The following is a 57,671-nucleotide window of genomic DNA, read 5'->3' as shown; positions in this document are numbered from 1 at the left end:
AACCTCAACTCATTCCGTTTCATTGAACAGGCGATCAATGTTGAAATTGAACGCCAGATGGAAATTTTGGAATACGGCGGCGAGATTGATCAAGAGACTCGTTTGTTCGATCCCAACAAGATGGAAACTCGCTCAATGCGTTCAAAAGAAGAAGCGAACGACTATCGCTACTTCCCTGATCCTGACTTGTTACCAGTGATCATTTCAAATGAGCAAATTGAAGCGGCACGCGCTGCCCTGCCAGAATTGCCTGCTGCACGTCGTGAGCGCTTTATTGCTAACTTCGGCGTGACTGAATACGATGCACATGTATTAACGCTGTCACGCGAAATGGCAGACTTCTACGAGGCTGTTGTAGCTGCTGCTGGCGGTGCGAAGCAAGGTAAAGTTTCAGCAAACTGGGTGATGGGTGAATTCTCAGGTGCTTTAAACAAAGCAGACCTAGATTTAGCAGACTCTCCTGTTTCAGCTGAGCAATTGGGTGGCATGATCGCACGTATTGTCGATAACACTATTAACGGCAAAATTGCGAAGCAAGTGTTTGGCTTTATGTGGGAAGCAGAAGGAAAATCTGCAGATGACATTATTGCTGAGAAAGGCTTAAAGCAAGAAACTGATACAGGTGCGATTGAAGCGATTATCAAAGAAGTACTTGCAGCCAATGAAAAAATGGTTGAAGAGTACAAGTCTGGTAAAGAAAAAGCCTTTAACGGTCTTGTTGGTCAAGTCATGAAAGCTGCGAAAGGCAAAGCGAACCCTGCGCAAGTGAATGAATTAATGAAGAAATTGATTGGTTGATTAATTCGCTAATTAATTGATTTCATGTTATAAGAACCTCGCTTAATGCGGGGTTTCTTATGAATCAGACTATTGCATATATATCTACAACTTCATCCTATCTAAAAGAAATAATCGATAAAAAGAGCTTAAGGATTTTTGCTGCTGACTTAATACTTTCTAATGCATCAACCGAACTTCAAATTTTTTATAAAATATTAGATAGTGAAAAACTATCTTGGTTAACTCATATCCCCTTTATAATCACAAATGAATTAGGCGACATCTATTTATGTAAATTGAAAAATGCCGTATATGAAAAAGAAAATTCAATTATAGAATTTTCTTTTATAAATACCCAAAAAAAAGATTTATTCAAAAAATGATATTATCGAATTAGATTCACTAAATAGATTTAGAAGAGATGAAAGCGATATACTTATTCAAATTATCACCTTAGATAAAGAAAATATTTATATTAATCATATAAAAAATTATAGTGATGATTTATTGTATTTCAATCCCGAACTATTCAGGAAAATAATAGAAGATTCCAATGAAACTGAGAAAGAAAGCGTAACAGATTTAGAATCTTTCTTTAGAAAAATGATTAAACTAATAAATATTGAAAATCCAGATTTCAATGAAAGATTTTTTAGAGGGCATTCTTCATTAACGTATAGGTTAGAACCTTCAAATTTTAGATTTTATAATGGGAAAAGAGTTTATCTACATAATGAAGATAAACTTTATAGAGAATTAATTATAAATGAACCCCTCCCATTTAATGACGATAAAAATGCTCTAGAAATTTTGACTAGAATGCAACATTTTGGTTTATATACTAGATTATTGGATATAACTTCTAATCCGTTAACTGCTTTATTTTTGCTTGTCAGAATAAAAATAATGAAGATGGAGAAGTAATTATTATTAGACCAAACAAAAAAATATTAAATATTATGACTCTGATACGGTTAGTTGTATAACAAATATTGCTAAACTTAATATAAATGACAAAAATAGCCTTACTTATTTTTTGCTTAAAAAACCATTTCCTAACAAGCTAAATTATAGCCTAACTTCTCATAAAAAATTCTTACATTTTATTAAAGAGGAAAAACCCTATTTTCAAAATTTAGTTAAACCAAGCGATTTAAACCGTGTTATATGCATTAAAAGCAAACTTAACAATAAACGTATCTTAGCTCAAACTGGAGCGTTTTTGTTATTTGGTCTAAAAGCTAAAATGAATGAAAGATCAGATTCAGACTATCAAATTCATAGAATTAGAATCGCTGGTTCTGCTAAATCGAAAATTTTAAAAGACCTAGATCTTATAAATATTAATCTTAGAACAATTTACCCTACTTTAGAAAACACTGCAAAATACTTGCAAGACAAATACAAATGAATATCAAAAAAGTATCCTCTATTACTAAACTTGAAGACTTAGGACGTATCCAACTTTCAAAGTCTTTCTTCATGCGTGACTTCCTCTATAGCGAAATCGCTAATTGGTATGGTGTACCCAACTTCCCCGATCATCCTGAAAAAGCCATCTACACAGGTACACAACTGTGCGAGCAACTGCTCGAACCACTCCAAGATAAATTTGGACGAATTACGATTCGCTCGGCATATCGTTCTCCAAGCGTCAATCAACTCGGCAATGAAAAAGGACATAACTGCGCCAGCAACGAGAAAAACTTTGCCAGTCACATTTGGGACTATCCCGATGCAAAAGGTTATGGGGCAACGGCGTGTATTGTCATTCCATCATTTTTAGAGCTATATGAAAAAGATCAAGCCAATTGGCAACAACTCGCCTATTGGATTCATAATAATTTGAATTACAACCACCTACAATTTTTCCCAAAACTTTGTGCATTTAATATTGGCTGGCATGAACAACCGAGAAAAGAAATTCATAGTTTTATTAAAGGCTATCAAGGCAATTTAAAAGTGACACCAGAACCCAATCCTGAATATGAAAATTTTTATCCCGATTTGATGTAAGTGCTCTGCCTAAACGCTTTTTCCAAAAGGAGCGTTTAAAACTACCCCCCTCTTAACACACCCAACTTATTCCAGATATCAGGTGTTAAAAAAGTCGTAACCAATTTATTTAAATCAATATAACGCAACGTGCCTTGCAACTGCTGTCTTACCGCTGGGTCTTTGACAATATCCTCACCTGCACTTTGACCTAACTGCTGAAAAGCCTCACCAACCGCTTGAATCCCCTCAGCCTGAATCACCGCCTTAGTCTGAGTCGAACACTGCTCCACAATCACACGCTGTAAAACCTGTGCCAATTTCTGATCTAACTGATTCTTTTGCTCAGGCGTGACACTACTAAAACCCTTTAAATCAGGATGCGCTGCTAAAGCCGTAAATGTCCATTGCAACACCGTGGTTTTATCTGCTGCGGTAGTGGCTTTCACCAAACAATCACTCAGTTGATCAACTGTTGGCCCTGCTATAGCTATTTGCATTGTCCCCAACACAGCCGCAGCCATGATCACAGAACGACTTAAACGAGAAAATTTAGGGCGAGATGAGGTATAAATAGGAGACATGAGCAAAGTTCCAAAAAGCAGTCAGTCTCTTTGTACCACGCACTATACAAATCATCTGTTATGGCGCTGTAAATTGCTTAAGTCCAAAGCCTAAAAAATTAGGCAAAATGTAAAACCCGAACTTAACCTTGTCCTTGATAATCCCAATGTGCAGGAATATTTGGCTGCTGTGGTACTTTGTTTAGATCAATATTGAGATTGCGACTACCCTTAAATGATTTTTCACCTGAATCTGATGCTGGTGATACATCTAAACTATAACGATAACGGAATTGCCACAACATCGGCTTAAGCGGACGAATATCTAGACTCAAACTATCTTCATCGTGACATTTACCTTTTGAAGTTTCATAATCCCGCTCAGAGAAACACGCACGAATCATGCGATTAAAACTAAAAGGATAATTTTCAATAAAGCGATGTGTCTGCCCTAAATCCTTTAACTCATAAAAATTAGCACGCTCAATCCCTGCGCCACCACCTGAATACATTTCTGAAAAGGTATCAATCTGAGCAATCGCATAACGGTTTTCAGTCATTGGAAATAGTTTAGGAAAAATATATTGGCTAGTCCGTGCCATTTCCTCATAGGGTGCTAATTGTATACGCCACTGATGGGTTAATTTAAGTCCAGTTGTCGATAGACGAAATTGCGCAATATCACTTCCTGACAATAGCCATAGATTTTGATCTACTGTTTTTAAACTGCGCCATTGCGCTTGCTGTTGGCAGAGATCTTTAAGTTGTTCACAAATTTGCGTCTGCTCAACCTGACTGAGTTGTCCTTTTTTAAGCTCTAATATCTGTAATGGCGCAGCAAAAATTGAAGAACTAAAACAACTAAATGAAACCGTTAAAATCAACCTACTTAAATGAATTTTATTATTCAGCATGATATTTCCTTAGGCTATTTTTATTGATGTAACGCTTTATTTTACAACAGCTTCGATTTTATCTAGTTCCCATACCCCGCCCGCAGCAAGCCCTTTACACATGCCTGTCCACATATCTTTAGTGTGTACAAATTTCTGACCATCCCATATCCACTCATCACTTGACCAACAATCCCCGATGCCACGACCTTTCTGAGCACTCTGAATTATACCTTCATAAAAATCCGAGGCATGTTCCGTCACAAAAGTTGCTTTACCCGTGAGTGATTCATCTAACACCCAAGCACCATATCCTTCGTTATACGCTCCACGCCAACAGATCGTCATCGCCAAAACTTTATGATTTGTGAGTTTGTAGAATTGAATTGCTTGGGGTTTCGATCCATCAGAATCGTAATCATAAAGTCCATTACAGAAATCATCTTCTTTGGGTGATGGTTGAGCAGCCATTAAGATTTGGTTAATGGCGGCATAACGTTTATGTGTTGGTTCTAAAGTTAAATATGGCTGATCTGAGGTTTTTACTTGTTTCAATGTGAGTTTGGGTTGAGCGGATAACACTTTTGATTCATCAGCTTTGCCTTGTTTAATTAGCGCCCCAACCGTACCGACTCGCTTTTGAAAATCATCCATTTTCAATAATGCAGCAGTCATACCTGTATCAGAGATACGCCATTGGACATTGGATTTTTAAATACAATATCTGTCTTTTGTTTGGCTTGATGCAGCAATTCATTGACCTGAGCGGCAGTGAGTTTTCCCATGATTGGGAAGTCCGCACCATCAACAGTCACTTGCCCTAAATCTTTTCCATTCACATAAAAACGTAAATTCTTAAGTTTAGCTGGAGATAGAGATTCTTGCTCCAAATTACCTAACGCAAATTCAGCACTGACAGCTTGCTTTGCTCCAGCCTTACGTGTCAGTAAGAGTGATGCAGGCTGAGTTTGATCATTGCTATATTCATCCGAATAGCCTGCTGCTCGGCATGTTCCTGTATTGGTACAATATATTTCCCAATCCTGATGTGAAAATGAAATTCCTTTGATTTCCTGCGCAAAAGCAGGACAACTTAGCGCCACAAAACAGCAAACAGAAAGTATATTTTTCATCGGATTCATTTTTTATCACTCGTATTTTTATAAAGTATGGTAAAGCGTTTAAATGACTACGGCACCCTTGTGTTAAATCATATTATTGCAGAAGATAGAAGATTCAAACTACGTTGATTTGACCAAATTTTAAAAATGAAATTATTATGCTCTATTTCCACGATTTTATTACTGTTGTCTGCTCCAATAACTCACGCTGGAGTCAGTCAATTTGAACCAATTTTTCCTCAATTTTCAAATACGATAAAACAACGCCAAGCAATGAATCAAATATATGCATTGGGTGAAGTCTCCTTTAGCAATGATGTTCGCGTTCCTTTTTATGGTGTTACCGCGCCTAATCCCTTCGATGATGGACTGTTAAAAGACTTTAAATCGTGTACAGCAAAAAGCTGTCATTTTGATTTTAAGCTAGATGCTAATCTGGCAAAGCAACTTAAATTGGTCGGACTACCTGAAATTGGTGCTGTGCTCGTCCCAAAAGACTGGCAAGATATCGAAGCAAACGCAGGGGCAAATGGTACAGGTTCAGCATTGCTAATGAGCACGAATCAAAAACAAGCGATTGAACTATATGATTCTTCAGTTTGTGTTGGTTGCGGTATGCCCTACGCAACTCTTTATTTTCCAAACCTTTTAAAAGAAAGCATTGAGAATGAATTTGGCGGTTATAAAGACACACAAAAGTTAATTCATGTAGTACATCCATCCAAATACGTTGCTTTCTTTAGTTATCAGATTCCGAAGATGAATAACAAAACCCATGGCATAGCGAAATATCGTGATGATAGCGATTTTAACTTTCAAGAAATCAAAGTTACCCTAGATAAATCTCAACAACATTTGGTTGGACCAATTTTAAACTTCTATCACTTTACGCATTAGTAGTAGACGCATTTTCTAATACTTGGCTCGCTTTAAGTAAATCCAAAAAATGTGCTACTCGAACATTATTATCTTTGGCTCTATAAATTGCATAGATCGGTGCAATACAAGGTTTCTTGGCTTCCAAAGGACGGTAAATAATTTGTTTATTCCAAAAGTCTTGAATCGAAGCCGGTACGATTGAGAGTCCGATCCCTGCTGCGATCAGGTTGAGACTTGATGTCAAACGTGGGGCTTCTTGGACAATATTCGGGCTAAAACCTGCCTGATAGCAATTTGCCAAAATATTATCGAATAAGTCTTGCCCTGCTAAACGGCGGTAAAGTACAAATTCATATGGTTCCAAATCAAGTAAGCGAATCGCACCGTTTTTTTCTACCAATGGATGATTGCTTGGTAAAGCCACGATTAGCGGTTCATCTAACACATGGAGACTTTGCACATCTTTATGAATGGGCGCTGGCTTCCGTAGAAATACAATATCTAGTTTTTCATTAATCACCGCATCTGTTAATGCACTACTGCTGTCTTCTTCTAAATGAATGGCCACAGTAGGAAACTCTTCACGAAACTGGCGTAACAACGCAGGTAAAAATGAATGTAATCCTGCTGAATTGGTAAAGCCAATATTAATCTGCCCTTCTAAACCCTGTGCAATATTTCTGACTCTTTTAGGAATTGACTGGGCATGTGCCAAAATTGTAATCGCTTCTTGATATAAGACCTTTCCTGCTTCTGTAACTTCTACACCACGAGGTAAACGTTTTAATAAAGCGGTATTGAGTTCTTCTTCTAAACTTTTGATTAAACGAGTTAATGGTGGTTGTTGCATATGCAGACGAACAGCAGCTTTTGAAATATTACTTTCTTCAACCACAGCAACGAATGCTTGAAGCTTATGAATATCCATTAAACATACCTTAAAAGTATAGATGATGTAAAAAATAGCATTTGTAAATATACCACTATTCCACCATCCTATCATGAGTAAAAGAGATGAGGAGGTGTCCCGATGAAAGCCGAAGCAATATCAATGGAGCGTGAACCAGTATCAGAAGCGCCTGATTGCAAGGCATTATTTACGGGATTTATGCAGTTAGGATTAATGGGATTCGGTGGGGTACTACCCTTAGCCCATCGCATTATTGTTGAAGATAAAAAATGGATAGATGAAGGAAAATTTACAGATTTACTTGGCGTATGTCAGTTACTTCCTGGCGGTAATATTATCAATATGTCAGTTGCGATAGGCATGGAATTCCAAGGTATTAAAGGTGCTATCAGTTCTGTACTAGGCTTAATTTCAGCTCCAACAGCGATTGTCTTGATCATTTACCAAGTCTATGAGCATTTCCAATATTTAACTGCGGTGCAACACATGATCAAAGGACTAGCGGCAGCTGCAGCTGGCTTATTGTTTGCCACAGGATTTAAAATGTTACGCCCCATTTTAAAAAGCTATCTTACTGTTTTGACGATTGCATTGACCTTTGTATTTATGCTGCTGATCAAACTTCCTTTAGCACTGACTTTATTTGTTTTACTTGCGATTAATTTGTTAGTACTTGGAGTGAAAAAATCATGATCTTATGGACATTAGTGATCGTCTTTACACAACTCTCTGTACTAGCTTTTGGTGGTGGTAATGCCATCCTTCCTGAAATGCAGCATCAAGTTGTAACCGTACATCAATGGATGACTGCGGAACAATTTAGTTCGCTTTTTGCAATGGCACAGGCTGCACCCGGCCCCAATATGATGATCGTGCCGCTAGTTGGTTGGCATGTCGCTGGTCCAGCGGGTCTATTGGTTACATCCTTAGCGAAGTTTGGTCCATCATCTATTATCACAGTGTATGTGCTTAAATTTTGGCAACGCTTTAAGGAGCATCCTTTACGAGCAAAATTTGAAAAAGCCTTAAAGCCAATTACAGTCGGTTTAGTCTTAGTCAGTGCATGGCTAATTGCAGATGCTTCTGCACAAAATGCCTTACTGATCTTAATTGTGATCTTGACTGCAATTCTTGGGATGTTTAAAAAAGTTCATCCTTTGTGGGTCATGGCATTAGGTGCTGGATTAGGAATTTGCCTACTTTAAGCAATAAAAAACCTGCACGAAGCAGGTTTTTCCTTTGTAGGGTTTAGTCCTTATCAAGAATCGATTCAAAAGCTTTTAGACGCTTATGAATCGATAATAGTTCAATAATCGTTTTCCATGAACTGATCAAATATTGGAATGATTCCCGGACTTTATCAAAAATATTACTGATTTGGTTAATCAAACCAAGCGTCATTTTTCCAGATGCGATTGCAGGGAATAATACGACAAGGCTATATAAAATATCGAGTTGCTTGTACCAAATTGCCACTAAGTTAAAGTAGGCATAATGAAAGTAAAGTCTAAAGTAATTGACTCGTACCTTACTAAATAACTCTTTTAACGTAACAGGATCAGCACGATTCTCATGGTCTTCACCATAGACTAACTCTTTACGATAAGCAGCTTCAACCTTTTGATTATTGAATTGCAAACCAGGAAGTTTCTGCCCGACTAACATTAGAATAACTGTACCAGCAATCGCCCATACAACAGCCGCCCACACCAAAGAATGTTCAATTTCTCCCACAATCGGTAAGACTGGAACTTTCTGCGAGATTTGGAACAATAAAGGTAAGAATGCGATTAGTACCATCACTGACTTAATTAACTCCACCCCTAAGTCTTCCATGATGGTCGCAAAGCGCATGGTATCTTCTTGTATACGCTGTGACGCACCTTCTACATGTCGCAGCTTATCCCAGTTGGCAGTGTAATATTCATTCATTGCTGTGCGCCAACGGAATACGTAGTGACTGGTAAAAAATGCATTAATGACTGCAAATGTGACTGCCACCATCGCGATATAAAGAAATGTCAAAGTGCCTTTGTAAAGATCATTGATGTCACCACCACCATCGCTGAGCATTTTTTGGATCATGTCCCAGAATGGACCATACCATGCGTTAATCGCAACACTCACCTGAACACCAAACCAGATATTAAACAGAATGAATGCCGATCCCCAAATCGACCACTTTTGCCATTTATTATCAGATAGAAATCGCCAAAAGGTAGCGAATAACGCTGTGGATACTAAAAACCAAATATAGAACCAAATAAAGGCTGCGGACCAAAAGCGACTCACGCCAATCGGTAATTCAGCTTCAGCATAATCTTTCGGAAAACCCAAGTACTCTCCCCATCCATGCCCACCTGTGTACCAAAGCAGCATGTTGAGCGCTAACCATACAATCACCGATATAAAAAATAGGCGTGGGTTAGGAAAAAATGATTTAAACATCGTGTTTAACAATCCTTGTGGTGTTACTGATGACGTCGATGCGTCATCCTATAATGCAAAACTTAAATTTGTTTAATAAAAAGTTTAATGAATTGTAGTTATTTACCTGTTTTCTTGATTTTTTCATAGCTTTTTGTAGAGGATTTACAAATTGTTTTATAAAAAACATCTGCCAGCAAACCAAGCCTTATCTTGTATTGATTTACTGACAGTAAAATAGCAAATTAAGGTGCTACAGAATCAATTTTTAGTGCAAAATCTTGCTGCGCTTGAGTAGCTGAATTTTGCTTACTTTGAATTGTCGATTGAATATCCTCAAGTTTAGCCTGTGCTGCATCAATCCCAGCTTGCATAGTCATTTCACGTCCTTTCACATCAAAGATATGTGCCTTTTCACGTAGATCAGGTTGAATCACGACATCCGCATCTTTCAATTCTTCTTCGGCTAATCGCCCTTGCATGATATTAATATTTTGATTGAACAAACCCCACACATTGGTAGTTTCGGTATGTATTGGCTGCGCCAAAATATCTACAGCAATCACAATATCCGCACCTAGTTCCCGTGCTACTTCAACTGGGACAGGACTCACTAGCCCACCATCAACATACTCGACATTACGAATCTTAGTCGGCACAAACATACTTGGAATAGAAGTCGATGCACGCACAGCTTGACCTGTATTGCCATAGTTAAATACGGTTTTCGTCCCATTTTTGAGTTCAGTTGCAACCACATACATTGGAATTTTTAACTTTTGTAGTGGCGTGTTAAGCACTTGTTGATTGACATAGTCTTCAACTTTTTTACCATCAAAGAAACCTTTGAGGCTCACATTTACATCACGTACATCATTGGCTTTGAGTTTGAGTGCAATATCTCTTAATTCAGCTGCGCTTTTACCACTGGCATATATTGAACCCACGATACTGCCTGCGCTTGTACCTACGATCAAATCAGGTCGGATGCCTTGCTGTTCAAGTACTTCGATCACTCCGATATGAGCATATCCTCTCGCACCACCACTTCCTAATACTAGCGCAATGACAGGACGTTTCTGTTGTTTTTTGATCGCAGCAAAAGGTTGACTCATGGTTTGTACCTGAGCATCTTCTACAACAGGTCGTAGATGTGATGTGGTTTGGCAACCCGCCACAAACATCATCGATAGTCCTAGAGTCAATAATTTAAGCTGTTTCATCTGCATTTGATGCCATATTCACTTTATATCTCTCTCAAATTTTACTCCAAGCGATTTTTAAAAGCTGTATCAATTCTTTGCTGACTGATTTCTATACCACATAAAAAAAGCTCCTTTACAGGAGCTTTTTATCAATTTACCAAATATCGGAATCGACTTTTTTCTTCAATTCAGGATAGTTATCAATCTTAAACTCAGGTTCTTTAATCCCTTTTTTAAGCTGAGAGGTATAATCTTTCAATAAAATCAATGCTATCGGAGTCAGCAATAGAATTGCGATCAGGTTAATAGTTGCCATCAATCCCATCGATAAATCTGCCATAGACCAAACCAATGGAACACTAGTGATTGCACCGAAGTACACCATAACTAATACTAAAATACGGAAAACAAGCATAATTTTAGGATTGTTATTGATGAACTGCACATTACTTTCCGCATATGCATAGTTACCAATAATCGACGTAAAGGCAAATAAGAACAGAATAATAGCGAGGAAACCACCGCCCCAACTGCCAATCTGACTCTCAAGCGCTTTTTGCGTTAACGTTACGCCTTCAAAACCAGCTTCGTGATACATGCCTGACACCATAATGATAATCGCAGTACATGAACACACAACGAAGGTATCTACAAAGACACCTAGCATTTGCACTAAACCTTGGTTTACTGGATGTTTTACATCTGATGCAGCAGCAGCATTTGGGGCAGAACCCATACCTGCTTCATTTGAGAATAAACCACGTTTAATCCCCATCATCATTGCCATAGAAATCATAGCACCGAAGAAACCACCAGCTGCTGCTTCAAACTCAAAAGCTTTTGTGAAAATAAGTTTAAAGATTTCTGGCAAGATTGGCAGATTGATGATGGCAATGTACAAAGCCACGATTATGTAAAGCAATGCCATGAATGGCACGATACCTTCAGCAACTTTTGCGATACGTTTAATACCACCAAAAATAATCAATGCTGTCATTGTCACTAGTCCAATGCCAACCCATGAGATTTCTAGGTCTAAACCACCCAAACCTAAAGTTAGATTGGCTTTATCCCATCCCCAAGCATGAGAAGTTGCACCAATAATCGCATTCGCTTGTACAGCATTAAACACAAAACCATAAGCTAAAATGAGAGAAAGTGCGAAAACAATCCCTAACCATTTTTGCTTTAAACCTTGAGTAATGTAATACGCAGGTCCACCACGGAATTGTTTATTTTGATGATCTCGTACCTTAAATAACTGTGCGAGCGATGATTCCACAAATGCAGAACTCATACCTAAGAATGCAGTAAACCACATCCAAAACACCGCACCCGGACCACCAATCGCAATCGCAATCGCAACACCAGCTACGTTACCCACCCCTACACGACTTGCCAGTCCTGTAACGAATGCCTGAAACGGTGTAATCCCGTGCTCGTCCACACATTCTTTACGGCTGCCTTTCATGACACGAATACTGTGTAAAAATAAGCGAAGCTGTACCGCGCCTGTGATTAATGTGTAAAACACACCCACTGCAACCAACAAGACAACCAAGAAATTCCAGAGCGGATCATTAAAGAATTGCACCCACGACATCAGCGTGGCATTTAATTGTTCATTCATCACTTATTCGCTTTAATAAATTATATGTATATCAAACACATATACGATAAAAATAGATGAATCAAAAAAGCCTCATATCGGGCTTTTGATCCGACTTAGGCAAAGAATTTCAAGATAACTTGAATTACTGTTGCGTTAATTAAATCGACAAAGAATGCACCACATAACGGAACAATTAAGAACGCTTTATGGGAAGGTCCATACATATTCGTAATGGCTTGCATATTTGCAACCGCAGTCGGTGTTGCCCCCATACCAAAACCACAGTGACCCGCAGCAAGAACAGCAGCATCATAGTTTTTACCCATCACACGGAAGGTTACAAAAGCTGCATATAAAGCCATAGTAAGTGTCTGAGCACCTAAAATCACAACCAACGGACCTGCCAAATCTGCTAATTGCCATAACTTCAACGAAAGCAATGCCATTGCCAAATACAATGAAAGTGATGCATTACCAAATACATCAATCGCACGATCAAAGATGTCGACTTTTAAGACACCTTCTAAAATATTTCGGAGAATAACCCCACCACCAAGCGCCCAAACAAAGGTTGGTAACTCGAACCATGTTCCTTTGCTATAGCCCGTCATAAACTCAGCGAAAGCAAGACAGGCAGCGAACATACCTAGTGTTGTAATTGCATTATCAGCTGTGATTAAACGCACTTGATGCGGGTTTTCAAAAGGTGCAAGCTCATCTGGATGTTTATCGAGATGTGTATCGCGATAATTAATTTCAAATGGTGTTTTTGCATGAGCTAGGCTATAACGATTGATCAATAATTTAGCCAGTGGACCACCAATAACCCCACCAATAATCAATCCGAATGTGGCACTTGCCATCCCTAATGCAAGAGCACCTTGAATCCCATGCTGAGTTTCAAAAATTTCTCCCCAAGCACCAGCAGTCCCATGTCCACCCGTCAAAGTCACAGAGCCTGCGATCAAACCAATAAGTGGATCAATGCCCAACAAAGTTGCTAGACTCATCCCAACCACATCTTGTACAACGATAAAAGAAGCCACACAGATCAAGAATATAACGAGTCCAATCCCCCCCTCACGAAGCTTCATAAAATTGGCACTTAGACCAATTGAAGCAAAGAAGATCAGCATAAAACTTGTTTGCAATTGACTGCTGAAAACAATGCTATATCCCCACATTGAGTGCACCAGCAAAGATACAACTGCTGCAACCAAACCACCTGCGACAGGCTCTGGGATGTTGTAACGTCTTAAGAAGTCAATTTTATTAACGAGCAGACGCCCTAATAACAAGACGATAACCGCCGAAATTAGGGTATAAAAACCATTGAAAGTAAATTCCATATCCTCTTCCGTTTATTTCATTAGTTTTTAGATAGTTTTTCCATCACACAACTAATAAAACAGTAACTCTCAAAATGAGTGAAAACTCAATCAAGTTAATAAAAAACATACAGTTCTTTGTAAGAACTCAGCCTGTATTAACAGATGGTTTTCACGGATGATTACACCTATAGGATAGGTTAGAAGTTATAGCGAGCCATTGCTCCTACACGGTTATCCTTACCTTTTTGACCATTGAAGGTTTTGCGTTCGCCATAGATATACTCTAAACCGAACGTGATTGGCGTAACAGGTGAAAACATTAGATTCAACCAACCTTGTTGTAGCGTTTTGTTTTGCGCAGTATCTTGCAATGCATGTTGAGCAAATGCATTGTTATCTTTAGCAAACATCGCGCCATACGCCAAAGTGCTACGAACTTTTGGCGTGATCTGATACGTTGTGCCCACAGTCACAGCATCAAATTCATTGAGATTTAAATCATAATTTGTCGGATTCACATTGAACGCATTATTGGTGTAAAGCAAAAATTTGCTATCACCTTTCACATGTGAGTAATCAAGCATCGCTTGCAAAGAATCTGTAAATTTGTATTTTGCACCCAGCGCAATCCCCCAACCTAAGTCAGATTCATTTGCACTGAGTTGGTGATAATCTTTATCAAAGGCTTCTTTACTACGCACTTCTGTTAAAAGTGCACGAGCTGAAGTTGTCCCCTTACCCTCTGCAAAATCGTATTTGATTTTCGAGCTAAGTGCAGGTGCACGATTATCATCACTACCTTTTTCCAATGCAATCGCATAACTCGTGACAGGATTCAAAGAACCACTGTAGCGAACCATTGGAGTTCGATATGTACCAATACCCAAAGGTGAATTGAAATCAAGCATCTCAGGTTGCAGATCTGTCGCCAAGAATGTTGATGTAGTTTGACCAAACAACCAGTCGTTATAAGTCAAATACGCATGACGGATACGGATTGTATCGTTGTTAGTTCCACCGCGAAAATCAACTTCTAGCTTTCCACCAACATCTGCACCTTGTACAGGTGCTTTAAAATCTAAGCCCAAACGAGTCACGGTCGCAGTGCTATAAAAACGGTCACTATTTTTCTCATTATTTTCGAGATCGACTTTATTAATTCGGTTAAAAATACCATCGCCACCTTTGGCTTGATAAGAAGCATCTCCACGCAAGAAACCATATAACTTTACATCAGCACCAGATGCTGTTTGAAAAGAGAGTGGCGATTTTTTATTTGTATCAGATGATGGAGTTGTAGTCTGAGCAGCTAGAACTTGAGCTGAATCTGAAACAGGCAATGTAGTTTTTTGTTTTGATTGAGGAACATATTGTTCAAGTAAAGCACGCAACTCTTTAACTTCATCACGAAGTTGTTGAATTTGCTCTTGCTCAGTAGCAGCCTGTGTCGTGTTCATCATCAAGATAGCAACAGTAAATGCCAAACCCTGAATCAAGAACGGCTTACGGATGAGAGGTAAACTCATGAGAAGCTCCTTATATTCGATGTATATTTCAACATTTCTACAAACATAAAATTGGATAAATTCACTATGTTTGTAATAGAAAATCCCCCTCACCCAATCAGTAAGGAAACCCTAATCAATTTTTAAAAAGGGCGTATTATGCATAAATTTAGAATATTGTGTGTATTTTTTTATTCGAATAAAAACTCAGTTTTAAACAATTTTGGCTAAATAATAGTTCTATTTCATTATGTTACAAATATATTTCTTTTTCACACAAACAAAACAAAACCGCGCATAAATTATTCAGCTTTTACTGATGAAACGAAAATACGATTACTTTTAAAACAAATTTTGCAATACGACTAAAAAACCATCTGCAAAAACACCAGATTCATTTATAGTCTCACCCAATGAGAAAATAGCTAAAAGAGCTGGAGTTTATATGAATACGGAACAAGTCCGTTATGTTGATGAAGCAATTACTTCTCGCCACTCAGTACGTGCATTTCTAGATACACCTGTTGATGTACAAACGATTAAAGACATTTTGTCAGTTGCAAGCCGAGCACCATCAGGTACAAACACTCAACCATGGAAGGTTTATGTGCTTACTGGAAACAAACGCGCTGAGATGATTGAGCGCGTCTGTGCAGCTCAGCTTGAGTTATTTCAAAAACCAGAATTAGCAGAGCACTACAAAGAAACTTTTGCATATTATCCAGAAAATTGGATTTCACCATTTATTGATCGTCGTCGTGCAAATGGTTGGGGTCTATACGGATTATTAGGTATTCAAAAAGGCGAAAAGGAAAAAATGGCAGCACAACAACTGCGTAACTTTCAGCTTTTTGATGCGCCTGTTGGACTTTTCTTTACTGTCAACAAAGCGATGGGAATCGGATCGAAGATGGATATTTCGATGATGATTCAAAATGTGATGGTCGCTGCTAAAGCACGTGGTTTGGATACTTGCCCTCAAGCTGCATGGAATCACTTTTATCCGATTGTCTTAGATGTACTTGGAGCACCAGATGATGAAGAGCTTATTTGTGCAATTGCATTAGGATATGCCGATCCAAATCACATCGTGAATACCTTTATTACACCACGCGAACCTGTCGAAAATTTTACTGTCTTTGTTGATGAGTAAACTTTAATGATCACAGTATCTCTACATAGAGATACTGTTCTGTTGCCTTCCAACCTTAAAGATAGCGACCAGTCCTGCTGAAGTAAACATCAACATCATGAGCCCCATGTTCAATGATGCTTTCCAAATCAAAAAGTTCAGAATAACACCACCTAATAAACCACATGCAAACTGCATACTTCCCATGATCGCACTCGCAGTTCCAGCTCGAGCACCTTGTTTAGACATCGCCAAAGCCATTGCATTTGGACCAGTCAACCCGATTCCAGACACTACAAAAAATAAACCAGACATCAATATCCACAACGGAGCGTTATGCATTGATCCTGCAAACACAACACATACAGCACCAAGGAACTGAATCGAACCGCCTAAACGAAGACGGGGATAAATATCCATTCGTGTATTGAGATGCTTATTCAAAGAAGACATCAACATAATTCCAGCAGCATTGAAAGCGAATGCATAGGAGAATTGCTGTTGAGATAATCCATATTGCCCCATAAAGACCGCTGATGCAGAACTGATGTAACAAAACAAAGCTGCACCTGTCAGACAGCCTGCAAACATGGGGACTCTAAAGCTCGCATCTTTTAGAATTGCGGCATAAAGCGTTGTGACTTGATAAGTGGAAAGCTTGAGACGACGCTCAATTGGCAAAGACTCTTTAAAAAAGAAATGGACACATAACCAACAGATCACACCAATAATAGCCAATGCAGCAAAAATCATTTCCCAAGGGAAAAAGTTCAGAATCCAAGCGCCAAACATAGGTGCTAAAATAGGTGCTAGCCCCATGACAATCATCATACTTGAAAATGCTTGAGCTGAACCTTGAACATCCAGCCGATCACGAATCGCAGCGCGCGCAATAACGACACCGACACAGCCCCCAAGCGCTTGAAAAATACGTGCAATGATTAATGCCCATTCATTACTTGCAAATACACAAGCCAGACTGGCAATCACATAAAGGGTTAAACCCAAATACAAAGGTTTTTTTCGACCAATCCGATCGCTCACTGGACCATAGATAAGTTGACCAATCGCAAGCCCTAAAAAATAGGCAGGCAAAGTATTTGCGACCATTTGCGTGCTTACCCCAAACTCCTCTGCCATTTGAGGCAAAGCGGGTAAATACATATCAATTGATAAAGGACCTAAAGCGGTAAGGAGTGCAAGCAACATAATCCAAGTTGTTGAATATTGACGTGAATTAGACTGCTCGACCTTCATAATACTTCACTTTTCAAGTTTATTCCTGATCTAAGCTTAACACTCTCATGCTATTTTGTGCATAATAATACAGGCTGACTAGCACTTTTGAGATGTCAGTTCCCATACAATAATTCCATGACACGATACGAAAAGGACAGCGCTTGAATCCTTGGTTTGGACGTTTAAAACAATTAACTTATAACACCACGTTTATGTATAACGTGAGGATGTTGATCGCGTTTGTAGGTACAGCTTTTGTTCCTTATTTATTAGATTTTCAACTAGCTACGATTCCATTAACTTTAGGTGTAGTTGCTGCGGGTATCAGTGATATTGATGATCGCTTTTCTGTGCGGATCATGAACTTAATCTACACCTACATCGGTTTTTTTATTACCGCAGCATCCGTTCAATTATTATTTCCCTACCCTTTCGCATTCGCTTTTGGTTTGATCGCCTCTTGTATTGGCTGGATTCTGTTAGGTTCGTTAGGGCGACGTTACGCCACGATTGCTTATGGATGCTTGGTGGTTTCGGTATATACCATGCTCGGTGTTCATCTATTTGAAGACTGGTATTTGCAACCTGCATTACTTGTGATCGGAGCGGCATGGTATGGTCTGATTTCAACCATCAGCTTCTTATTATTTCCAGTTCGTCAATTACAAGATCAACTATCAGCATCTTATAATGCTTTAGGTAGTTTTTTATATGCTAAATCAAACCTGTTTGATGTGGATATGACCGCATCAAGCTACCAACAAAGCATGATTGATTTAGCACTCGAAAATGGAAAATTAATTACATTATTCAATAATTTACGTGTAGCACTAGTCACTCGTCTCAAAGGAGACCGAGGTCAAAAAGATACGCGACGCAGCTTGCAGTATTATTTTGTAGCTCAAGATATTCACGAGCGTGCTGATTCCGCTCATATTGATTATCAAAAACTCGCCAAACTGTTTCAACACAGTGATATTTTATTTCGTTTCCAACGTATTCTTACCATTCAAGGCAAAGCATGTCAGGACTTAGCGCAATGTATCTTGAATCGCACACGTTATACGCACAACAAAAGATTTCAACATAGTTTTGAAAATCTTAGACTGTCATTAGAAAAATTACGTGAAGATAATATTTATGATCAAGTACGTGTAAATGCCTTATTTGCACTCTATCAAAATTTAAAATCGATCGATGCCCAACTGCAAAATTTAGAAACAGAACGCGATTTGCAACTGATCAACGCTCAACAAACTGAACACCAACTTAAAGATGATGATCTCAAAGGTTGGAATGATATTTTTGTTCGAGTCAAACAGCATCTCACACCTGAATCTGTTTTATTTCGACACGCTGTCCGTTTATCTATCGTTTTATTTATTGGCTATATTTTTATTCAAGTTACCAATATTGCATATGGATACTGGATTTTACTCACTGCACTGTTCGTATGTCAGCCAAACTTCAACGCCACAAAACGCCGCTTATATTTGCGTATAGTGGGTACATTAATCGGCATTATTGTTGGATTGGCGATTATCTATTTTATTCCTTCACTTGAAGGGCAATTGGTGATGCTTGTTTTAAGCGGTGTGTTATTTTTCGAACTAAGAAGTAAGCAATATGCTCAAGCAACTGCATTCATCACTATCTTGGCACTGATCAACTTTAATCTTGATGGTTCTGCATTTGCTGCAGGATTTCCAAGATTTATCGATACACTTATCGGATGTGCCCTCGCATGGTTTGGCGTGAGTTTTATTTGGCCCGATTGGAAATTTCGCCGGCTGCCACGTACCATCCAGCGTTCTATAGAAGCCCAATGTAATTATCTTTCGGAAGTAGTTCAGCAATACCACGAAGGTAAAAATAATGCGCTCAATTATCGTGTAGTTCGTCGCGCAGCGCACAATACCGATGCAGAAGTTGCTTCTTTAATTTCCACATTAGCAACTGAGCCAAATATTGATCCAACACAAAAGTCACTTGCATTCGAGTTCTTGTGTTTGAGTCATACCTTTTTGAGCTATATCGCAGCCTTAGGTGCACATCGAGCACAAATCCATGATCAAGAAGTATTGGCTTTACTTGATCAAGCCCTAGATGATATTAAAGGCACATTATTGCGTGATGAGGTTCCAGATTTATCCGCGCAAAACATGTTACAAACCATACGTCAACGACTCAGTACTCATGATGAAGGGGATCCAAAATCCTTGATTATTTTGCAACAATTATCACTCATGTTTGGTATTTTGACTCGCTTAAGCATGCTTAAACAAAGCTTGAGTCATGAGCCAAATCAGGATGGCACTGAGTTTGCATCTCTTTGATTTATCCACCATTGGCATAATATCTTTGACTGCTAATTAATGCTAAACTTAACCTAGTTCTACACTCATTTTTTATACTATGACCGCCAAAACGCTATACGCTTATACGCTACAACCTGTTCCCTACGAAGTTTCCGAAGCTGAACAACGTCAAGCTCAACTTATGATTTGGCGTAGTACTAATAAATTTAGTCGCAAAGCGTGGATCATTATGATTTCGCTTGTGGTGCTTTCTTTAGTGACCGCTGGACTGATTAACTACTACTCTACTTACTCAACTGTATTTTGTTGGGTTGTTATCGTGTTCGTTGCCCTCTTCTACCTGATTAAACGATTCGGTCTTGAGTGGTATGTGAAACGTAAAATGAATGAATTCCCAGTTCAGGAAATTAAAGGTCTTCGTCTTGGTGTTCAACCACACGGTATCGTCATGCGCCAAAAAATGGGCGTTCAAGAAGGTACTGCAACAATCGGTTGGAAAGATATTTATGAGTGGTATAGCTCACCTGACTTCATTTTGGTGAACTTTAAAGTAAAAACACCAAAAGGTGATGAACAACAAGGTGCATATATCCTTCCTAAACGCATGGATTCAAAAAACTTTTCATTCAATACTGTTCGTAAACATTTGAATGAAACTGTAGGCGCTCCGAAAACGCTATAATTAAAAATATTCAAAAAAAGCCTCTCAAAATGAGAGGTTTTTTTTAATGTGAAATTCAAATGAGAATCAAAATCAATATTACCTACAAAATCCATATTATATTCTTAATCTTGAGTTATAATTTTTTACATGAACTCCACTTTATTTACATTTTTTGACCATGCTTAAAAAAGTCTTCTTCCAAATTCATTGGTTCTTAGGGATCACTGCAGGTTTAATCCTTTCATTGATGGGCATAACTGGAGCAATTTATTCATATGATCAGCAAATCTTAGAATTCATCAATAAAGAGAGCTATGTTGTTGAAGCTGCTTCTACTCCAAAGTTAACCCCAGCCCAGATATTTCAACACTTCAATAAAAAACAACCCGATATTGAGATTAATAGTATTACCATCGCAGCTGACCCTACCGCATCTTCTACAGTAAATATTAAAAAAGAAGGTGCTCGTCGTGGCCATAACATGATGGTCAATCCATATACAGCTGAAGTATTACCAGAAGTCAAAGGTCGTGAAGTATTACAATTTATCCAACGATTGCATCGGAACTTAACAGCAGGCGAGTTTGGAGCACAAATTACAGGTGCATCGACCTTGATGCTTATCTTTTTTGTACTGAGTGGACTTTATCTCCGCTTCCCTAAAAAACATTCTTTTAAACAATGGTTCTTTATTAAGCCTAAACTTAAGGGTCGCAATTTTATTTGGGATTTACATGCTGTAGTTGGAACTTGGCTTGTCGTCTTTTATCTCTTATTTGCATGCACTGGTTTGTATTGGTCATATGACTGGTGGCGTGCTGGTATGTTCAAAGTCATGGGAGTTGAACAACCTAAGCGCAATGAACCAAACCAAGATAGAAAAAAACCTGAACAAGAAAAACTTAAACCTGAGCAAGTGACCAACATATTGTCGCAATCGTGGGCAGGCGTGAATACCCAAATTGGACGTGAATATTCATCATTAACGTTTAATATTCCAAAAAAGAACGATGCAAAGCTTGAGCTATCTTTTGTTGATGCTATCCCCCAACATGAACGTGCTCGTAACCAAGCTATTTATAATTATCAATCCAACACTTTTGAGAAATTTGAGCTTTACGAAGATAAGAAGCTAAATGAAAAGATTATGAGCAGTATGCTCCCTGTACATCGTGGAAGCTTTTTTGGTGACACTTATCAATTTTTAGCAATGCTGGCATCTTTAACAATGCCTTTATTTTTCGTCACAGGTTGGATGCTTTATTTAAAACGTCGCAAACAAAAAAAACTCACACTCGCGGTACGAAATACGATCGGTTCTCAAGTTATTGACCCAAATACAAAACCATGGCTCATCACATACGCAAGTCAAACAGGTGTGGCTGAGCAACTCGCATGGCGTACAGCAACATGCTTACAAGAAGCACAGCAAGCAACAATTGTTAAACCTCTTCAACAGTTGACTGAGCGTGAGCTTCAGCAAGCTGAGCTTGTCTTATTTGTGGTGAGTACCTATGGAACTGGTGAGGCACCTGACTTAGCAACTAGCTTCAGCAAAAAGATGATGAAGCAATCACTAGATTTAAGTTCAATGCAGTTTGCAGTGCTTGCATTGGGTTCTAAAGAATATCCTGAAAGTTTCTGTAGTTTTGGGCATGCAATAAACCAATGGTTATTAGCATCGAAGGCATCACCTTTATTTGACTTAATTGAAGTCGATAACGTCAATCCTAATGATATCCAACGCTGGAATCAGGCTTTATCAGAGATTACGCACACAGAACTACATGCAATGAACATTGAAAAAGTATTTGATCACTGGACATTAAGTTCTCGTACACTCCTCAACCCAAATAGTCTTGGGCAACCTGCTTACAATATTGAATTCACCGCTCCTCATGATATGACTTGGCATCCTGGTGATATTGCAGAAATTCAACCAGAAAATACTCCTACAGAGATTCAACGCTTTTTAGAAAAGTACCAAATCTCAGCTGAATCCAAAATCGAATCATTGAATCAGAAAATTGATCAGGCATTACGGAATAAAAATTTACGCGTAGATGTTCTGGCATACAATCATCTTGATGAGCTTATCGAGCAGCTTCCTACCCTACCCACTCGAGAATACTCTATCGCTAGTATTCCTCCGCAGCAAATTCTCAGACTTGTCGTTCGTCAACAGCGTGACCCACAAGGTGAACTTGGGTTAGGCTCTGGATGGTTAACAGAACATATCCAAATCAAAGATAAACTAGCTTTACGAATTCGCACGAATGAATCATTCCATCTGATTGGTGATAATCGTCCAATCATTTGTATCGGTAATGGCACAGGTATCGCAGGTTTGATGAGCCTGTTGCAACAACGTAATCGTCAAAATTACACTGAAAATTGGTTAATTTTTGGTGAGCGTCAACGTGAATGTGACTATTTCTATAAAGATACCATCGAAGCATGGAAAAACATGGGAACTCTAAAACGTCTAGACTTGGCATTCTCTAGAGATCAAGCTCAACGTATTTATGTACAAGATATTCTTCGCAACAATGCTGAAGAGCTTTTAGCATGGATCGCTAAAGATGCTGTCATATACATTTGTGGAAGCATTGAAGGTATGGCAACAGGTGTTGAAGCTGCATTGATCGATCTTCTAGGAGAGGAAAAATTGGATGAATTACGATTATCAGGTCGTTATCGTCGAGATGTTTACTAAGCTTTATTGAATATAGATAAAGATGGGTGATATTCACCCATTTTTTATTCATCAATAGAAGCGTTTGCCTTTCGATGAATTTTGCATACACTTAGCACGTTTTATATCGCTTACGAAAAAGATTATGCAAGCAAGCTCATGGATTCGTATCATTTTAGCTATAGTCGGTTCTATTTTATTCCTAGATGGAGCTATTCTAATTGCGCTTAAAAAAATTCACATCGGTACAGTTTTACCCTTTTTAATTGGACTATTTTTCTGTATTTACGCTTATTTCTATTATCATTTTGAACGGTTTTTCTTTTATCACTTCCGTCTGCATTCTATTTGGCGCTTTGCATGGGCATGTTTTTGGATTTGGATCATTAGTCTAGGGTATTTCTTTAATTATCTGACAGATAACAATCAGAAACCTCAATCTATTCCACCTGTTAAAGCAATTATTGTTTTAGGAACAGGCATCGAGAATGGTCAACCATCAGCAACACTTGCAAAACGTCTTGATCGTGCAGCACCATTGGCAAAAGCTCAACCAGATGCAAAAGTGATTGTCTCTGGTGGAATTGATTTTGGCGAGAAAGATAGCGAAGCAATTGTTATGTCACGCTATTTGCAGCAAAAACATCAAATCCCTGCCACTCAGATTTTACTCGAAGACAAAAGCACCAGCACTGAACTTAACCTCAAGAATAGCCAGCCTCTGCTATCAGCGCATCACATTACTCTTCAACAACCCATTGCAATCGTAACCAGTGACTTTCATACCTTACGTGCGCAAGCGATTGCAAAAAAACAAGGTTATAGCCAAACCATTTTACTTGGATCAACTACGCCTTTAAGCACTCGATATAATGCATGGTTAAGAGAGTATTTCGCTTATGCAAGCGGATGGATATTAAATGAATATTGATTGGGGGGGCTCTGCCCCAATCTTTTTTTGATTTAATTATGCAAACGGATATCACGTGGCAGGGGCAATTTTAACTCAGCAAATACATCAGGGCGCTGTAAATAGACTTGATAAAGAAAGTTTTTAATATCTAACAATAATGTATCAGGTGGCACCAATAAATTATTACCTTCAGGTGTCAGATCTAAAGAAAGGATCGTATTATTTTCCTTTAAAAAGGGAATCATCTTTTCAATAAAAGCCAATAATGGAACTTCCTGTAGATGATAGTTTGCCCAATTATCTTTAATTAATAATTTTGCCAATCCTTTACTTTGCCAGATTGATAAAGCATGTTGCCCAGAAGGTGTTGCACACAACGCCCACCCATCATGATACAAAGCAATCACTTGACGCTGCATAACAATTTGTTCAATGAACTGACGATAAGTATCTTTTGGAGAAAGATTAGAATTAGTTTGAGATTTCGACGCAGCCTTGCGTTGATAAGGATTTCTCATAAATCACTTCAATTTTAGAATCATTATTGCGGCTAATGATAAAAGAAATGACTTAAAATCACAATCAAGATAGCAAGATATTGTATGGAAGTTATGGTGGGCGCTGACGGGATCGAACCGCCGACATTCTGCTTGTAAGGCAGACGCTCTACCAACTGAGCTAAGCGCCCTGAGCGAGGTAACAAAGCTTGGCTTTGTCTGAGCGCAAGAGAAAAATCTTTGATTTCCCTAATGGCATCTCGTATCAGAGATCAAGTATAAAGATACTTGTTAAAACATTTATTTTCTTGAATAAGGTATCAAGAAAATGGCGCAGCGGACGGGGCTCGAACCCGCGACCCTCGGCGTGACAGGCCGATATTCTAACCAACTGAACTACCGCTGCACTGGGCAACTATCTATTTGATAGTTAATGTCACAAATTATGGTGGGCGCTGACGGGATCGAACCGCCGACATTCTGCTTGTAAGGCAGACGCTCTACCAACTGAGCTAAGCGCCCTGAGCGAGGTAACAAAGCTTGGCTTTGTTTAAGTAAACGTCTAATTTACTTAACTCTAACTGAATTTGCAATCCTAAAGTGGCGCAGCGGACGGGGCTCGAACCCGCGACCCTCGGCGTGACAGGCCGATATTCTAACCAACTGAACTACCGCTGCACTATGATCTTGCAATTTCAGAAACGATTATTAAAACTTAAGTGGCGCAGCGGACGGGGCTCGAACCCGCGACCCTCGGCGTGACAGGCCGATATTCTAACCAACTGAACTACCGCTGCACTTGAGTTTTAACGTAAAGGCTTGGTGGGCGCTGACGGGATCGAACCGCCGACATTCTGCTTGTAAGGCAGACGCTCTACCAACTGAGCTAAGCGCCCTTAACGTCTTCATCGTTTGTGAGGTGCATTATAGAGAATCTTTACAGCCTGTCAAACGCTTTTCCTCATCTTTTCTAAAAAAACAGTGTGAATGATTAAAAAATAGGTAATTCACGATAAAATCTAATATTTCAGTATTTTATTTAAACACTTATTCGATTTCTAACAACTAAATTTCTAAAGGCGATTCAGAAATGTAGACCAGTGCATGTTCAGGAACCAGTTCAAACAATTCAAGAATCTCATCATTCTGCATACGAATACAGCCATGCGACATTGGAATACCCATTGGTTGGCTTTCAGGTGTTCCATGAATATAGATATATCGATTGAACGTGTCGCAGCCCTCACCTTTATTAAAACCAACTTCTAAGCCATCTAGCCAAAGAATACGAGATAAAATCCAATCCCGTTCTGGAAACTGTTCCGCTAATTGCTGATTATAAATTTCACCAGTAGGTTGACGAGCGATGAAGACTGAATTCTTTGCTGCTTTCTGACCGATTTTCTGAGCAACACGATGCCAGCCTCGTGGTGTTTTACCACTATTTTCTTGTTCACCAATGCCATTCTTGCCAGATGAAATCACATAGAACTTATTATGTTTGGGCAAATATAAGGTTTGTTGTGCTAGATCGATCAAAATATCAGCTTGTTCGATGGTATACGACATTTTTATCTCAAGATTAAATAACGCTAAATTATTTCAACACAAATAATAGCTGATTTCTGTAGTTTTGATTTTTTAAAAATTTGGATCTATCGGCGTTTAAAATGACTAAAAAATTATGAGTATTCTCATTGTAGCATTTGGTTTGTTAAATTTAAGCGTAAATCAACGCAGCATTAAAGCCATCTCTAAGATTTACTTAATCATTTTTTGAATCAGGCTCAGGGCGTGACCACAGCCAAATTGCAACGATCAACATCGTCACATCAGTGAATACTTTGACTAAGATTGGTGCATTGGTAAATAACATCAAAACTCCACTGATTAGCATCATAATTGATGCAATCCATTTTGCTTTGCGTGGCACAGTGCCATATTCACGCCAGTTGCGTAAAGTAGCTCCATATTTGGGATGATTGAGTAACCAAGCATCCATTTGTGGCCATCCTTTTGATGCAGCCCAAGCAGCAAGGATCAAGAAAACCGTTGTTGGCATACCTGGTAAAATTGCACCAATAATACCGAGCATAATGAAAATTACGACCAGACTTCGCCAAAATAAAGTTTTCATTGCGCTATTAACCAATACGTCAACACAAGCGTGCTAGTATAAAGTGTTTTTAAGCTGCTTTCTTAAACTTGGCTGGCTTATTTCTATGATTGGATTAAATGATGTCTGAAGCCGATTCTACGCCGCTGTTTTTTGAACCTTGGATACAATTTAAAACTCCAATCGTCAGGCAGCTCGCATTTTGCATCTCGAGCCCGAATATCCTTTCACAAAAGCCACATGAATTAGTAATAAAAAACAATTTTGAGCTACACGATGACCATCATTGGCAAGAGCTTTACCAATCCTACGAAGCACGTTTATTTCAGTTAGATGATGATCCAAGCCCTTTAATTGAATTTATAGCTCGCTTAAAAAGCACACGACTTGGGTTGCGTTTCGAAAATTTACTGTGGTTTTGGCTTTTAGATCAGGATTTTCATCATTATCAATTACTTGGTCATAGCATACAAATCATCAACGGCGCAGTAACAATTGGAGAGCTCGATTTTTTAGTTTTAAATCAGCGAAGTAATGAAATTGAACATTGGGAAGTGGCATTAAAGTATTATCTAGGTGAAATGGATCTAGAATTAAAACATTGGTACGGGCTCAACCGACAAGATACATTGAACAGGAAATTACAACATTTCACTGAACGACAATTTCAGTTTTCTGAAATAAATGATTATAAAATTCAAAGAAAATTTTGTGTTTTAAAAGGTCAATTGTATTTACCGACTGTTTGCAACGGTCAACGCCCCCTCCCCACATGGATAAATAATCGTCGCAGAATAGGAAAATGGGGAACACATATTCCAATCGCTCAATATCATCGCTTACAACGGCATGAATGGTTGTGCCCAAATCGTGAAGTAAGTTCTACCTCAGCCAAATGGTGGACAGATGGGCTCTATCACGATCCCAATAGTGAACCTCAGTTTTATATGTTTAGGACATCATTGTTCAAGCAAACTTAAGTTGTTTAACTTTTATAAAGTAACATTTCATAACAGTTCTACAAACAAACCATCATGTTCATTTTATAGTATTTTTTTTAGCCTCTAAGAACATCATAATTACATTTAAACGGAGAAGATGATGAAAAAAATCTTAGTTGCTTCGATCATGACTGCTTTTGTTTTAACTGGTTGTAATACATTTAAAGGTTTTGGTCAGGACGTATCTAAAGCAGGTGACAAAGTTACTCAGACTGCTGAAAAAACTCAAGAAAAAATGTAATCTTGATCCAGCAAGTTCACAAAACCTTATCTCATCTCAGATAAGGTTTATTTTTACATACCTTTCTTAATCATATTCCCCTATTATATCGGTTCAGAATTCACCAGATTTAGCTACATCTCGCATGAACCAGCATTCCGATACTTTAGAACTCAGTTTACAACTTCTTCGTCAACCTTCTGTCACTCCATTCGATCATGATTGTCAAAAAATCATGGCTGATCGATTAGAGAAAGTAGGTTTTAAAATTGAAAAGATGCGCTTTGAAGACGTTGATAATCTTTGGGCACGTCGGGGTACAGAACAACCTGTTTTTTGTTTTGCTGGGCACACAGATGTAGTCCCAACAGGTCATTTAGATGCATGGAACTCAGATCCATTTCTGCCAAGCATTCGTGATGGCAAGTTATATGGTCGTGGTTCAGCTGATATGAAAACAGCTTTGGCAGCAATGGTTGTTGCTTCTGAGCGTTTCGTAGCAAAACATCCAAATCATAAAGGTTCTATTGCGTTCTTAATTACCTCTGATGAAGAAGGCCCATCAATCAATGGTACTGTCAAAGTTGTTGAAACCTTAGAAGCGCGCAATGAGAAAATGACGTGGTGTCTTGTTGGAGAACCTTCGAGTACTCATCGATTGGGTGACATTGTAAAAAATGGTCGTCGTGGATCTTTAAATGCTGTTTTAACGATTCATGGCAAGCAAGGACATGTGGCTTATCCTCATCTTGCACAGAATCCAATTCACCTCGCCTCTAAAGCAATTAATGAGTTATGTGAAACAGTTTGGGACAATGGCAATGAATATTTCCCTGCGACTTCTTTCCAAATCTCAAATATTCATGCAGGAACTGGCGCAACCAATGTCGTACCAGGAACTTTGAAAGTGACTTTTAACTTCCGTTATTCGACTGAGGTTACAGCCGAAATATTAAAACAACGTGTTATTGAAACTTTAGATAAACACCAATTAACATATGACATTCAATGGACCTTGTCTGGTTTACCATTCCTTACACCTGTCGGTGAGTTGGTGAATGCAGCAAAAACAGCCATTAAAAATGTAACAGGCATTGAAACCGAACTTTCTACGAGTGGCGGTACTTCAGATGGTCGTTTTATCGCACCAACTGGCGCACAAGTGCTAGAGCTAGGGGTTTTAAATGCAACCATTCACCAGATTAACGAACATGTCAACGTAGATGAGCTTGATCCATTAACTGATATTTATGAGCAGATTTTAGAAAATTTATTAACTTAATTCTGTGCATTAAAAAAGGAACTCTATTTTGAGTTCCTTTTTTATTTTTATAAACCTAGCTTGGTTTGAATATGCTGTAAATTAGGTACGTAGAATTGCTTCTCTCCCATTTTTACATATTTGAAGACCGTACTATCGTTAATGTCACGTTCTTCATCTACCATTTCTGAGATACGTAAACGAATTGACTCTGGCATTTCATTGCATACCAAAGCAAAGCGTTCTGAAACATCATCACCTTCAATGACCAAAGCAACACCTTCTTCTAACTTCGGATCATTGACAGCAAAGACTGGTAGCTTTAGATCATGCCACTCAATAAAATCCACATTGGTTTCAGTATCCATTGCTGAAAGCACAATGTTTTGTGGCAACAACATTGGAACATTATCAAAACAATCAATAATGTAGGCATCAATAAAACCAGTAGATACTGTAATTAAATGCTGTAATTCTTGTTGGTTAATTTGTCCCAATCCAGCAGTGTTCGCGTTTTTTTTTGCCATTCGTTTCTACCTCTCAGCGAACCGTAAGTAAACTTTCGATATTTTCCAAAAGTGTTTCCTCTTGGAACGGTTTACCCATGTATTGACTTACACCCAATGACAATGCTCGTTCACGATGTTTCTCGCCTGTACGTGAGGTAATCATAATAATCGGTAAATCTCGGTGCAACTCATGATGTCGAACAAGATTCGTCACTTCGAAACCATCCATTCGCGGCATTTCAATATCTAACAACATTAAATCAGGTTTGATTGTTTCAAGTTGTTCAATCGCATCAACACCGTCTTTCGCTGTCACAACATCATAACCATGGCGTTCTAATAAACGTGATGTGACTTTTCGTACCGTAACAGAGTCATCGACAATCATAATCAAGCGACGTTCATCATAACGCTGTTTGGTATAGGTATCATCAGCTTGTTTACTGCGATGAGTTGACTGCGCCTGACGAGCAATAGTTTGACCATCTAGAATCAAACAGACTTGTCCATCACCTAGAATCGTCGCTCCTGCAATCACACCAATACTCGAGAACTGTTGTCCAATAGGTTTCACAACAATTTGGCCACGAGAACCGATCAATTGATCAACCAGTAAAGCCGTAGTTTGACCTTGCGCACCTTTAACCAAAAGTACAGGCAGAGAATGCACCATTCCACTTAAGCGTGGAATTGGTTGACCTGCTACAAACTCAGATAAATAACGTAAGCGATATTTCTCTTGATCAATTGTGAAGTAATCATCCTGACCTTCGAAATATTGTTCTAAAGCTGCAGGAGAAATTCGCACAATACGATCAATTTGTGCAAGTGGGAACGCAAATTGCTGATCACCCGCTTTCACCATTAACGCATCACTAACCGCCACAGTTGTTGGGACACGAATTGTGAAAGTTGTTCCCTTACCAAGCGTTGAGTCTACACTGACGTGACCACCTAATGCTTTGATATCACTTTGTACAACGTCAAGACCTACACCACGACCTGAAATCTGCGTAACCTGTGCAGCCGTACTAAATCCTGGGTGGAAAATAAATTGTAAGATTTCTTCTTGTTCAAGCTTTTGATCTTTGGTCATCAAACCCGTTTGAATAGCTTTTTGCTTGATACGGCTAACATCAATACCTTTACCATCATCACTGAATGTCACAACAACATCAGTTCCTTGACGACCGATATTTAATACAATATGACCTGTTTCTGGTTTATTGGCTTGCAAACGTTGCTCACGATCCTCGATACCATGGTCAATCGCGTTACGTAACATATGTTCGAAAGGCGCAATCAATCTTTCGAGAATACTACGATCTAGTTCACCCTCAGTATTATTTACCACCAATTCTGTTGGACGATTCAATGTAGATGCTGTTTGACGAACAATACGCTGTAATCGTGGTAGCAATCTTGAGAAAGGTACTAGACGAGTTCTCATCAAGCTTTCCTGTATTTCAGCTTGAATACGAGACTGCTGTAATAGCAGACCTTCAGTATCACGGATCTTTTCAGATAAAGTTGTTTTAAAATCGACTAAGTCAGATGCCGATTCAGCTAAAGATTTCGACAATTGATTGAGTGAAGAATATTGATCCATCTCTAATGGATCGAAATCCTCATAACGTGAATTTTCACCGCCATGACGAGCAATAATTTGACTTTCTAACTCACCTTCCATTCGACGCAACTGATCAGCCAAACGCTTAATCGCTAGCTCCATCTCAGTTAGAGTTCCACCTAACTGTCCCAAGTCCATCTCAATACGCGAACGGTTGATCGCATTCTCGCCTGATAAATCAATCATTTTTTCAATGACATCAGCAGAAACACGGATCATTTCATTGTTCTGTTCGATACGCTCAGAACTTTCCCACTCACCAAACATTGATGGTGGCTCAGTACCATCACCTTGCACGAACTCCATCGTATATTCAGGAGTAAATACATCTTTAGCAGAGAATTTTTGTGGAAGCTGTGCAGAAACATCAACGAATTCGATATTTTCTAAACTATGTTTTAAACCATCAAAATTGGCGTATTGACGTTTGAAAATAGCATCATGTAACCAAGTTAATGCTGTATTGAGTAAATTGTCATAAACATTAGAGTTGAAATGATGTAAACCAAACTGCTCAAAGGTATTTTCCAAATGATAAGCAATAACACCAACTGCTTCGAGTTGAGCCATGCGTGCTCCACCCTTTAAACTGTGGGCATTACGCTGCAACTGCAATAACAAGCTACGATTACCACGTTGTTCAAACCATTGTTTTAATAAACTTTGAGCTTGTTCTAGTAATTCTTCTGCTTCTTCAAGGAACGTTTCTTCGACAAGTGAACGTACTTCCTCATCGGCATTTTGAGATGTTTCGAGAGCATTCTGCTCAATCGTAGCTGCAACTTCACCGTCAATTTCAATGGTTGGACTAGATGTCTCAGTCACCAAAGAAGTAGTCGCATCATAGTGATCTTGCGGTTGGCTATCAACAACTTCAACAGACTGCACAAGTGTGGAAGAAACTGATTCTGAAACAGAACCTTGATGTTGCTGCTGTAGAAGATTTACGATATGTACTGATGGATAATCGATTTGTTGATCACGAATTGTTTGAACACGATCAGCAATGTCATCTTGTACCAATCTTATTAATGCGATCAGCTCAGAAGATGGGTGAAGTTGCTGATTAATGAGCTTTTCGTAAATTGTTTCTAGCTCATGTGCGATTAGTCCCATATGCGTTGCTTGAATCATATTTGATCCACCTTTTAAGGTGTGCAAATAACGCATAAGATTTTTTAATGCAGCTAAGTTGGTATGATCAGCAGTCCAAAGACTTAAATCTGAATCAATACCAGCGAGTAACTCGTCCGCCTCATCTAAGAAGATATCAAGTAAGTCTGGATCAAAATTACGATTTGAATCACTAGATTGTAGTAGTTGCTTGTCTAAAGCCAGTTGTTGAGCGAAATCTGTTACATCTACTGTATTACTGATGGTCGTTTGACTATTGTCATCAGATGAAAGGGCTTCAACCTCGTCACTTTCAATAATGATTTCACTGTTATTTAAGCTTAGCTCTTGGTCTTGCACATCAAGTATTAATTCTTGCTCAGCTTTTTGCTCGTGTGAAACTTCAGATACTTGTGACGAATCCGATGCACCTACGCCTTTTAACAAACCCAAAACATGAGTTGAAGGATAATCAACTTGATGATCTTTAATAGTTTGAATACGATCAGCAATATCATCCTGTACAGCACGAATTAAATTAACTAAAGCAGAGGAAGCCTGTATCTGTTGATTGATTAACTTCTCGTAAATAGTTTCTAGCTCATGTGCAATCAACCCAATATGCCGTGCTTGAATCATATTTGACCCACCTTTTAAGGTGTGTAAATAACGCATCAAATTCTTTAGAGCATTTAGATTTTGTTGATCAGATGACCATGTCGTTAAATCTGCATCGATACCAGCGAGTAACTCATCAGCCTCTTCTAGGAAGATATCTAAAAGATCAGGGTCAAAATCTCGATTGGACTCATTAGAGTCAAGCATTTGCTTATCAAGCGCAAACTGCGTTGAGAGATCATTTACAGTTGTATGTTCACTAATATCTGACGTGTAAGGCTGATCTTGAGCGATTTCAACAATTTCGGCAGGTAATTCATCACTTGATGCAACACTTTCAACATTCTGCTGAGTAAATGAACTCAGTTCATTGAGAATACGCTCATGAACTTTAGTCAAAGTTACCCGTTGTCCTGCTGCCAACGTATCAAATAATTGAATAAAGTGTTGATGAACTTGCTGATATAACTCAAAAGCATAATCAAGATTTAATAAACTCGGTTTGAATAGAAGATCTTGATAACTTGAACGTAACAGACTTGTGTACTGATACATCCCAATTGTTGCATGATGATGAGTATGCTGTAATAAAAGCTCTGTTTGCTTACTTAATGTTTGAATATACTGAGGAAATTCACTGCGGGCACGCTTTTCAAAATCAAACTCCACATCAAGCAAATCATTGATATCAAGCTCTAATAATTGAGAAACAAGACCTTGAGGACGTACGGTATCCCCTTGTTTTTCTTCCAATTGAAAATCATAGCTATCCCAAGCAACATTGAAGGTATTAAAAATTTCATCAAACTTTTGCTTTGGACCTTCTTGTTTAAGGGTGTGTAAATAATCACGCACAAACTGAGCATAATGGATGAGTAATGCAGTTTCATCCGAACTTGAATCTAATTCTTCTTGTAAGAGCGTTTTGAATAAGTTCTCAACTTTTGAACTTGCATCAAATACCTGATCTACATGTGCCATTGCTGAACTACCGCGCAAGGTATGTAAAGCTCGAATCAAGGTATTATAATTATCATTTGTTGGACGATCTTTCAGTAAAAATTGATCAATCGTTGCTAAATGATCCTCCGACTCTTCTAAGAAGATTGCTAAAGTTTCTTTTATTAAACCATCTTCTTCAGTTTGGTCTTCAACAAGATTTTCTTCATTAGAAACAGCTTTTGATTCTTCCAAACTATCGTCAGCACTTACTTCCAAGCCTGTAATGACATCTTCTTTATCTAAAGTAACTGACAGTTGTAGCAATTCGGCTAAAGCAGGCTCAAGGCTTTGTTCTTTTTGTAGTTGCTGTCCCAATAACACTAATGGCTTTAAATTAATATGATGAGCTTGAACTGATTTAAAATCTTGGACGAGTTTAAATCTATAGATATTGAATACCGTTTGTACATATTGCTGAATATTCTGATCCAGTGAAATGGTACCTGCAATTATGCGATTCAGAGTTTCTTCAACAGTCCATGCCAATTCGCCTGATGATTTCGCACCGACCATTCGACCAGAACCTTTCAATGTATGAAAGTGGCGGCGAATATCTGTAATTACATCTTTTTGATCAGGGTGTTCGATCCATTGAACTAATAATGGTTCTAATTCAACAAAAATCTCATCTAACTCTTCAATAAAAATATCAAGAATCTCTGAGTCCTGCTCAAGATAACTGTCTTCAGGAAGCGTCATCGTTTCAACTAATGTTTTTAATATTTCTTTCATAGCGGCTTCTTTCGTTTTTATCCACTAATTGTGGCTTAAAAATACGTGTACCAACCGTACAAGATGTCGTTCCATATACTCATCATCTTGCCGAGATATTCAAAATTTCATTTCAGTCAGAGGGTTGATTCTCAGCAACCCTCTGACTCAATGTTTATTCAGGTAACTTAAAGTCAGTTACAGACTCACGTAATGATTCAGCCATGCTTGCCAATTCAGAAACAGAACGAGCTGTATCGAAGGTTGCAGTAGTCGTTTGAGATGTAATTTCTTGAACGACGTTCATCGTAGTTGCAATATGACTTGCTGAAGCAGATTGTAGTTTTGCGGCATCAGAAATGCTTGCAATCAATTTCGCTAAGTCGCCAGATACCGTTTGAATTTCGTCAAGTGCGATACCTGCATCTTTTGCCAAGTTTGCACCGCGAACAACCTCTGCCGTTGTTTGTTCCATTGAAATTACGGCTTCATTGGTATCTGTTTGAATTGTTTTTACCAATCCTTCAATCTGTTTAGTTGCTGATGCTGAACGTTCAGCTAGACGTTGTACCTCATCCGCAACTACCGCGAAACCACGACCAGCTTCACCAGCCATCGATGCTTGAATTGCTGCGTTTAATGCCAAGATGTTTGTTTGATCGGCAATATCATTAATCAACGATACGATGTTACCAATTTCTTGAGAAGATTCACCCAAACGTTTAATACGTTTAGAGGTTTCCTGAATCTGCTCACGAATATGATCCATACCTTCGATTGAACGGTTTACAACATCTGCCCCGTTTGATGCAATTTGTACAGAACGCAATGCTACATCAGCCGATTCAGAAGCGTTGGCAGATACTTGGTCAATTGACAATGCCATTTCATTCATCGCGGCAGATGCGCCTGCAATTTCTTGTGCTTGATGCTCAGAAGCTTCAGCTAACTGGTTAGTAATATTCTGTGTATCTTGCGTGTATCGTGCAACTTCTTGAGATGTCTCAGTGATTCGAGAAACTAGATCTCGTAACTGATCAATTGCGAAGTTAATGGAATCGGCAATCGCACCCGTAAAGTCTTCCGATACTGTTGCATATGAACGTAAGTCACCGTCAGCTAAGTCGGCAATCTCATCGAGTAAACGTAAAATCGCATTTTGGTTACGGTCATATTCATCTTGTAAACGAGTTACACGCTCTTTATCAGTATTACTACGTAATGCGAGTAATTGTAACGCAGAGAAAACCAATAGTCCTAAAGCACCAATTAATACGATACCTGCAACAACATTACCCCAACCACCCTCTGCTTTATCAGATAATGCATTTAATGACCCAAGTAAGGCATCTGATTGAGAGAAAATTTGAGATGAAGCTTGACGAACACGAACGATTTGATTTGCATTCTGTAATACTGTTTCTGCAGCTGATTTTAGAACAGCATCATAATCAGATTTAATGCTATCCAAAGATTCACGTAAATCAGGTGATTCGATACGATCTACACCAAGTTCAGCACTACCATTTAATTGAGCATTTAAGTAAACACCAAAAGTATCAATATCAGCACCGAAGTCATTTGCAGAGATACTAGAGTTATCCGTACCTACTAGTACTGAGTTAATTGAACGTAAAATACGTTCTGCAATAAACACTTGGTTTTTAGTGATAATTACCTGACTACTTGGCATGTTCTCACGAACCATTTGATCAACCATCAAGTTATACTCAGCCTGAATTTCAGGAATCGTTTCACTGATGGAAATGTTCGTATCATAAAGCTGATTAATGACTTTTTGTTGCGAAGCAATTAAATCAATGTTTTTAGAAACATTAGTCCAAAGTTCATTTACTTTTTTGTACTCTGCTGAGCCTTTACCATAAACATTCTCAACAAGTTCCAAGTTCTCAGCAAATCGTTTTTCTGACTCAACCAAACTCTTCATCGCTTCAGGTGTACCTGAAGCCGTTGCCTCTGTTGCTTGGCGCGAAATCATCTGCGATAACAAACGCAACTCACCCAAACTACGAGTTAATTGGTTTGAACGTGGAACACTGACAAAAAGGTAAATTAAGAGGATAACTGCTAGAGCTAAAGCGATTAAAGCTCGATAAAGAATCGGTCTAGATTTCTCAGTTTCACCGAATAATCGTGAAAACTGATCTAATTGAGTGCGTATTTTTTCTAAAAATGCGCTGCTCTTCTTAGTACCAGAACTATCATTAACACTGCCATTTTTCTTTTTAAGTTTAAAGCCCATACCAGCTTCTCCCCTGAATACGCATTTATGTTCCGTAGCGTAAAAATTAGTTTATAAATTTTATTGATGCATTCATGTATTGAGGGTTTTGCAACAACCGACTCAGTAAAAATACATGCCATTGTTGGTTATGTTGGTGGAAGTATCCCTGACAATACTCTTTGAGCTTATTGTCTAGTTCAGAACTTTGAGAAAAAAAACTCTTTTTATTAAAGTGCTGAATCCCCAAAACTTGGTCTACAACCAAACCAACATAATGATCTTGATGGCTTATACAAATTACTTTTTGCGTTGGTGAAAATTGGCTCCTTTGTCCTGAAATAAAATGTGTTAAATCAGAAACTGAGAGCAACCGCCCACGAATATTTGCCAAACCACGCACCCATGATTGAGTATTTGGTACTGGTGTATATTTCGGTGGATAAATCACCTCCGAAATTTCCCCAAGTGGCGCAACAAAATATTGCCCTAACATCTCAAATGCAATACCAGACCAACGACTGACTTCATTTTGTGTTGAAGCGTATTGTTTATTGCCTCGCTTGGATAAGCGAAGCAATTCGATAAATCCATTTGCAGCCATAACCTATCCCATATTGAGTATTGAAAAGGCTCGTACAATTAACTTAATAGTTGCTTGATCACATCTATCAGTTGCTGTTCATCAATAGGCTTAGTTAAGTAATCACAAGCACCTTGACGTTTACCCCATACTCTGTCTGTCGCTTGATCTTTGGTACTTACAATCACGACTGGAATATGTTGTGTATCCTTACCTTTACTGATTTGACGTGTTGCTTGAAAGCCATTCATCCCTGGCATTACCACATCCATTAACACAAGGTCTGGTAACTCAGCCTGTGCCATTGTTACACCGTCAGCACCATTAGTTGCTTCTAAAACTTCATAACCGTGCTTTGTCAAAATTTCTCTAAAACGAAACGTTTCAGTAGGAGAATCATCTACAATAAGTATACGAGCCATTTTTTCCTCGATTTTAAATTTTATGCGCTTACGTGGTTACGAATCGCACTTAACAGCTCATCTTTACTAAATGGCTTAGTTAAATATTCATCTGACCCCACAACACGCCCTTTGGCTTGATCAAACAAACCATCTTTGCTTGATAACATGATTACTGGAATATTTTGATAATTTAGAGAGTTTTTAATTAATGCACAGGTTTGGTAACCATCTAGACGAGGCATCATAATATCGACAAATACGATATCAGGATTTGCTTCCGCAATTTTCGATAATGCTTCAAAACCATCGACAGCTGTAATCACCTCACAACCTTCGCGTTGTAACAGTGTCTCAGCTGTACGTCGAATCGTTTTAGAATCGTCAATCACCATTACTTTTAAATTTTGAAATTTATCTTCCATTTATTGTCCTGCCCCATTCACTCAATACAAATTATGGTTGTTTAATTTGTTTTATACAGACTAGTTGATATTTTTAACATACCTTTACTTGCATTATCAATGAAGTTTTTTGAACCAAACTATCAGTTTTTCAAAACAATATTAAACAGTTCACACTTTTCATCAAATTCCTATTTTTTTTTTGCATAAGAAGTATTTTTAATTGTATAAATAGCTACTAATATAGTACTGATTATTATTTAAAAATAAGTGATTTAATTAACTTTTTATCGGGGAATGTAATGACTGGTTCGTTAAAGTGCGGTTTCCGCATTCGTCACTTTACAACGATTGCTCGTAATTACATTTGCGCATTTTTTTTATGTTTTTTTTATACATCAACTTTCGCAGCAACTGATCAACCCAAAGCAGCATGGTATCGTTACTACGACAGAAATGGTGTTGCTAATGTTAGTACTTCTGTGACACCAGAGCATATTCGTTATGGGTATGAAGCACTCGATCGTAACATGCAAGTGATCAAACGAAATCAACCATATAATGCGAATAAAGATATTCAACAAGCATCTCATCGTGAAGCTTTAGCTAGACAACGAGAAAAAGATTTAAAGCTCAAACGTGCCTATGGAAGTGCAAAAATTGCAGCAATAAAACGCGATCAAATGTTAGCAAACATTAAAAAGCAGTTGAATTATCAGCAGAACCAATTACAACAGTTACAACGCGATAAGATCGGCTTCAAGCGTCAAGAAATGGAATATCATCGCAAAGGAGAATCGATTCCAGCATCACTCAAAAACAATTTAGCCAATAATGCTCAAAATATTGATAATGTAAAAAACACTGTTGAAAGTTTACGTAATAGCTATCATAAAACTGAGTCAGATTATGCTGAGATCATTCGTCGCTTAAATAAATTAGAACAAGATGAAGCATCTCGTAATCAATAATTACCCTTCCCTTTCACAACTTTCGCTTGAATTGGATGTGCTAACTTTTCCGAAATTGAATGATTCATGTCATAATGCGCTCAATTCAAAATAGACATCTTAAAAGTCCTTTTTGTAAACTAATTTTTAGACAACATTTAACTCTAGGATAGTTTCCATGCGCGCAAGCCGCTTTTTATTTGCAACGTTAAGAGAAACCCCAAATGATGCTGAAGTTATTTCTCATCAGCTTATGTTACGTGCGGGGATGATTCGTAAATTAGCTTCTGGCTTATACTCTTGGTTGCCCATGGGAACACGCGTTCTAAAGAAAGTTGATGCGATTGTTCGTGAAGAAATGAATCGTTCTGGTGCATTAGAAGTCTTTATGCCAGTCACACAACCTGCTGCACTATGGGAAGAATCTGGTCGTTTTGAACAATACGGACCTGAATTATTACGTTTCAAAGATCGCCATACAAATGACTTTGTATTGGGACCTACACATGAAGAAGTCATCACCGATTTAGCGCGTAATGAACTTAAAAGTTATAAACAATTACCTTTAAATTTCTACCAGATTCAAACCAAATTCCGTGACGAAATTCGTCCTCGTTTTGGCGTGATGCGTTCACGTGAATTCATTATGAAAGATGCTTATTCTTTCCATGCAAACCAAGAATCTCTTCAAGAAACTTACGACGTAATGTATGACACATACAGCCGTATCTTCACACGATTAGGATTGGACTTCCGCCCAGTTCAGGCTGATACAGGCTCGATTGGTGGTTCTGCATCGCATGAGTTTCATGTATTGGCATCTAGTGGTGAAGACGACATCGCCTTCTCTACAGAATCAGATTACGCAGCTAACGTTGAAATGGCTGAGGCTGTGTTAGTTGGTGAGCGTTTAGCAGCTACACAAGAATTTAAAATCGTTGAAACACCGAATCAAAAAACAATTGAAGATGTCTGCGATTTTTTAAATGCTGAAGCAAAACAATCGATCAAAGCTCTACTTGTACAAGGTATCGCGGATGAAAACGGCAATATTCCAGTAATTGCACTTTTCTTACGTGGTGATCACGAACTGAATGAGATTAAAGCTGAAAAACATCCTCTTATTGCAGCGCCACTGAGCTTTGCTACAGAAGAACAATTAAAGCAAAATGGTTTAACAGCTGGCTTCTGTGGTCCCCAAGGACTTGTAGAAAAAGGCCTAACCGTTATTGTTGATCGTGCAGCATCTGTATTATCTGATTTTATCGCAGGTGCTAACCAAGTTGATAAGCATGCTACTGGCTTAAACTGGGAACGTGATGCGAAGTATAGTGAAGTTTATGATCTTCGTAATGTGGTTGAAGGCGATCCATCACCAGATGGTAAAGGTACTTTGCAGATTAAACGAGGGATCGAAGTTGGTCATATCTTCCAACTCGGTACGAAATATTCTGAAGCATTAGCTTGTAAAGTACTTGGCGAAGATGGGAAACCATTTACTGTCACAATGGGTTGCTATGGTATCGGTGTCACACGTGTAGTTGCTGCAGCAATTGAGCAAAACTTTGACGATAAAGGCATTATTTGGCCACAAGCAATCGCACCATTCGAAGTTGCAATCGTTCCAATGAATGCTCATAAATCGCCGCGTACTCTTGAGGCAGCAGAAGCACTTTATGCTGAATTACAAGCCCAAGGTTATGACGTGTTATTAGATGACCGTAATGAACGCCCTGGTGTTAAGTTCTCTGATCTTGAATTGATGGGTATTCCTCATCGTATTGTAATCGGTGAAAAAGGCTTAGACGCTGGTACTTTTGAATATAAAGGTCGTCGTGATGAAGAATCAACTAATCTAAGTAAAGAAGAGTTAATCAAAAAACTTGCTGGTTAATTGCTAATTATCAGATAGCAAAAAAGCCGTTTTTGAAACGGCTTTTTTTATTTTTTAGATTTAGACAGTTAAATCTTTTATGGTCTCTGATGAACGATTGTTTTTAACAGACTCAATCCCTTTATCTCGTGATTGTTCACTTGAATACAATTGGCTAGTTCCAATCACCTGATGATTCGCTGCTTTTAAATTAAAATAAGGTTTATCATTTTTTGCTACCACTCGCTCATATCGCCCATCATCTGGACTATTTTTTTGAACAGATGCTATACCATTGAGCACCGCTGCTTTTGTTTTATAAAGTTCACTATTTAGAATGGGCTCACCATTCCCTGCTTTTAAAACAAAGCGATACTGCCCATCATTCGCTTGACTGACTTCAAACCAACCTGCTATGAGAACCTCTCTTATCGGAGTTGTTATTTATAAATTGTTATTTCAATATAGTTGAGTAGAAAACCATAGAAGATTTTTTTTGTTCTCATTTAGTAATTTATAAGAAAAGCAACATTTCTGCTGCTTTTCTTATGCTTAAACTACGCTTTCTTTACAAATTCAGCTTTAAGTTTCATAGCGCCTATACCATCAATTTTACAATCGATATTATGACCATCACTTGCACCGTGAACTAAACGAATCGTTTTTACTTTTGTACCGACTTTTACAACAGAAGACGAACCTTTTATTTTTAAATCTTTAATAACAGTAATACTATCCCCATCAGCCAATACATTACCATTTGCATCTTTAATGATTTCTTCTGATTCATTTGTGGCAACAGAACCCTCTTTCCACTCGTGTGCACACTCAGGGCAAATAAATAAATCAGCTTCTTGATAAGTATATTCTGATTGGCATTTTGGACAATTTGGCAAAGACATAAAAGAAACTCAAAATACTATTATGAATCAAAGACAATTTTTTTCAAAACACCATTTTAAGTATTGTTAAAATTATAAAAATTCATTTTTCCTTAGCTAATATAAAATTTTTAAGCACCAAAGCATGATTCAAATTTGGATCCTTTGCAGCATATATAAGGGTTAGCTTATTCTTTTCAGCCAAGAGTACCAACTCATTAATACATGGATTCCTAGACAATTCTTCATAATACTTATCTTGGAATTCCAACCAATTTTCTACTTTATGGCAAAATGCAGTACGTAATTGTGTTGATGGTGCTATTTCTTTTAACCATAAATCAAGATGTGCTTTTTCCTTTGATACTCCTCTTGGCCATAAACGGTCAACAAGGATCCTTAACCCATCTAATTTTTCAGAATCCTCATAAATTCTCTTAATTTGAATATCCATTAAACACCACCTGAAAAGACAAAACTAACTTTCCATAGAGATATCAACCACTTCACCTTTAGCATCAAAACTCACGCAAATAACATAGTTAGTTACTTCTTCTGGTAAGCTAAAATCCAACATTTCCATTGTTTCTAGGTCTTCATCTTCAAATTGATGAACAAGCACTAAGTGTTCTAGAACTTGTAAACAATTGGGTTGACTGGTTCCAAAATGTTTTTCCCAATAATCAGGTTCAATCTCTTCGAGGTGATGTTGAATAAATAACTCGACACTATCTTCAGCTTGTTGATTTTCTAATGCTGTTCGCATCGCTGCACGAGCGATTTGCTCTCGGTTAAGTCCAAAATGATTAGCCATTATTGATTCCCTATCATCTTATGAGTTGAATTTTTATTTTTAATGCATAGTTTTATTGACTAAAAATATCATAGCGGTTTTCAAACTGTTAGCGACACATCTAATCTTCTATTTGGCTACGATTATCGAGAATTTCAGGCTGCATTTTTATAAAAAATGGCGCAAAATGTCTTTATGTTTTTAGATGAACAAATAGTTTAGGATCGATCAATGAGTGAGCTTGCTTTTACGGCTTTTAGTTTAAATGGTGTTGATGCACAAAAATTTTTACAAGGTCAGGTGACGGTTCATGTTGAACGTTTAGCTTTAAATGAAAGTCGCTACACTGCTATTTGCGATTTAAAAGGACGAATTCATTTTGGTTTGTGGATAAAAAAGCTAAATACAGAAAGTTTTGAACTAGTTACGACTCACGATCAAGCTGAAGAGTTTGCCAAGCACATTAAGAAATTTGGTGCTTTTTCTAAGTTGAAATTAGAAGAAATAGGTTCTGTTTTTCCAACTATACATGGGATCCAAACAGAATTTTCTTCAAATGAAACGGATATCTATACTTGGCAGATTGAAGCGATCAAGTCAGGGCAAGCTTGGATTAGCAAAACAACAGAACACTTATTCCAGCCGCAAGAATTACGATTACATCAGCGCGACGGCGTACATTTTGATAAGGGCTGTTATTTAGGTCAAGAAATTGTAGCTCGTCTTTGGTTTAAAGCTAAACCCAAACACTGGTTACATCTAATTCATGCCAAAGGTGATCTGCCTGCTCCAGCAACACAACTACACAAGGATGTTGAAGTTGTAAATAGTGTAAGTATTAATGATGGTTATTTAGCGCTCGTGATTGCCAAGCCAACGGCTTTAGAAGAATTAGGACTAGAAATCCTAGATTTACCAGAGGCTTTGAATGGCGATGTAGCAAGACCAAGTTAACAGTTGTAAAGACCTTTTTCATTTTTGGAGCTGTAATAACATGGTTATCCTTTACTACAACTCCTTAATGAAATCTATTGAATGACGATAAGCATATTATTCAAGCTGTTCGAAAATCTTCATGCAGTAATTTAACCTTTTGAGTAGATATCTGTTTTTCTTAAAAAATGTAATTCGAATTGTAGCAATTCCTGTTGATTTGCAACAAAACTAGTAACTGCTTAGAAAGCTAAACTTTCATAATGTAAAGAATATTTATGATTAATTCACAGTATCTCCATAGAATTTAAATAAGGTTATTTCTATTAAGACTCGTTATTATATTTTTCATAGATTTAGAGAAATTAAAACTCAAATTAAGCCAATAAATTGCATTCAACACTTATACAAAATCAAGATTTACATTTCAGATTATAAATTTATGATTAGGGTTAAAGATTGCTTTCTGCTACGCAAAGGAGTGATAGCAGACCAAACTGAAAGGAAAGAAGATGAAAAAATTGCTTATTGCTAGCTTAATTGCCATAACCTGTAACTCAGTATTTGCTGCAGAAAAAGGTAATGCTGATGTAATATTTTCTAAAGCAAACCAACTTTATGAAGCAAAAAACTACACAGCTGCTTTCCAAGAAATTCAGCGAATTGCGGCATCGGGTAATGCTCAAGCAATTTATAATCTTGGCTCTATGACTCAGCAAGGCTTAGGCACAGCAAAAGATGAAAAAAAGGCATTTGAATACTTTCAAGATTCCTCAAATAAAGGATTTGGTAAGGCGAGTTATGAACTCGCACAAATATATCGATATGGTAAAAGCAATATTGGAATCACGAAAGACACACAGAAGTATAAAATGTATTTAGATAAAGCTGCGAAACAAGGCTCAGAAGAAGCTGGTGTAGAGGTGGCAACGATATTATTTGCTCAAGGAAAACCAGAGTACGACCAATTGGCGATTCGACAGCTACGTCCATTGATACAAAAGAATTATTATCCAGCGATACACCTAAAGGCGATCTACGATCTAGGTATGGGAAATAAAAATAAAAATCCTGTCCTACAGCAGGTTGCTGTGAACAGCTTTCGCTCTTTAGCCTCTAAAGGATATGCACCATCGTTAATGGTTCTTGGGAATTTGATGACGAACGGAGATGTAGTTGATCAAAATCTTCCTGAAGCTCAAAAAATATTCAAGACTTTAGCAGCCCAAAATATTCCAAATGCCAAAGAATCTTTGGAAAAAGTTGAACAAGCTATTGCCGCTCAAAAAGCTGCACCAGTAGCAACTCAACCACCTAAAAAGTAATCATATATTGGCAGCACATAAAAAAGTGCTGCCAATATTTATAATTTTAAAATTGTTTAGAGACTTTTAGACCAGCACTCCAGTTCCGACCATCCGCAGGTTCAAAGAAACGGCTGCTTCCTTCGTTGACAATCACAGAACCAGCATAGTTTTTATCGAACAGATTATCTACACGCGCAAAGCCATTAATGCCCCAATCAGCACGTTTCCATGCATAACCTGTATAAATCGATGCCACAGTATAGCTTGCAGCAGCATCACTATTGATATCATTGACATAGACCTTATCCATAAACTGGGTATCAAGTCCTGCATAGAAACCTTGCTCTGGCTGCCATACCAAGCCAATAAAGGCTTGATTCTTAGCAATTCCAGGAATTGCATTGCCTTCTGGAATCTCTGCAACTTTCCCAGCCGCAGGCACTTTCGAATCAAAAGTTGCATCTAAATATGCATAGCTCGCATTCAGTCCTATGTCTTTCCAAAGCTTCTTATTCCATGCAAATTCAATACCTTTACGTAGGGTTTTATCAGCATTACGGAACGTCGCACGGCCACCCAAGCTTTCGGCTGCCACAATGTCATCTTTGGTTTCGATATAGAAGGTCGCCAAGTTAAAATCACCCAGCGTATTTAAAGATTTTAAACCGAGTTCATAGTTATCACTTTGCGATGGTTTTAAATCAAGCATACTTGCGCCACCTTGTTCAGGATAAGCCATTTCAGTAAAAGTCGGTGTTTCAAACCCTTTGGCATAGCTCGCGTAAACCAGCACTTCTGGGATGATTTGCCAGCTTAATGCAACTGAAGGTAATACCTCTTCGTATGTTGTCTTACCACTATTATCGCCGTTCAAACCAACGATATAATGATCTTTCGACTTGTAATGTACATTGCTATAACGCACCCCTGTATCTAAACGCATGGTTTGTAAAAAAGACCAAGATGCTTGTAGATAAGGATCTACATTCCACAAAGTATTGCGTTCATCACGGCGCACAGCACCTTTTATACCTTTATCACCCGCATCATTAAAGTTTTGATAGCCTTGTCGATCTTCGTTCATTGCATCGATCGCAACACCCGCACTGAATTGGGTATTAGGTAATAAATCTTTTCCTGTCCAGCGGAAATCAGCACCATAATAATCACGCTTAAAATCAATCACGCCACCAGCTTGATAGGGTGTGTTAGGGTTCTTCTGTACCGTATCTGGAATAGACTGGTATTGTGTTACCTGACGTTGCCCAATATAAGTCATCGCATACAGTTCATTTTGATCATTAAGTGGTTTTGACCAAGTCAAACCTGTCTGAGTTTGATCAATTGTTTTGCGGGCATTGTAATCCAGAACATTTTTAGCAACCTGTTTGGGATTCTTTTCCCAATCAGCACGGGTTAAACCGCCCGGATCATCAGCGTGAATCTTCACATAGTTAGTAACCCAATTAATTTTACTGCCATCGTCCAAATTCCATGTCAGCTTGGCATTGCTTAAAACTTTATTTGCGCCACTATGGTCGCGATAGCCATCGGTATCGAAATAAGAGGAGCTGACAATATAACTCGGTTCGTTCTGGTTTTTAGCGCCCCCCTGTAACACGATACCTGCACGATTTTTATTATGGCTACCACCCGCATAATTCATCTCAATGGAGTCTTTACCCTGCCCCTCTCGAGTAGTTGCAAGAACAGCTCCACCAGATGAATTACCATACAGTGAAGAAAATGGTCCAGTCAAAACCTCTAAATGACTCAAACTATTCATATCAATGTTAGAAGTTTGCCCCTGCCCATCAGGCATCGTTGCAGGTATTCCATCAACATATAAACGTATTCCCCGCACCCCAAAGGTCGATCTAGCACCAAAACCACGCATTGATAGCTGCAAGTCTTGAGCATAATTTTCCCGATTACGTACTTGAACGCTCGGAATCCCCTTAACAAGTTCTGTTAAATTAACCTGCAAAGATTGATCATTTTTAGGGGCATCAATTCGATAAACAGATGCTGGTGTTTGCATATAAGGCGTGTCAGTACGAGTAGCTTCGACTTTAATTACAGGTAGAGGTTCAATTTGATCATTACTAGATTCCTCTGACCATACAAAAGTACTTGCCATGCCCATAGTTATTGCAACTGAACTGTATAACAAGTTAATTTTTAATGAAGGCATGGGTATTCCTTATTTCTGTGTGGCGATGATGAAATAGTTTCTTAAAGCTAAATTTTGATTATTTTATTGTTGTGTTAGAGATTTAACCTTAGCGAAAAAGATCAAAGTATTTTTTCATCATGATTCGCAATTAAAAATAAATATCAGCATAATTGTAAATGAAACATTTACCCTCATTGTATTGTTGTTGAAAACAACTTGAGCTGAATATGCCTGAACTTCCAGAAGTTGAAACTACTAAGACCAGTTTACTCCCACTCTTAGAACAACGAGTCCAATCAATACAGGTCTATAACTCAAGTTTACGTTGGCCTATACCCGATGATTTGAACAAACTGATTGGGCAACGTTTAATGGCGCTTAAACGTCGTTCTAAATATATTTTGGCTGAATTTGAACGAGATCAGATGCTATGGCACTTAGGTATGTCAGGCAGCTTTCGTTTATGTGAAGCAAACGAAGAATTGCGTAAACATGATCATCTTGTAATCGACTTCGAAGATCAACAGCTTCGCTATCATGATCCACGTCGCTTTGGTTGTATTCTATGGTTAGATAAAAACAATCAAGAAAAACTGATTGATACATTAGGGCCAGAACCGCTAAGTGATGCATTTAACGCTGTTTATTTATTTGAAAAACTCTCAAAAAAGAATGTCGGCATCAAAATTGCTTTAATGGATAATCATAATGTAGTAGGCGTTGGTAATATTTATGCGACTGAAAGCTTATTCAATGTCGGTATACATCCTGCACAACCCGCTTCAACATTGAGTTTAGTGCAAATTGAAAGCTTAGTGATTGAAGTAAAACGCATTCTAAAGCATGCAATTGAGCTAGGTGGTTCTACATTACGCGATTATACCAATGCAATGGGTGAAAATGGATACTTCCAACAAACACTCCTTGCTTATGGTCGAGCTGGTGAAATGTGTGTGAACTGTGAAACCACACTGGAGAATTTAAAACTTGGTCAACGTGCCAGTGTATTTTGCCCGCAGTGTCAGCCTCTAAAATCCACCAAAGCTTAGTTGCAAATCTATTTGAGGGAGACTAATTTCATGCAAACCGCAATCGTTCGACATATTTTAGTAAAAGATAAAGATCTTGCTGAACAGTTAAAAAAACGAATTCAGTCAGGTACTGATTTCAGCAAAATTGCCAAACAATATTCAACCTGTAATTCAGCTAAACGCGGTGGTGAACTGGGTGAAGTAAAAAAAGGACAGCTTGTGCCTGTGATTGATAAGTTAGTTTTTACTGCAGCCGAGCGTATTTTGCATGGTCCAATCAAAAGCCAATTTGGCTTTCACTTAGTTGAGATTAAATTTCGTATGGATGGGCTGAGATAGCCTTCGAAGTAAAGTATTTCTGCGCCCCTCCAGTAACGTATTCAAATCTTTGGCTGCATGACATAAGTCCAAGCTTCAACTTTTTCACCTGAATCTAATATCACTGGTGCAACAACGCGTTGATATTGGAAGCCTTCGAAATCATCCAACATTTGCCAGTTTTGCTCTAACTTTTCTGTACTAAAAAGATAGCCATCAACTAAAGGATCATTTTCATTGAGCACAATGGCTGGCAGACCTTTGTCAGGCCCCCAATCAAGTACATGCACAGTTCCATGTACTTGTGCCTTTTGCCAATCACCACCTATATTTCCTAAAATATGCGAATTTTCTCGATTTGGACCAAGTGTGCCGTAAACAAATAATCTGTTCATGTTGGTTAATCCCCTAGCAATACGCTCCGCATCTTAAAATGAAAGTAGAAAGTTTTCTATGTAAAAACGATTATTCATCTATCGTTCTTTAGCTAATTTTATTCCAATCTACAATAAAAAAACGGCATATCAAATGCCGTTTTCTGTATCAAGGTCTATTAACCCTGTTTTTTCAATTCATCACGGATTTCACGTAACAACTGAATATCTTCTGGTGTAGGCGCTGGTGCTGCTGGCGCTGCTTCTTTTTGTTTACGCATACGATTCATTACTTTCACCATAAGAAACACAACCCATGCCAAAATAATGAAATTAATAAAGATGGTTAAGAAATTACCATAGGTTAAAACATTGACACCTGCTTTCGTTAATTGATCTAAAGACTGTAAATTATTTGGATTGTCTCCTAGCACAATAAACTTCTGCGTAAAATCAACACCCCCACCAGTAATAACTGAAATAAGTGGCATGATGATATCTTTCACCAATGAATCAATAATTTTACCAAATGCACCACCAATGATGACACCAATGGCAAGATCCATCATATTGCCTTTGATGGCAAATTCTTTAAATTCTTGAATAATACTCATCTATAACTCTCCAGAGTTGAACTTTATCGCAACCCATTTTTACATTGTTTATTACACAGGTGCGGCTATGGCATGATGTTGATAATTTAATATTTTTATCAAAAAAGAAAGCTATTTCACACTTTAACAACATATTTTATTTTAATAAAAATATGTGCTTAAGCATCTCTCGGCCATTAAGTCTACGCAATGAAAAAACCGCTAAATAGAATTAGCGGTTTTTTCTTTTTCAGTTAAGAAAAATTATTTATCACGGTTACGCTTACGCTCGTTTTCAGTCAAGTAACGCTTACGAATACGAATTGATTTTGGTGTTACTTCAACTAGCTCATCATCTTCAATGAATTCAAGCGCTTGTTCAAGCGTATATTCCAGTGCAGGTGTTAAAGTCAATGCTTCATCAGTACCAGATGCGCGGACGTTGGTGAGCTGTTTCGCTTTAGTTGGGTTAACAACCATATCGTCTGAACGGGAGTTAATACCGATGATCATACCTTCATATACTTCAAGCTGTGGTTTAGCAAATAAACGACCACGGTCTTGAAGTGTAAATAATGCATAGCCCAAGCAAGTCCCTTGAACCATAGAGATCAACACACCGTTTTGACGCTTCGCCACAGTACCTGCTTTTGCTGGACCGTAATGCGAGAAGCTTGATGTCATGATCCCTGTACCAGAAGTCATGGTTAAGAATTCAGAACGGAAACCAATCAAACCACGTGAAGGTACAGTCGCTTCAATACGGATACGACCTTTACCATCAACTTCCATATTGGTCATTTCACCTTTACGGAAGCCCATTTGTTCCATAACTGAACCTTGATGCTGTTCTTCAACATCAAACGTTACATTTTCGTATGGCTCTTGTTTTTCACCATCGATTTCTTTCATGATGACTTGTGGACGTGATACGCCCATTTCAAAGCCTTCACGACGCATGTTTTCAATCAATACTGAAAGGTGAAGTTCACCACGACCAGATACTTTAAAACGGTCTGGACTATCAGTATCTTCAACACGTAATGCAACGTTGTGAATCAATTCACGATCAAGACGCTCACGGATATTACGTGAAGTAACGAATTTACCTTCTTTACCAGCAAACGGTGAATTGTTCACTTGGAACGTCATCGAAACTGTAGGTTCATCTACAGACAATGCAGGTAATGCTTCAACATTTTTCGGATCACAAATCGTGTCAGAAATATTTAATGCATCAATACCTGTGATACAAACGATATCACCAGCAGAAGCAGATTCAACATCAACACGCTCTAAACCGTGATAACCCATGATTTTTAAGATACGACCATTACGTGTCTTACCTTCTTTATCAATTACGGTTACTTGAGTGTTCAATTTTACAGAACCACGTTGAATACGACCAACACCAATAACACCAACGAAGCTGTTATAATCAAGTGAAGAAATCTGCATTTGGAACGGACCATCAACATCAACTGCTGGTGGTTCTACGATATCAACAATCGTTTCAAACAACGGAGTCATATCATCCGCTAATTCTTCTGGTGATGGACCAGCCACACCACGAAGACCTGAAGCATAAACAACTGGGAAGTCCAATTGCTCATCAGATGCGCCTAAGTTATCAAATAAGTCGAATACTTGATCAATAACCCAGTCACAACGAGCGCTTGGCTTGTCAACTTTGTTAATGATTACGATTGGCTTCAAACCACGTGCGAACGCTTTTTGCGTTACGAAACGAGTTTGTGGCATTGGACCTTCTTGAGAGTCAACAAGAAGCAATACACAGTCAACCATCGACATTACACGTTCAACTTCGCCACCGAAGTCTGCGTGTCCGGGGGTATCCACGATATTGATACGGTATTCAGTATCAGTACGCTTATCTAACCATTTGATTGCAGTATTTTTCGCAAGAATGGTAATACCACGTTCAGACTCAAGCGCGTTAGAATCCATAACACGTTCAATCTCGCCTGCGCGATCACCAAGAGCACCTGATTGTTGTAAAAGTTTGTCTACAAGAGTCGTTTTACCATGATCGACGTGCGCAATAATGGCAATGTTACGGAGAGTTTTAATATCTGACATGTAAAATTCGATACGCTTTAAATTTGAGGGCAAATTATACAGAAAAATACTAAAGTTTAGTAGTGACAGTTTATTGACAGAGCAATTTTTTTCTGACGAATAGTTACAGAATCGTTGGTAAAGTAGTCTAAGTCTATTAGAATAATCAACTAATGCTTACCGCTTTTTTATGCTCCCATGTCAAATCCCCACTCTGAACAACCGCTCGATCTAGTCTATGGGCTAAATGATCGACCGAAACCTTTTATTGCTTTTTTAGCGGCGCTTCAACATCTTTTAGCGATTTTAGTGCCAATTGTCACCCCTGGATTATTGATTTGTTTGGCATTAGGCGTGTCTCGCGAAGACACCAATATGATTCTTTCTATGTCATTAATTATTTCAGGGATCGCGACTTTCTTGCAATGTAAAAAAGTTGGTCCATTTGGCGCTGGATTACTTATTGTTCAAGGAACTAGCTTTAATTTCATTGGTCCTATCATTGGTATAGGTAGCTCAATGGTGGCTGCTGGCACACCTGTCGAACAAGTTATGGCTGCGATTTTTGGTGTCGTAATCGCAGGTTCATTTATCGAAATGGGCGTATCTCAAATTTTACCTTGGGTAAAAAAGCTGATTACTCCTCTCGTTACAGGAATCGTCGTTCTGTTGATTGGTCTAACATTGATCAAAGAAGGACTGATTAGCATGGGTGGTGGTTATACCGCAATGCAGGATAATACCTTTGCAAATGCAGATAATCTCATTATGTCGTGTACAGTTTTGGGGATTATCATTTTACTGAATAGAATTCGCATTATTTGGGTGAAAAGTTCAGCAATTTTGATCGCTTTAGTCATCGGTTATGTACTTGCTGGATTTATGGGACATTTAAACTTTTCCGTATTACAAGAAGCTCCTATTATTCAAATCCCAACACCAATGCATTTTGGATTGAGCTTTTCTTGGAGCTTGTTTATTCCAATGGCTTTTATTTATCTAGTAACTTCTCTAGAAGCAATTGGTGATGTCACAGCAACCAGCAAAATTTCTAATCAACCTGTAGATGGCCCCGTTTGGATGCAACGCATCAAAGGTGGTGTTCTAGTTAATGGTGCCAACTCTTTCATAGCAGGTATTTTCAATACTTTCCCAAGTTCTGTATTTGCACAAAATAATGGTGTGATCCAGTTGACTGGTGTTGCGAGCCGTTATGTAGGTCTTTGGATTGCAGCATTATTGATCTTATTAGGTTTATTCCCTGCTGTGGCTGCTGTGATTCAAGCTGTTCCACAAGCGGTACTTGGCGGTGCGGTGATGGTGATGTTCGGTGCCGTGGCTGCATCTGGTATTAATATTTTATCAACGATCCATTTAGATCGTCGTGCATTGTTAATTATTGCAATCTCATTAGCACTAGGCTTAGGGGTAGCACAAGTACCACAAATCCTAGAACACCTTCCTGAATTATTTAAAAATATTTTCAGCTCAGGTGTTGCAACAGGTGGTATTGCAGCCTTGATTTTGAATATTGTTTTACCTGAAACTCAAAAATAATTCGTTAACAATTGCAAGTGCCCAGTTTCACGACTGGGCTTTGTTTTTGATGAGAGATCAATATGGATCCACGTAGTGAAGTTGTCATACGTCAACAAGATTATTTAAAAGGGCAAGTTTTATTAATCAATGCCCCGAATGATCAGCTCGTAAAAAGCTTACCCGTCGAAGTCGAAGCTTCCGTTTGGACATGGAACTTTGCAGATCATCAAGGCTTTCTAAACGCAGAAATAAAATCAAATTTTTGCGTTGAGTTTCCAGCAAATCGCTATGATCAGGTGGTTATTTTTGTTCCAAAATCAAAAGAGCTTTTAAACTATATTTTGCATACTGTTGCCAGCCATTTAGAGCTAGGTCAATCAGTCTTTTTAGTTGGTGAGAAAAAAGGTGGAATTGAACGAGCAGCTAAACAATTACAGCAATATGGAAAAGCTATCAAATTAGATAGTGCACGCCATTGCCAACTTTGGCAGATGCCACTCGAAAAATTAGCACAACCTAAATCACTACGAGACTGGTTAAAAACCTATACGATTCAAATCGACCAGCAATCACTCACGATTTGCGCACTTCCTGGTGTATTTAGTCAAGATCATTTGGATGTAGGTACAGCCGTCTTGCTCCCTTACCTTCAAGAAGTAAAATCAGGTAAGATTGCCGACTTTGGTTGCGGCGCTGGCGTGATTAGTGCCTATCTAGCCAAATTAAACCCAGAACAGCATATTTTTGCACTTGATGTTGATGCCTTTGCATTACAGTCAACCAAGTTCTCATTTGAACAGAATGGCTTAAACTTGGAAAACTTAAATCTTGAACCAGTTACAGGCTTTAGTGACGCCCCTCAAGATTTGGATGCAATTGTAAGTAATCCACCATTTCATCAAGGCATACATACTAATTACGATGCAAGTGAAACTCTGTGTCGCTTAGCAAAATCGCATTTAAAAAGTTCGGGTGAACTGTGGATCGTAGCCAATCGCTTTCTCAACTATCCTCCCCTCATTGAACAACAATTTGGTCAATGTGAAGTGAAAGCTGATAAGCAGGGATTCAAAGTATTATATGCCTGTGCAGGCAAGGTTGGTTGACATCTCAACCTAACACGTAATTTTAAGTGTCAACTGACCCTTATTCGGTTTAAGGAAATCTTATGAGCGATATTTCTGCTCCTCAACACCTACAGCGTAAGCTTGGGGCACGCCATCTCAATATGATTGCCATCGGTGGATCGATTGGTACAGGCTTATTCCTTGCTTCAGGTTCTACGATTGCTACCGCAGGTCCTGGCGGTGCGCTACTCGCTTATGCACTTATTGGAATCATGATTTATTTCTTGATGACTAGTTTAGGTGAGCTTGCAACTCATAACCCAAGTTCTGGTGCTTTCTTCACCTATGGTAGTCGCTATGTAGAAGAAGGTTTTGGTTTTGCTTTAGGATGGAACTATTGGTACAACTGGGCGATTACAGTCGCATTTGAATTAGTAGCCGTCCAATTCATCATGAAATTTTGGTTTCCAGAAATTTCTGGCTTCTATTGGAGTGCTGTATTTTTGGCTGTGATCTTTGCAATCAATGCAATGACGGTCAAAGGCTTTGGTGAAAGTGAATTCTGGTTTTCAATGATTAAAGTTATTGCCATTATTGTATTTATCATCATCGGTATCGCAATGATTGCAAAAATTATGCTGACTCCAAATGTTTCTGCATTTAGCAACTGGACGAAAGGTGATGCGCCATTCGTTGGTGGATTACAAGCACTGGTTGGTGTTGCAATGATCGCAGGGTTCTCATTTCAAGGTACTGAAATGGTCGGTGTAGCTGCTGGTGAATCAAAAGACCCTAAGAAAACAATTCCCTTGGCGATTAAACAGATTTTTTGGCGAATTCTACTTTTCTATATTTTGTGTATTTTCATCATTGGTACACTGGTCAGCTACGATAATCCTTTGTTACTGCATGCCGCAGAAAGTGAAAATATTGCGCTTTCTCCATTTACTCTTCTCTATGAAAAAGCAGGATTCGCATTTGCTGCAAGCTTAATGAATGCAGTTATTCTGAGTGCAATTTTATCTGCGGGTAACTCTGGAATGTACTCTTCTACCCGTATGCTATTTGATATGGCTAAAGAAGGTCGTGCGCCAAAGTGGTTCTCCAAATTAGATACACGTGGCGTTCCAATGAATGCACTGTATGCAACTACAGCAGTTGCAGCATTATGTTTCCTAACGACATTTATCGGTGAGCAACAAGTTTTTAACTGGTTACTAAATATGTCTGGGATGTGTGGATTTATTGTCTGGCTAGGCATAGCAATATCACATTATCGTTTCCGCAAAGGCTATTTAGCTCAAGGTCATAAGTTAGAAGACCTCGCTTATCGTGCAAAATTCTTTCCATTTGCACCGTGGTTTGCATTTATTCTCTGTTCCATCATTATTTTAGGTCAGAACTATCAAGCCCTGATTGGTGGAAAAATTGACTGGTTAGGACTACTTTCAACCTATATCAGTATTCCGCTATTTCTTGCAATTTGGTTAGGGTATAAGTGGAAACACAAGACCAAACTCATTGCTTACAAAGAGATGAATGTGAAAGAAGGTGAATAATAAATCTTAATTTCACTTGACCCTTTGAGAAATACGAGTAAAATTCACGCTCATATTTTCATCGACAATTTTTATAGGAGGACACACATGCCATTACTACAAAGGAAAACACTTTAAGATTTGGCACTGTGTCGTCTCACGGACAAGTGACAAATCAAATGATCACTTGTCCGAATGCTCTTCTAAACCTAGCATTCGCTAGGTTTTTTTATGCCTATTCGGACAGAAATTTCGCTAATCGAGAAATAAAAATGGGCATACAAAAAATACTCAATGCTGAAGCTCAATACGGTGTACCTGTGAAGATATTCACTAACGATATTGATAATGAGAGCATTGAACAACTGAAGAAAATGGCACAACTGCAATTTGTTTATTCTCATATTGCAGTCATGCCCGATGTACATGTTGGTAAAGGTGCGACAGTCGGAAGTGTTATACCAACTAAACATGCAATTATACCCGCAGCTGTGGGCGTAGATATTGGCTGTGGTATGAATGCGATTCGACTCAATTTAAAAGCTTCACAACTTCCTGATAATCTTTCGTCATTGCGTAATGCAATCGAACGAAAAGTTCCCGTAGGATTTGAGTTACATAAACAAGTGAAAGCGAAAGCATCTAACATTATTCCGTTAGAAAAACGCTTACAACCAATCGTAAAAAAACATCCTGGTTTAATCAGAATGCTCAGAAATTTTGATTTAACTTGGCAAAAACAACTTGGAACTTTAGGTGGTGGTAACCATTTTATTGAACTCTGCTTAGACGAAAATCAAGATGTTTGGGTCATGTTACATTCTGGCAGTCGTGGATTAGGTAATGTGATCGGCACGTATTTTATTGAACTAGCGAAGAAAGAAGCTCAACATCGCTTTGGTCATGTTCCAGATAAAGATTTAAGTTATTTCGCAGAAGGATCATGTAGTTTTAATGATTATGTTGAAGCCGTTGAATGGGCTCAAGAATATGCTTTTGAAAATCGTCGTGAAATGATGCGATTAATTTTAGAAGCCATTCGCCCCCTACTTCCACCTTTTCAACTCACTAAAGAAGCTATAAATTGCCACCACAATTATATCAGTCGAGAGAATCATTTCGGTGAAGATCTTTTTATAACACGTAAAGGTGCAATTCGTGCTGGACTTGATGAATTAGGAATTATTCCGGGTTCTATGGGTACACGTTCTTATATTGTTAAAGGTAAAGCAAATCCTGAAGCATTCTGCTCATGTTCACATGGTGCAGGTCGGAGAATGAGTCGTCATAAGGCAAAATTGTTATTTAGCCAAGATGATTTAATTCAACAAACTCGAGGAATCGAATGTCGAAAAGATCCAAGTGTAATTGATGAAATTCCTAGCGCTTATAAAGACATCGATCAAGTCATGCAGAATCAATCGGATCTCATCGAGATCATTCACACGCTTAAACAAGTTCTATGTATAAAAGGTTAAATAAATGAAACTTAAAGAAATGCCTAAAATCAAAGTTCGCAATCCCGTCGCATTATCCCCTTTACTACAGAAAGGTGGAATACATGAAACTGAGAAGCCTCGTGCACAACATCGTCGGGATCGTCAACAAACCAAACAACAACTAAGTAAAGGTGTTTGGTAATTTTTATCTTAAATCTTGAATATATAAGATTCAAAAGTGTGGAGAATTAAAATGTTTATTTATCTTAAATTTGGCAATAAAAAAGCGA

Annotated in this window: 53 protein-coding genes, 6 tRNA genes and 1 pseudogene (1 of these 60 cut by a window edge); 27 read left to right on the top strand and 33 right to left on the bottom strand. The window is 38.3% G+C overall.

The annotated features are described in order from the left end of the window. From gatB to MKL32_RS16050, 5 genes are all read left to right on the top strand, one after another. Positions 1-798, top strand: the 3' portion of a protein-coding gene (gene gatB, locus MKL32_RS16070; protein WP_270900760.1) for an Asp-tRNA(Asn)/Glu-tRNA(Gln) amidotransferase subunit GatB. The gene continues 672 nt to the left of window position 1, outside the view; only the last 798 of its 1,470 coding nucleotides appear in the window; the start codon falls outside the window, past its left edge; its stop codon occupies positions 796-798. 59 nt (positions 799-857) lie between these two features. After that, positions 858-1,163, top strand: a complete 306-nt coding sequence (locus MKL32_RS16065; RefSeq protein WP_039047140.1) for a hypothetical protein — start codon at positions 858-860, stop codon at positions 1,161-1,163. Between the two features lie 124 nt (positions 1,164-1,287). Beyond that, complete coding sequence (locus tag MKL32_RS16060; RefSeq protein ID WP_052242920.1) at positions 1,288-1,704, top strand: FRG domain-containing protein; 417 nt, start codon at positions 1,288-1,290, stop codon at positions 1,702-1,704. Between the two features lie 112 nt (positions 1,705-1,816). Beyond that, on the top strand, positions 1,817-2,191 hold the full coding sequence (locus tag MKL32_RS16055; RefSeq protein WP_052242919.1) for a hypothetical protein: 375 nt from the start codon (positions 1,817-1,819) through the stop codon (positions 2,189-2,191). Continuing rightward, positions 2,188-2,796 carry a hypothetical protein gene (locus MKL32_RS16050; protein WP_039047139.1) on the top strand — a complete coding sequence of 203 codons (609 nt, stop codon included), beginning with the start codon at positions 2,188-2,190 and terminating at the stop codon, positions 2,794-2,796. The genes MKL32_RS16055 and MKL32_RS16050 overlap by 4 nt, the downstream gene beginning before the upstream one ends. A gap of 41 nt (positions 2,797-2,837) precedes the next feature. On the opposite strand, the gene MKL32_RS16045 is transcribed toward MKL32_RS16050, so the two are convergent. From MKL32_RS16045 to MKL32_RS16035, 3 genes and pseudogenes are all read right to left on the bottom strand, one after another. After that, positions 2,838-3,359, bottom strand: a complete 522-nt coding sequence (locus MKL32_RS16045) for a hypothetical protein (RefSeq protein ID WP_270900759.1) — start codon at positions 3,357-3,359, stop codon at positions 2,838-2,840. A gap of 122 nt (positions 3,360-3,481) precedes the next feature. Beyond that, positions 3,482-4,252, bottom strand: coding sequence for a hypothetical protein (locus MKL32_RS16040; protein WP_270900758.1), 771 nt, complete (start codon positions 4,250-4,252; stop codon positions 3,482-3,484). A gap of 36 nt (positions 4,253-4,288) precedes the next feature. Then, positions 4,289-5,373: pseudogene (locus MKL32_RS16035) on the bottom strand (DUF1176 domain-containing protein). 126 nt (positions 5,374-5,499) lie between these two features. Between MKL32_RS16035 and MKL32_RS16030 the strand changes: the two are divergent. Beyond that, complete coding sequence (locus MKL32_RS16030) at positions 5,500-6,249, top strand: DUF4850 domain-containing protein (protein WP_039047135.1); 750 nt, start codon at positions 5,500-5,502, stop codon at positions 6,247-6,249. Here MKL32_RS16030 and MKL32_RS16025 read toward each other — a convergent pair. Continuing rightward, complete coding sequence (locus MKL32_RS16025; RefSeq protein WP_039047134.1) at positions 6,239-7,159, bottom strand: LysR family transcriptional regulator; 921 nt, start codon at positions 7,157-7,159, stop codon at positions 6,239-6,241. The genes MKL32_RS16030 and MKL32_RS16025 overlap by 11 nt on opposite strands. Before the next feature lie 102 nt (positions 7,160-7,261). Here MKL32_RS16025 and MKL32_RS16020 point away from each other — a divergent pair, with 102 nt between their 5' ends. Together MKL32_RS16020 and MKL32_RS16015 are read left to right on the top strand one after the other, a co-directional pair. Continuing rightward, a complete protein-coding gene (locus MKL32_RS16020; protein WP_039047133.1) occupies positions 7,262-7,834 on the top strand; it encodes a chromate transporter in 573 nt (190 codons plus the stop codon). Next, a complete protein-coding gene (locus tag MKL32_RS16015) occupies positions 7,831-8,346 on the top strand; it encodes a chromate transporter (RefSeq protein ID WP_039047132.1) in 516 nt (171 codons plus the stop codon). The genes MKL32_RS16020 and MKL32_RS16015 overlap by 4 nt, the downstream gene beginning before the upstream one ends. A gap of 43 nt (positions 8,347-8,389) precedes the next feature. On the opposite strand, the gene sbmA is transcribed toward MKL32_RS16015, so the two are convergent. The 5 genes from sbmA to MKL32_RS15990 all read right to left on the bottom strand — a co-directional run bounded on the left by sbmA (position 8,390) and on the right by MKL32_RS15990 (position 15,242). Then, on the bottom strand, positions 8,390-9,589 hold the full coding sequence (gene sbmA / locus MKL32_RS16010) for a peptide antibiotic transporter SbmA (RefSeq protein ID WP_039047131.1): 1,200 nt from the start codon (positions 9,587-9,589) through the stop codon (positions 8,390-8,392). A gap of 224 nt (positions 9,590-9,813) precedes the next feature. Further along, on the bottom strand, positions 9,814-10,791 hold the full coding sequence (locus tag MKL32_RS16005) for a patatin-like phospholipase family protein (protein ID WP_039047154.1): 978 nt from the start codon (positions 10,789-10,791) through the stop codon (positions 9,814-9,816). 136 nt (positions 10,792-10,927) lie between these two features. Continuing rightward, positions 10,928-12,403, bottom strand: coding sequence for an alanine/glycine:cation symporter family protein (locus MKL32_RS16000; RefSeq protein ID WP_125272464.1), 1,476 nt, complete (start codon positions 12,401-12,403; stop codon positions 10,928-10,930). Positions 12,404-12,498: 95 nt separating this feature from the next. Further along, positions 12,499-13,734 carry a sodium/glutamate symporter gene (gene gltS / locus MKL32_RS15995; protein WP_270900757.1) on the bottom strand — a complete coding sequence of 412 codons (1,236 nt, stop codon included), beginning with the start codon at positions 13,732-13,734 and terminating at the stop codon, positions 12,499-12,501. Positions 13,735-13,913: 179 nt separating this feature from the next. Beyond that, entirely contained in the window at positions 13,914-15,242 is a 1,329-nt protein-coding gene (locus tag MKL32_RS15990) for a DcaP family trimeric outer membrane transporter (RefSeq protein ID WP_270900756.1), read from the bottom strand. A gap of 424 nt (positions 15,243-15,666) precedes the next feature. Here MKL32_RS15990 and MKL32_RS15985 point away from each other — a divergent pair, with 424 nt between their 5' ends. Then, complete coding sequence (locus tag MKL32_RS15985; RefSeq protein ID WP_270900755.1) at positions 15,667-16,374, top strand: nitroreductase; 708 nt, start codon at positions 15,667-15,669, stop codon at positions 16,372-16,374. A gap of 21 nt (positions 16,375-16,395) precedes the next feature. On the opposite strand, the gene MKL32_RS15980 is transcribed toward MKL32_RS15985, so the two are convergent. Then, positions 16,396-17,610, bottom strand: coding sequence for a multidrug effflux MFS transporter (locus MKL32_RS15980; protein ID WP_270900754.1), 1,215 nt, complete (start codon positions 17,608-17,610; stop codon positions 16,396-16,398). Between the two features lie 143 nt (positions 17,611-17,753). Here MKL32_RS15980 and yccS point away from each other — a divergent pair, with 143 nt between their 5' ends. From yccS to MKL32_RS15960, 4 genes are all read left to right on the top strand, one after another. Next, the gene (yccS, locus tag MKL32_RS15975; protein ID WP_004908702.1) at positions 17,754-19,928 is read left to right on the top strand and encodes a YccS family putative transporter; all 2,175 of its coding nucleotides are present in this window, start codon (positions 17,754-17,756) and stop codon (positions 19,926-19,928) included. Between the two features lie 79 nt (positions 19,929-20,007). Continuing rightward, entirely contained in the window at positions 20,008-20,592 is a 585-nt protein-coding gene (locus tag MKL32_RS15970) for a YcxB family protein (RefSeq protein WP_004908704.1), read from the top strand. Between the two features lie 160 nt (positions 20,593-20,752). Continuing rightward, the gene (locus MKL32_RS15965; RefSeq protein ID WP_270900753.1) at positions 20,753-23,290 is read left to right on the top strand and encodes a sulfite reductase flavoprotein subunit alpha; all 2,538 of its coding nucleotides are present in this window, start codon (positions 20,753-20,755) and stop codon (positions 23,288-23,290) included. A 124-nt stretch (positions 23,291-23,414) separates the two neighbouring features. After that, positions 23,415-24,200, top strand: a complete 786-nt coding sequence (locus MKL32_RS15960) for a YdcF family protein (RefSeq protein ID WP_004950576.1) — start codon at positions 23,415-23,417, stop codon at positions 24,198-24,200. Positions 24,201-24,232: 32 nt separating this feature from the next. On the opposite strand, the gene MKL32_RS15955 is transcribed toward MKL32_RS15960, so the two are convergent. From MKL32_RS15955 to MKL32_RS15915, 9 genes are all read right to left on the bottom strand, one after another. Further along, complete coding sequence (locus tag MKL32_RS15955; protein ID WP_004950574.1) at positions 24,233-24,700, bottom strand: DUF2750 domain-containing protein; 468 nt, start codon at positions 24,698-24,700, stop codon at positions 24,233-24,235. A gap of 94 nt (positions 24,701-24,794) precedes the next feature. Continuing rightward, a tRNA-Val gene (locus tag MKL32_RS15950) sits at positions 24,795-24,870 on the bottom strand. Positions 24,871-25,008: 138 nt separating this feature from the next. Next, positions 25,009-25,085 (bottom strand) — tRNA-Asp (locus MKL32_RS15945). 40 nt (positions 25,086-25,125) lie between these two features. Beyond that, a tRNA-Val gene (locus MKL32_RS15940) sits at positions 25,126-25,201 on the bottom strand. Positions 25,202-25,280: 79 nt separating this feature from the next. Continuing rightward, a tRNA-Asp gene (locus MKL32_RS15935) sits at positions 25,281-25,357 on the bottom strand. A gap of 42 nt (positions 25,358-25,399) precedes the next feature. Continuing rightward, positions 25,400-25,476, bottom strand: a tRNA-Asp gene (locus MKL32_RS15930). A gap of 23 nt (positions 25,477-25,499) precedes the next feature. Further along, positions 25,500-25,575: transfer RNA gene (locus tag MKL32_RS15925), tRNA-Val, on the bottom strand. A 169-nt stretch (positions 25,576-25,744) separates the two neighbouring features. Next, positions 25,745-26,248 carry a cell wall-recycling L,D-carboxypeptidase ElsL gene (elsL, locus tag MKL32_RS15920; protein ID WP_004963873.1) on the bottom strand — a complete coding sequence of 168 codons (504 nt, stop codon included), beginning with the start codon at positions 26,246-26,248 and terminating at the stop codon, positions 25,745-25,747. Positions 26,249-26,444: 196 nt separating this feature from the next. Beyond that, the gene (locus tag MKL32_RS15915; protein WP_270900752.1) at positions 26,445-26,816 is read right to left on the bottom strand and encodes a YbaN family protein; all 372 of its coding nucleotides are present in this window, start codon (positions 26,814-26,816) and stop codon (positions 26,445-26,447) included. A gap of 101 nt (positions 26,817-26,917) precedes the next feature. Here MKL32_RS15915 and MKL32_RS15910 point away from each other — a divergent pair, with 101 nt between their 5' ends. The 3 genes from MKL32_RS15910 to dapE all read left to right on the top strand — a co-directional run bounded on the left by MKL32_RS15910 (position 26,918) and on the right by dapE (position 29,298). Continuing rightward, a complete protein-coding gene (locus tag MKL32_RS15910; RefSeq protein WP_099949083.1) occupies positions 26,918-27,775 on the top strand; it encodes a DUF1853 family protein in 858 nt (285 codons plus the stop codon). A gap of 118 nt (positions 27,776-27,893) precedes the next feature. Further along, positions 27,894-28,037, top strand: a complete 144-nt coding sequence (locus MKL32_RS15905; RefSeq protein WP_005402122.1) for an entericidin A/B family lipoprotein — start codon at positions 27,894-27,896, stop codon at positions 28,035-28,037. A gap of 124 nt (positions 28,038-28,161) precedes the next feature. Further along, positions 28,162-29,298, top strand: a complete 1,137-nt coding sequence (gene dapE, locus MKL32_RS15900) for a succinyl-diaminopimelate desuccinylase (RefSeq protein WP_004963882.1) — start codon at positions 28,162-28,164, stop codon at positions 29,296-29,298. A gap of 47 nt (positions 29,299-29,345) precedes the next feature. Here the strand turns inward: dapE and MKL32_RS15895 are convergent, their stop codons facing one another. The 6 genes from MKL32_RS15895 to pilG all read right to left on the bottom strand — a co-directional run bounded on the left by MKL32_RS15895 (position 29,346) and on the right by pilG (position 38,511). Further along, positions 29,346-29,804: a hypothetical protein gene (locus tag MKL32_RS15895; RefSeq protein WP_004950563.1), complete on the bottom strand. Its 459-nt coding sequence runs from the start codon at positions 29,802-29,804 to the stop codon at positions 29,346-29,348. Between the two features lie 13 nt (positions 29,805-29,817). Continuing rightward, the gene (locus MKL32_RS15890) at positions 29,818-34,881 is read right to left on the bottom strand and encodes a hybrid sensor histidine kinase/response regulator (protein ID WP_204378965.1); all 5,064 of its coding nucleotides are present in this window, start codon (positions 34,879-34,881) and stop codon (positions 29,818-29,820) included. A 154-nt stretch (positions 34,882-35,035) separates the two neighbouring features. After that, entirely contained in the window at positions 35,036-37,123 is a 2,088-nt protein-coding gene (locus tag MKL32_RS15885; protein WP_004963889.1) for a methyl-accepting chemotaxis protein, read from the bottom strand. A 46-nt stretch (positions 37,124-37,169) separates the two neighbouring features. After that, positions 37,170-37,706, bottom strand: a complete 537-nt coding sequence (locus MKL32_RS15880; protein ID WP_004908738.1) for a chemotaxis protein CheW — start codon at positions 37,704-37,706, stop codon at positions 37,170-37,172. A 38-nt stretch (positions 37,707-37,744) separates the two neighbouring features. Next, entirely contained in the window at positions 37,745-38,107 is a 363-nt protein-coding gene (locus MKL32_RS15875) for a response regulator (RefSeq protein WP_004664659.1), read from the bottom strand. Positions 38,108-38,127: 20 nt separating this feature from the next. Then, positions 38,128-38,511, bottom strand: a complete 384-nt coding sequence (pilG, locus tag MKL32_RS15870) for a twitching motility response regulator PilG (protein ID WP_004640629.1) — start codon at positions 38,509-38,511, stop codon at positions 38,128-38,130. 281 nt (positions 38,512-38,792) lie between these two features. Between pilG and MKL32_RS15865 the strand changes: the two genes are divergently transcribed. Together MKL32_RS15865 and MKL32_RS15860 are read left to right on the top strand one after the other, a co-directional pair. Next, the gene (locus tag MKL32_RS15865; protein ID WP_004963893.1) at positions 38,793-39,461 is read left to right on the top strand and encodes a hypothetical protein; all 669 of its coding nucleotides are present in this window, start codon (positions 38,793-38,795) and stop codon (positions 39,459-39,461) included. 157 nt (positions 39,462-39,618) lie between these two features. Next, positions 39,619-41,334, top strand: a complete 1,716-nt coding sequence (locus MKL32_RS15860) for a proline--tRNA ligase (RefSeq protein WP_204378963.1) — start codon at positions 39,619-39,621, stop codon at positions 41,332-41,334. 60 nt (positions 41,335-41,394) lie between these two features. Here MKL32_RS15860 and MKL32_RS15855 read toward each other — a convergent pair whose 3' ends face one another. From MKL32_RS15855 to MKL32_RS15840, 4 genes are all read right to left on the bottom strand, one after another. Continuing rightward, entirely contained in the window at positions 41,395-41,730 is a 336-nt protein-coding gene (locus MKL32_RS15855; RefSeq protein ID WP_026057400.1) for a YegP family protein, read from the bottom strand. 140 nt (positions 41,731-41,870) lie between these two features. Then, a complete protein-coding gene (locus tag MKL32_RS15850) occupies positions 41,871-42,215 on the bottom strand; it encodes a zinc ribbon domain-containing protein YjdM (protein ID WP_004963901.1) in 345 nt (114 codons plus the stop codon). 82 nt (positions 42,216-42,297) lie between these two features. After that, positions 42,298-42,648 carry a DUF488 domain-containing protein gene (locus tag MKL32_RS15845; protein WP_004963904.1) on the bottom strand — a complete coding sequence of 117 codons (351 nt, stop codon included), beginning with the start codon at positions 42,646-42,648 and terminating at the stop codon, positions 42,298-42,300. A gap of 24 nt (positions 42,649-42,672) precedes the next feature. After that, positions 42,673-43,008 carry a DUF2004 domain-containing protein gene (locus tag MKL32_RS15840; protein ID WP_004963907.1) on the bottom strand — a complete coding sequence of 112 codons (336 nt, stop codon included), beginning with the start codon at positions 43,006-43,008 and terminating at the stop codon, positions 42,673-42,675. 210 nt (positions 43,009-43,218) lie between these two features. Here MKL32_RS15840 and ygfZ point away from each other — a divergent pair, with 210 nt between their 5' ends. Both ygfZ and MKL32_RS15830 read left to right on the top strand, forming a co-directional pair. Further along, positions 43,219-43,941, top strand: a complete 723-nt coding sequence (gene ygfZ, locus MKL32_RS15835) for a CAF17-like 4Fe-4S cluster assembly/insertion protein YgfZ (protein ID WP_004963910.1) — start codon at positions 43,219-43,221, stop codon at positions 43,939-43,941. Positions 43,942-44,432: 491 nt separating this feature from the next. After that, positions 44,433-45,245 carry a tetratricopeptide repeat protein gene (locus tag MKL32_RS15830; protein WP_270900751.1) on the top strand — a complete coding sequence of 271 codons (813 nt, stop codon included), beginning with the start codon at positions 44,433-44,435 and terminating at the stop codon, positions 45,243-45,245. Between the two features lie 46 nt (positions 45,246-45,291). Here MKL32_RS15830 and MKL32_RS15825 read toward each other — a convergent pair whose 3' ends face one another. Continuing rightward, positions 45,292-47,421, bottom strand: coding sequence for a TonB-dependent receptor (locus MKL32_RS15825; protein WP_039047004.1), 2,130 nt, complete (start codon positions 47,419-47,421; stop codon positions 45,292-45,294). Positions 47,422-47,630: 209 nt separating this feature from the next. Between MKL32_RS15825 and mutM the strand changes: the two genes are divergently transcribed. Together mutM and MKL32_RS15815 are read left to right on the top strand one after the other, a co-directional pair. Further along, entirely contained in the window at positions 47,631-48,452 is an 822-nt protein-coding gene (mutM, locus tag MKL32_RS15820; protein ID WP_039047005.1) for a bifunctional DNA-formamidopyrimidine glycosylase/DNA-(apurinic or apyrimidinic site) lyase, read from the top strand. A 30-nt stretch (positions 48,453-48,482) separates the two neighbouring features. Next, on the top strand, positions 48,483-48,773 hold the full coding sequence (locus tag MKL32_RS15815) for a peptidylprolyl isomerase (RefSeq protein WP_039047006.1): 291 nt from the start codon (positions 48,483-48,485) through the stop codon (positions 48,771-48,773). Positions 48,774-48,814: 41 nt separating this feature from the next. Here the strand turns inward: MKL32_RS15815 and MKL32_RS15810 are convergent, their stop codons facing one another. From MKL32_RS15810 to typA, 3 genes are all read right to left on the bottom strand, one after another. Continuing rightward, entirely contained in the window at positions 48,815-49,147 is a 333-nt protein-coding gene (locus MKL32_RS15810; protein ID WP_004908779.1) for a gamma-glutamylcyclotransferase family protein, read from the bottom strand. Positions 49,148-49,305: 158 nt separating this feature from the next. After that, on the bottom strand, positions 49,306-49,740 hold the full coding sequence (gene mscL / locus MKL32_RS15805; protein WP_004908781.1) for a large conductance mechanosensitive channel protein MscL: 435 nt from the start codon (positions 49,738-49,740) through the stop codon (positions 49,306-49,308). Positions 49,741-49,983: 243 nt separating this feature from the next. Then, positions 49,984-51,819 carry a translational GTPase TypA gene (gene typA / locus MKL32_RS15800; protein WP_004908783.1) on the bottom strand — a complete coding sequence of 612 codons (1,836 nt, stop codon included), beginning with the start codon at positions 51,817-51,819 and terminating at the stop codon, positions 49,984-49,986. 177 nt (positions 51,820-51,996) lie between these two features. Here typA and MKL32_RS15795 point away from each other — a divergent pair, with 177 nt between their 5' ends. The 5 genes from MKL32_RS15795 (at position 51,997) to MKL32_RS15775 (ending at position 57,583) form a co-directional block, all read left to right on the top strand. Next, complete coding sequence (locus tag MKL32_RS15795) at positions 51,997-53,355, top strand: uracil-xanthine permease family protein (protein WP_039047007.1); 1,359 nt, start codon at positions 51,997-51,999, stop codon at positions 53,353-53,355. Between the two features lie 62 nt (positions 53,356-53,417). Then, positions 53,418-54,443: a class I SAM-dependent methyltransferase gene (locus tag MKL32_RS15790; protein ID WP_270900750.1), complete on the top strand. Its 1,026-nt coding sequence runs from the start codon at positions 53,418-53,420 to the stop codon at positions 54,441-54,443. 62 nt (positions 54,444-54,505) lie between these two features. Continuing rightward, positions 54,506-55,963 (top strand): amino acid permease, encoded by a 1,458-nt coding sequence (locus MKL32_RS15785; protein WP_004950518.1) that lies wholly within the window; start codon positions 54,506-54,508, stop codon positions 55,961-55,963. Between the two features lie 251 nt (positions 55,964-56,214). After that, positions 56,215-57,420, top strand: coding sequence for an RtcB family protein (locus MKL32_RS15780; protein WP_270900749.1), 1,206 nt, complete (start codon positions 56,215-56,217; stop codon positions 57,418-57,420). A 4-nt stretch (positions 57,421-57,424) separates the two neighbouring features. Further along, positions 57,425-57,583 (top strand): hypothetical protein, encoded by a 159-nt coding sequence (locus MKL32_RS15775; RefSeq protein ID WP_004963933.1) that lies wholly within the window; start codon positions 57,425-57,427, stop codon positions 57,581-57,583. Positions 57,584-57,671 lie beyond the last annotated feature (88 nt).

The organism is Acinetobacter sp. AOR34_HL (assembly GCF_027854795.1).
In the GTDB taxonomy this organism is placed as follows: domain Bacteria; phylum Pseudomonadota; class Gammaproteobacteria; order Pseudomonadales; family Moraxellaceae; genus Acinetobacter; species Acinetobacter junii.
This window is presented reverse-complemented; position numbering and strand designations above follow the sequence as displayed.

Coding starts and splice junctions, on each gene's coding strand:
- ygfZ (WP_004963910.1), top strand. CDS start 43,219: ATGAGTGAGCTTGCTTTTACGGCTTTTAGTTTAAATGGTGTTGATGCA.
- MKL32_RS16065 (WP_039047140.1), top strand. CDS start 858: ATGAATCAGACTATTGCATATATATCTACAACTTCATCCTATCTAAAA.
- MKL32_RS15795 (WP_039047007.1), top strand. CDS start 51,997: ATGTCAAATCCCCACTCTGAACAACCGCTCGATCTAGTCTATGGGCTA.
- pilG (WP_004640629.1), bottom strand. CDS start 38,511: ATGGAAGATAAATTTCAAAATTTAAAAGTAATGGTGATTGACGATTCT.
- MKL32_RS15960 (WP_004950576.1), top strand. CDS start 23,415: ATGCAAGCAAGCTCATGGATTCGTATCATTTTAGCTATAGTCGGTTCT.
- MKL32_RS15845 (WP_004963904.1), bottom strand. CDS start 42,648: ATGGATATTCAAATTAAGAGAATTTATGAGGATTCTGAAAAATTAGAT.
- MKL32_RS15890 (WP_204378965.1), bottom strand. CDS start 34,881: ATGAAAGAAATATTAAAAACATTAGTTGAAACGATGACGCTTCCTGAA.
- MKL32_RS15955 (WP_004950574.1), bottom strand. CDS start 24,700: ATGAGAAATCCTTATCAACGCAAGGCTGCGTCGAAATCTCAAACTAAT.
- MKL32_RS15785 (WP_004950518.1), top strand. CDS start 54,506: ATGAGCGATATTTCTGCTCCTCAACACCTACAGCGTAAGCTTGGGGCA.
- mutM (WP_039047005.1), top strand. CDS start 47,631: ATGCCTGAACTTCCAGAAGTTGAAACTACTAAGACCAGTTTACTCCCA.
- MKL32_RS15830 (WP_270900751.1), top strand. CDS start 44,433: ATGAAAAAATTGCTTATTGCTAGCTTAATTGCCATAACCTGTAACTCA.
- MKL32_RS15990 (WP_270900756.1), bottom strand. CDS start 15,242: ATGAGTTTACCTCTCATCCGTAAGCCGTTCTTGATTCAGGGTTTGGCA.
- MKL32_RS16020 (WP_039047133.1), top strand. CDS start 7,262: ATGAAAGCCGAAGCAATATCAATGGAGCGTGAACCAGTATCAGAAGCG.
- MKL32_RS15880 (WP_004908738.1), bottom strand. CDS start 37,706: ATGGCTGCAAATGGATTTATCGAATTGCTTCGCTTATCCAAGCGAGGC.
- MKL32_RS16030 (WP_039047135.1), top strand. CDS start 5,500: ATGAAATTATTATGCTCTATTTCCACGATTTTATTACTGTTGTCTGCT.
- MKL32_RS15860 (WP_204378963.1), top strand. CDS start 39,619: ATGCGCGCAAGCCGCTTTTTATTTGCAACGTTAAGAGAAACCCCAAAT.
- MKL32_RS15825 (WP_039047004.1), bottom strand. CDS start 47,421: ATGCCTTCATTAAAAATTAACTTGTTATACAGTTCAGTTGCAATAACT.
- MKL32_RS15985 (WP_270900755.1), top strand. CDS start 15,667: ATGAATACGGAACAAGTCCGTTATGTTGATGAAGCAATTACTTCTCGC.
- MKL32_RS16025 (WP_039047134.1), bottom strand. CDS start 7,159: ATGGATATTCATAAGCTTCAAGCATTCGTTGCTGTGGTTGAAGAAAGT.
- MKL32_RS15790 (WP_270900750.1), top strand. CDS start 53,418: ATGGATCCACGTAGTGAAGTTGTCATACGTCAACAAGATTATTTAAAA.
- MKL32_RS16050 (WP_039047139.1), top strand. CDS start 2,188: ATGAATATCAAAAAAGTATCCTCTATTACTAAACTTGAAGACTTAGGA.
- MKL32_RS15915 (WP_270900752.1), bottom strand. CDS start 26,816: ATGAAAACTTTATTTTGGCGAAGTCTGGTCGTAATTTTCATTATGCTC.
- sbmA (WP_039047131.1), bottom strand. CDS start 9,589: ATGTTTAAATCATTTTTTCCTAACCCACGCCTATTTTTTATATCGGTG.
- MKL32_RS16000 (WP_125272464.1), bottom strand. CDS start 12,403: ATGAATGAACAATTAAATGCCACGCTGATGTCGTGGGTGCAATTCTTT.
- mscL (WP_004908781.1), bottom strand. CDS start 49,740: ATGAGTATTATTCAAGAATTTAAAGAATTTGCCATCAAAGGCAATATG.
- MKL32_RS15815 (WP_039047006.1), top strand. CDS start 48,483: ATGCAAACCGCAATCGTTCGACATATTTTAGTAAAAGATAAAGATCTT.
- MKL32_RS15775 (WP_004963933.1), top strand. CDS start 57,425: ATGAAACTTAAAGAAATGCCTAAAATCAAAGTTCGCAATCCCGTCGCA.
- MKL32_RS15910 (WP_099949083.1), top strand. CDS start 26,918: ATGTCTGAAGCCGATTCTACGCCGCTGTTTTTTGAACCTTGGATACAA.
- MKL32_RS15840 (WP_004963907.1), bottom strand. CDS start 43,008: ATGGCTAATCATTTTGGACTTAACCGAGAGCAAATCGCTCGTGCAGCG.
- MKL32_RS15895 (WP_004950563.1), bottom strand. CDS start 29,804: ATGGCAAAAAAAAACGCGAACACTGCTGGATTGGGACAAATTAACCAA.
- MKL32_RS16015 (WP_039047132.1), top strand. CDS start 7,831: ATGATCTTATGGACATTAGTGATCGTCTTTACACAACTCTCTGTACTA.
- MKL32_RS15875 (WP_004664659.1), bottom strand. CDS start 38,107: ATGGCTCGTATACTTATTGTAGATGATTCTCCTACTGAAACGTTTCGT.
- MKL32_RS15885 (WP_004963889.1), bottom strand. CDS start 37,123: ATGGGCTTTAAACTTAAAAAGAAAAATGGCAGTGTTAATGATAGTTCT.
- MKL32_RS15865 (WP_004963893.1), top strand. CDS start 38,793: ATGACTGGTTCGTTAAAGTGCGGTTTCCGCATTCGTCACTTTACAACG.
- typA (WP_004908783.1), bottom strand. CDS start 51,819: ATGTCAGATATTAAAACTCTCCGTAACATTGCCATTATTGCGCACGTC.
- MKL32_RS15965 (WP_270900753.1), top strand. CDS start 20,753: ATGCTTAAAAAAGTCTTCTTCCAAATTCATTGGTTCTTAGGGATCACT.
- elsL (WP_004963873.1), bottom strand. CDS start 26,248: ATGTCGTATACCATCGAACAAGCTGATATTTTGATCGATCTAGCACAA.
- gltS (WP_270900757.1), bottom strand. CDS start 13,734: ATGGAATTTACTTTCAATGGTTTTTATACCCTAATTTCGGCGGTTATC.
- MKL32_RS15850 (WP_004963901.1), bottom strand. CDS start 42,215: ATGTCTTTGCCAAATTGTCCAAAATGCCAATCAGAATATACTTATCAA.
- MKL32_RS16045 (WP_270900759.1), bottom strand. CDS start 3,359: ATGTCTCCTATTTATACCTCATCTCGCCCTAAATTTTCTCGTTTAAGT.
- MKL32_RS15810 (WP_004908779.1), bottom strand. CDS start 49,147: ATGAACAGATTATTTGTTTACGGCACACTTGGTCCAAATCGAGAAAAT.
- MKL32_RS16005 (WP_039047154.1), bottom strand. CDS start 10,791: ATGAAACAGCTTAAATTATTGACTCTAGGACTATCGATGATGTTTGTG.
- dapE (WP_004963882.1), top strand. CDS start 28,162: ATGAACCAGCATTCCGATACTTTAGAACTCAGTTTACAACTTCTTCGT.
- MKL32_RS16040 (WP_270900758.1), bottom strand. CDS start 4,252: ATGCTGAATAATAAAATTCATTTAAGTAGGTTGATTTTAACGGTTTCA.
- MKL32_RS15905 (WP_005402122.1), top strand. CDS start 27,894: ATGATGAAAAAAATCTTAGTTGCTTCGATCATGACTGCTTTTGTTTTA.
- MKL32_RS15980 (WP_270900754.1), bottom strand. CDS start 17,610: ATGAAGGTCGAGCAGTCTAATTCACGTCAATATTCAACAACTTGGATT.
- MKL32_RS15970 (WP_004908704.1), top strand. CDS start 20,008: ATGACCGCCAAAACGCTATACGCTTATACGCTACAACCTGTTCCCTAC.
- MKL32_RS15780 (WP_270900749.1), top strand. CDS start 56,215: ATGGGCATACAAAAAATACTCAATGCTGAAGCTCAATACGGTGTACCT.